The organism is Cupriavidus sp. GW823-FHT07A04 (genome assembly GCF_058794615.1).
The window spans coordinates 1-57,671 of sequence record NZ_JBXAHA010000015.1 but is presented as its reverse complement, the minus strand read 5'-3'; the positions used below and the strand labels follow the sequence as shown (position 1 = coordinate 57,671).

The 57,671-nt window shown below is 61.9% G+C and carries 45 protein-coding genes and 2 pseudogenes (1 of these 47 running past the window's edge); 7 read left to right on the top strand and 40 right to left on the bottom strand.

Features of this window, described 5'->3' with window-relative positions; translation table 11 throughout:
- From AC1Q7Q_RS25095 to AC1Q7Q_RS25080, 4 genes are all read left to right on the top strand, one after another.
- Nucleotides 1–1,171, top strand: the 3' portion of a protein-coding gene (locus AC1Q7Q_RS25095; RefSeq protein WP_492371151.1) for an O-acetylhomoserine aminocarboxypropyltransferase/cysteine synthase family protein. Its footprint begins 125 nt before the window's first position; only the last 1,171 of its 1,296 coding nucleotides appear in the window; its start codon lies beyond the left edge, outside the window; its stop codon occupies nt 1,169–1,171.
- A 194-nt stretch (nt 1,172–1,365) separates the two neighbouring features.
- Nucleotides 1,366–1,986, top strand: a complete 621-nt coding sequence (locus AC1Q7Q_RS25090) for a T6SS immunity protein Tdi1 domain-containing protein (protein ID WP_492371150.1) — start codon at nt 1,366–1,368, stop codon at nt 1,984–1,986.
- A 142-nt stretch (nt 1,987–2,128) separates the two neighbouring features.
- Nucleotides 2,129–2,689 (top strand): hypothetical protein, encoded by a 561-nt coding sequence (locus tag AC1Q7Q_RS25085; protein ID WP_492371149.1) that lies wholly within the window; start codon nt 2,129–2,131, stop codon nt 2,687–2,689.
- A gap of 273 nt (nt 2,690–2,962) precedes the next feature.
- The gene (locus tag AC1Q7Q_RS25080) at nt 2,963–3,271 is read left to right on the top strand and encodes a hypothetical protein (RefSeq protein ID WP_492371148.1); all 309 of its coding nucleotides are present in this window, start codon (nt 2,963–2,965) and stop codon (nt 3,269–3,271) included.
- A 1,268-nt stretch (nt 3,272–4,539) separates the two neighbouring features.
- Here AC1Q7Q_RS25080 and AC1Q7Q_RS25075 read toward each other — a convergent pair.
- The 9 genes from AC1Q7Q_RS25075 to AC1Q7Q_RS25035 form a co-directional block, all read right to left on the bottom strand.
- A complete protein-coding gene (locus tag AC1Q7Q_RS25075; protein ID WP_492371147.1) occupies nt 4,540–4,845 on the bottom strand; it encodes a hypothetical protein in 306 nt (101 codons plus the stop codon).
- An 11-nt stretch (nt 4,846–4,856) separates the two neighbouring features.
- Nucleotides 4,857–5,747: a hypothetical protein gene (locus AC1Q7Q_RS25070; RefSeq protein WP_492371146.1), complete on the bottom strand. Its 891-nt coding sequence runs from the start codon at nt 5,745–5,747 to the stop codon at nt 4,857–4,859.
- Between the two features lie 171 nt (nt 5,748–5,918).
- Nucleotides 5,919–6,242, bottom strand: a complete 324-nt coding sequence (locus AC1Q7Q_RS25065; RefSeq protein ID WP_492371145.1) for a hypothetical protein — start codon at nt 6,240–6,242, stop codon at nt 5,919–5,921.
- Between the two features lie 42 nt (nt 6,243–6,284).
- Nucleotides 6,285–6,833 carry a hypothetical protein gene (locus AC1Q7Q_RS25060; RefSeq protein ID WP_492371144.1) on the bottom strand — a complete coding sequence of 183 codons (549 nt, stop codon included), beginning with the start codon at nt 6,831–6,833 and terminating at the stop codon, nt 6,285–6,287.
- Nucleotides 6,834–6,898: 65 nt separating this feature from the next.
- Nucleotides 6,899–7,432, bottom strand: a complete 534-nt coding sequence (locus AC1Q7Q_RS25055; protein WP_492371143.1) for an SMI1/KNR4 family protein — start codon at nt 7,430–7,432, stop codon at nt 6,899–6,901.
- Between the two features lie 206 nt (nt 7,433–7,638).
- Nucleotides 7,639–7,959, bottom strand: coding sequence for a plasmid mobilization protein (locus AC1Q7Q_RS25050; protein WP_492371142.1), 321 nt, complete (start codon nt 7,957–7,959; stop codon nt 7,639–7,641).
- A 449-nt stretch (nt 7,960–8,408) separates the two neighbouring features.
- Nucleotides 8,409–8,807: a hypothetical protein gene (locus tag AC1Q7Q_RS25045; RefSeq protein WP_492371141.1), complete on the bottom strand. Its 399-nt coding sequence runs from the start codon at nt 8,805–8,807 to the stop codon at nt 8,409–8,411.
- 5 nt (nt 8,808–8,812) lie between these two features.
- On the bottom strand, nt 8,813–9,970 hold the full coding sequence (locus AC1Q7Q_RS25040; protein ID WP_492371140.1) for a hypothetical protein: 1,158 nt from the start codon (nt 9,968–9,970) through the stop codon (nt 8,813–8,815).
- Between the two features lie 1,121 nt (nt 9,971–11,091).
- Nucleotides 11,092–14,628 (bottom strand): LysM peptidoglycan-binding domain-containing protein, encoded by a 3,537-nt coding sequence (locus AC1Q7Q_RS25035; RefSeq protein ID WP_492371139.1) that lies wholly within the window; start codon nt 14,626–14,628, stop codon nt 11,092–11,094.
- Here AC1Q7Q_RS25035 and AC1Q7Q_RS25030 point away from each other — a divergent pair.
- A pseudogene (locus AC1Q7Q_RS25030) lies at nt 14,614–15,170 on the top strand (IS5 family transposase); the annotation flags it as partial. The gene AC1Q7Q_RS25035 and the pseudogene AC1Q7Q_RS25030 overlap by 15 nt on opposite strands.
- 330 nt (nt 15,171–15,500) lie before the next feature.
- Here the strand turns inward: AC1Q7Q_RS25030 and AC1Q7Q_RS25025 are convergent.
- The 3 genes from AC1Q7Q_RS25025 to AC1Q7Q_RS25015 form a co-directional block, all read right to left on the bottom strand.
- Nucleotides 15,501–16,334 carry a hypothetical protein gene (locus tag AC1Q7Q_RS25025; protein WP_492371138.1) on the bottom strand — a complete coding sequence of 278 codons (834 nt, stop codon included), beginning with the start codon at nt 16,332–16,334 and terminating at the stop codon, nt 15,501–15,503.
- Nucleotides 16,335–16,568: 234 nt separating this feature from the next.
- Nucleotides 16,569–17,294, bottom strand: a complete 726-nt coding sequence (locus AC1Q7Q_RS25020; protein WP_492387232.1) for a hypothetical protein — start codon at nt 17,292–17,294, stop codon at nt 16,569–16,571.
- On the bottom strand, nt 17,294–32,143 hold the full coding sequence (locus AC1Q7Q_RS25015; protein WP_492371136.1) for a LysM peptidoglycan-binding domain-containing protein: 14,850 nt from the start codon (nt 32,141–32,143) through the stop codon (nt 17,294–17,296). The genes AC1Q7Q_RS25020 and AC1Q7Q_RS25015 overlap by 1 nt, the downstream gene beginning before the upstream one ends.
- A 357-nt stretch (nt 32,144–32,500) precedes the next feature.
- Here AC1Q7Q_RS25015 and AC1Q7Q_RS25010 point away from each other — a divergent pair, with 357 nt between their 5' ends.
- Together AC1Q7Q_RS25010 and AC1Q7Q_RS25005 are read left to right on the top strand one after the other, a co-directional pair.
- Complete coding sequence (locus tag AC1Q7Q_RS25010; protein WP_492376078.1) at nt 32,501–33,064, top strand: tetratricopeptide repeat protein; 564 nt, start codon at nt 32,501–32,503, stop codon at nt 33,062–33,064.
- 42 nt (nt 33,065–33,106) lie between these two features.
- Nucleotides 33,107–33,511 (top strand): hypothetical protein, encoded by a 405-nt coding sequence (locus tag AC1Q7Q_RS25005; RefSeq protein ID WP_492376077.1) that lies wholly within the window; start codon nt 33,107–33,109, stop codon nt 33,509–33,511.
- On the opposite strand, the gene AC1Q7Q_RS25000 is transcribed toward AC1Q7Q_RS25005, so the two are convergent.
- The 28 genes and pseudogenes from AC1Q7Q_RS25000 to AC1Q7Q_RS24865 form a co-directional block, all read right to left on the bottom strand.
- Complete coding sequence (locus AC1Q7Q_RS25000; RefSeq protein ID WP_492376076.1) at nt 33,508–34,707, bottom strand: tetratricopeptide repeat protein; 1,200 nt, start codon at nt 34,705–34,707, stop codon at nt 33,508–33,510. The two genes, AC1Q7Q_RS25005 and AC1Q7Q_RS25000, sit on opposite strands and share 4 nt — an antisense overlap.
- 26 nt (nt 34,708–34,733) lie before the next feature.
- Entirely contained in the window at nt 34,734–35,546 is an 813-nt protein-coding gene (locus AC1Q7Q_RS24995) for a sigma-70 family RNA polymerase sigma factor (protein WP_492376075.1), read from the bottom strand.
- Nucleotides 35,547–35,556: 10 nt separating this feature from the next.
- Nucleotides 35,557–36,516 (bottom strand): flagellar type III secretion system pore protein FliP, encoded by a 960-nt coding sequence (gene fliP / locus AC1Q7Q_RS24990; RefSeq protein WP_492376074.1) that lies wholly within the window; start codon nt 36,514–36,516, stop codon nt 35,557–35,559.
- Nucleotides 36,513–36,833, bottom strand: a complete 321-nt coding sequence (locus AC1Q7Q_RS24985; protein ID WP_492376073.1) for a hypothetical protein — start codon at nt 36,831–36,833, stop codon at nt 36,513–36,515. Before AC1Q7Q_RS24985 ends, fliP begins: the two co-directional genes overlap by 4 nt.
- A gap of 205 nt (nt 36,834–37,038) precedes the next feature.
- Nucleotides 37,039–37,428: a FliM/FliN family flagellar motor switch protein gene (locus tag AC1Q7Q_RS24980; protein WP_492376072.1), complete on the bottom strand. Its 390-nt coding sequence runs from the start codon at nt 37,426–37,428 to the stop codon at nt 37,039–37,041.
- 1 nt (nt 37,429) lies between these two features.
- Nucleotides 37,430–38,308, bottom strand: a complete 879-nt coding sequence (locus tag AC1Q7Q_RS24975; RefSeq protein WP_492376071.1) for a hypothetical protein — start codon at nt 38,306–38,308, stop codon at nt 37,430–37,432.
- Nucleotides 38,305–39,495 carry a flagellar hook protein FlgE gene (locus tag AC1Q7Q_RS24970; protein WP_492376070.1) on the bottom strand — a complete coding sequence of 397 codons (1,191 nt, stop codon included), beginning with the start codon at nt 39,493–39,495 and terminating at the stop codon, nt 38,305–38,307. Before AC1Q7Q_RS24970 ends, AC1Q7Q_RS24975 begins: the two co-directional genes overlap by 4 nt.
- Before the next feature lie 27 nt (nt 39,496–39,522).
- Nucleotides 39,523–39,918: a flagellar hook assembly protein FlgD gene (locus AC1Q7Q_RS24965; protein ID WP_492376069.1), complete on the bottom strand. Its 396-nt coding sequence runs from the start codon at nt 39,916–39,918 to the stop codon at nt 39,523–39,525.
- Complete coding sequence (locus AC1Q7Q_RS24960) at nt 39,902–40,690, bottom strand: hypothetical protein (RefSeq protein WP_492376068.1); 789 nt, start codon at nt 40,688–40,690, stop codon at nt 39,902–39,904. The genes AC1Q7Q_RS24965 and AC1Q7Q_RS24960 overlap by 17 nt, the downstream gene beginning before the upstream one ends.
- Entirely contained in the window at nt 40,687–41,172 is a 486-nt protein-coding gene (locus AC1Q7Q_RS24955; protein WP_492376067.1) for a hypothetical protein, read from the bottom strand. The genes AC1Q7Q_RS24960 and AC1Q7Q_RS24955 overlap by 4 nt, the downstream gene beginning before the upstream one ends.
- Nucleotides 41,165–42,667 carry a FliI/YscN family ATPase gene (locus AC1Q7Q_RS24950; protein WP_492376066.1) on the bottom strand — a complete coding sequence of 501 codons (1,503 nt, stop codon included), beginning with the start codon at nt 42,665–42,667 and terminating at the stop codon, nt 41,165–41,167. Before AC1Q7Q_RS24950 ends, AC1Q7Q_RS24955 begins: the two co-directional genes overlap by 8 nt.
- Nucleotides 42,664–43,476, bottom strand: a complete 813-nt coding sequence (locus tag AC1Q7Q_RS24945; protein ID WP_492376065.1) for a FliH/SctL family protein — start codon at nt 43,474–43,476, stop codon at nt 42,664–42,666. Before AC1Q7Q_RS24945 ends, AC1Q7Q_RS24950 begins: the two co-directional genes overlap by 4 nt.
- Entirely contained in the window at nt 43,473–44,117 is a 645-nt protein-coding gene (locus tag AC1Q7Q_RS24940) for a hypothetical protein (RefSeq protein ID WP_492376064.1), read from the bottom strand. The genes AC1Q7Q_RS24945 and AC1Q7Q_RS24940 overlap by 4 nt, the downstream gene beginning before the upstream one ends.
- Nucleotides 44,118–44,125: 8 nt before the next feature.
- Nucleotides 44,126–45,562, bottom strand: coding sequence for a flagellar basal-body MS-ring/collar protein FliF (gene fliF / locus AC1Q7Q_RS24935; protein WP_492376063.1), 1,437 nt, complete (start codon nt 45,560–45,562; stop codon nt 44,126–44,128).
- Between the two features lie 45 nt (nt 45,563–45,607).
- A complete protein-coding gene (fliE, locus tag AC1Q7Q_RS24930; RefSeq protein ID WP_492376062.1) occupies nt 45,608–45,949 on the bottom strand; it encodes a flagellar hook-basal body complex protein FliE in 342 nt (113 codons plus the stop codon).
- Nucleotides 45,946–46,401 carry a flagellar basal body rod protein FlgC gene (flgC, locus tag AC1Q7Q_RS24925; RefSeq protein ID WP_492376061.1) on the bottom strand — a complete coding sequence of 152 codons (456 nt, stop codon included), beginning with the start codon at nt 46,399–46,401 and terminating at the stop codon, nt 45,946–45,948. The genes fliE and flgC overlap by 4 nt, the downstream gene beginning before the upstream one ends.
- 7 nt (nt 46,402–46,408) lie before the next feature.
- Nucleotides 46,409–46,795, bottom strand: a complete 387-nt coding sequence (locus AC1Q7Q_RS24920; RefSeq protein ID WP_492376060.1) for a flagellar basal body rod protein FlgB — start codon at nt 46,793–46,795, stop codon at nt 46,409–46,411.
- Nucleotides 46,796–46,858: 63 nt separating this feature from the next.
- The gene (locus tag AC1Q7Q_RS24915; protein ID WP_492376059.1) at nt 46,859–48,016 is read right to left on the bottom strand and encodes a flagellar basal body P-ring protein FlgI; all 1,158 of its coding nucleotides are present in this window, start codon (nt 48,014–48,016) and stop codon (nt 46,859–46,861) included.
- Nucleotides 48,016–48,600, bottom strand: a complete 585-nt coding sequence (locus AC1Q7Q_RS24910) for a flagellar basal body L-ring protein FlgH (protein WP_492376058.1) — start codon at nt 48,598–48,600, stop codon at nt 48,016–48,018. Before AC1Q7Q_RS24910 ends, AC1Q7Q_RS24915 begins: the two co-directional genes overlap by 1 nt.
- Nucleotides 48,601–48,632: 32 nt before the next feature.
- The gene (flgA, locus tag AC1Q7Q_RS24905) at nt 48,633–49,616 is read right to left on the bottom strand and encodes a flagellar basal body P-ring formation chaperone FlgA (RefSeq protein ID WP_492376057.1); all 984 of its coding nucleotides are present in this window, start codon (nt 49,614–49,616) and stop codon (nt 48,633–48,635) included.
- 2 nt (nt 49,617–49,618) lie between these two features.
- Nucleotides 49,619–50,413 (bottom strand): flagellar basal-body rod protein FlgG, encoded by a 795-nt coding sequence (flgG, locus tag AC1Q7Q_RS24900; RefSeq protein WP_492376056.1) that lies wholly within the window; start codon nt 50,411–50,413, stop codon nt 49,619–49,621.
- Nucleotides 50,414–50,462: 49 nt separating this feature from the next.
- On the bottom strand, nt 50,463–51,236 hold the full coding sequence (locus AC1Q7Q_RS24895; RefSeq protein WP_492376055.1) for a flagellar hook-basal body protein: 774 nt from the start codon (nt 51,234–51,236) through the stop codon (nt 50,463–50,465).
- A gap of 18 nt (nt 51,237–51,254) precedes the next feature.
- Nucleotides 51,255–53,306: a flagellar biosynthesis protein FlhA gene (locus AC1Q7Q_RS24890; RefSeq protein WP_492376079.1), complete on the bottom strand. Its 2,052-nt coding sequence runs from the start codon at nt 53,304–53,306 to the stop codon at nt 51,255–51,257.
- Nucleotides 53,306–54,403 carry an EscU/YscU/HrcU family type III secretion system export apparatus switch protein gene (locus tag AC1Q7Q_RS24885; RefSeq protein WP_492376054.1) on the bottom strand — a complete coding sequence of 366 codons (1,098 nt, stop codon included), beginning with the start codon at nt 54,401–54,403 and terminating at the stop codon, nt 53,306–53,308. The genes AC1Q7Q_RS24890 and AC1Q7Q_RS24885 overlap by 1 nt, the downstream gene beginning before the upstream one ends.
- On the bottom strand, nt 54,403–55,182 hold the full coding sequence (gene fliR, locus AC1Q7Q_RS24880) for a flagellar biosynthetic protein FliR (protein ID WP_492376053.1): 780 nt from the start codon (nt 55,180–55,182) through the stop codon (nt 54,403–54,405). Before fliR ends, AC1Q7Q_RS24885 begins: the two co-directional genes overlap by 1 nt.
- Before the next feature lie 12 nt (nt 55,183–55,194).
- Nucleotides 55,195–55,461 (bottom strand): flagellar biosynthetic protein FliQ, encoded by a 267-nt coding sequence (locus AC1Q7Q_RS24875; RefSeq protein WP_492376052.1) that lies wholly within the window; start codon nt 55,459–55,461, stop codon nt 55,195–55,197.
- A gap of 138 nt (nt 55,462–55,599) precedes the next feature.
- Nucleotides 55,600–56,218, bottom strand: a pseudogene (locus tag AC1Q7Q_RS24870) (transposase); the annotation flags it as partial.
- Between the two features lie 783 nt (nt 56,219–57,001).
- Complete coding sequence (locus AC1Q7Q_RS24865) at nt 57,002–57,406, bottom strand: hypothetical protein (protein ID WP_492376051.1); 405 nt, start codon at nt 57,404–57,406, stop codon at nt 57,002–57,004.
- Nucleotides 57,407–57,671 lie beyond the last annotated feature (265 nt).

Here is a 57,671-nt window from a genome sequence, read left to right as displayed (position 1 = left end):
TGCCATCGACATCTTCGATGGGGTGAGGGACGGGCTTGTGTACAGCCGCATCGCCAATCCGTCGGTGCAAATGCTGGAACGGCGCTTGACCACGCTGGAACAGGGCGTCGGGGCCGTGGCCACGGCATCGGGCCAAGCTGCAGTGAGCTGCGCGCTGCTGACGGTTTCCTCGGTGGGATCGAATGTCGTTTCAGCAACCGCGCTCTATGGCACCACCTACAACCTGCTTGGACAGGTACTCCCGCAGTATGGCGTCCAGACCCGGTTTGCCGACATCCGGAACCTCGAGCAGGTTCGCAGCCTGATCGACGACCAGACCTGCGCCCTGTATTGCGAGACCATCGCGAATCCCGCCGGGGACGTGGCGGATCTCGCCGCGCTGGCGGAGCTGGCCCACTCGTTCGGCATCCCACTGATCGTCGACAACACGCTAGCGTCACCCTACCTTTGCCAGCCGCTGACCCATGGCGCGGATATCGTCGTGCACTCGCTGACCAAGTATATCGGCGGGCATGGGGCGGCGTTGGGAGGTGCGGTGATCGACGGCGGGACATTCGACTGGAAAGCAAACGCCAAACGCTTCCCGCGACTGACCTCGCCCGACGACAGCCACCACAACGTCAACTTCGTGGAGAAGTACGGCCCGAATGCATTCATCGCGCGCTGCGGGTCCGTTCCGCTGCGCAACCTGGGTGCCATACTCGCACCGCAGACGGCGGTTTCGATCATGCAGGGCATCGAGACACTGGCGCTGCGCATGGAGCGGATCTGTTTCAATGCGGATTTCATCGCGAGGTTCCTCGCCCAGCACCCACGCGTGTCGTGGGTTCGCTATGCGGGAGCGACGGATCATCGCGATGCCGCACTGGTCGAGAAGTATCTCGCGGGGCGCGGATCGGGTGTACTTAGCTTCGCTCTGCGCGGCGGGCCGGCAGCATGCAACGTGTTCCAGAATGCACTGACACTGATTCGACGGTCCGTGAACCTCGGCGACTGCAAAACGCTGGTCTGCCATCCGGCATCGACGACGCACCGCCAGCTCCGGGACAAGAACCTCGAGTCGCTTGGGGTGACCGACGACCTGATTCGCATCTCGGTCGGTGTCGAGCATATCGACGATCTGCTAGAGGATCTCGACACCGCGTTGTGGGCCAGTGATTCCGCAGCCTGAGAAACAGCCCGGGCCTTCAATTCGCGAGGGTGGACTGACGATTGTCAGTCCGCCTTTTCTCCTCCTCTTTGGCTTGCAATAGACTTGTGGAAGGTCCATGTCTCGCGCGTCATAAGCCCCCCCACGGGGTTCTTCCCGCCCTCGCTCACTTATTGCGACAAAGCCGTCCAGCGGGTCTCAACGGAGAGAAACTAGTGTTCGATGTCTTCGCAAGAGCGTACCAATCTGACGCGACAAGCCCCCCCAACGGCGCCACGGTCGCGCAGGCCTCGGCCCGGAACGCATTGGCGCAACTAGCATCGCGTTTCGGCGGATGCTCATTCGAGCGTGCGCTTTATCGCGTTTTTTCATCGGACGAGATTCCGACCACTAGAGCGCTCGTTAGTGCTGCGTTCCCAGCCTTTGCCGATCGGATAACCCCTTTTGCAACCGATTGGCTTGGCCGCGTGTTTTGTATTGACACGATCAGATGTGTCGACGGGGAACCGGCAGTACTCATGCTCGAACCCGGTACCGGCGAGGCTTTGGAAATCCCATGCACCGTGGAAGGTTTCCACGACAGCGAGTTGATCGAGTACAAGGAGGAAGCTCTTGCCGCGAGCTTCCACGAGAAATGGCTCGGTTGCGGTGGGATACCCCCGGATCATACGCAATGCGTTGGGTACAAGATTCCATTATTCTTGGGTGGCCAGGATACGATCGACAATCTCGCGGTTTCGGATTTTGACGTCTACTGGAGCATCGCCGCTCAGCTTCTGGAGAAAACGTGCGATCTGCCGAATGGAACGCTGATAGACCAGTTCGGTATTCGTTAAGCGTGCTGTCTGGCGCCGGCCGCCAATAGCGCCGATAGGCAAACCTATCTGCGCTGGAGGACGGAAGCCGGCCAGGAACGCCTGCCGTTCAAGCACACACGAGTTTCTTGACCTACTACAACGTCCAGGATCGATTGTCTCTATGCTATTCGTCAACCTACCGATCAAGAGCGAGGTTCCGATCGTGGCTCCGGTGGAATCGTGTTGCAACTGTGGCTCCACGTCGAACGTCAGGCCAGCGGCAACGGATCTGCGCCGCATGCCTTTGATGGGGCTGGCCGGAGCCGAAGTCAAGGTAGTGCTTCCGTTTCCCTACTGCGATGCCTGTGCCGTTACCGCACGGCGGCGGCGGCCTTCTCTACTGGGAATTATTGCCGTTTCCTGCTTGTTAGCGCTTTCCCTCTCGACGTGCTGGTTCATTTTCGGGCCTTCGCTTTCGGAATCTGTAACAACCTATCTCGTTGCGCCAACAATCATGCTCGTCAGTTCGGCTCTGGTATTGACTTTCTATCGATTGCGCAAGGCGTCTGCCAGTCAATCCAGTTACTACCAGCCGGTTAGGCTAAAAAATACGGGGCACAAGTGGCCTGCCGATATTGCTGGCTTAGAATTGGCATTCACAAACCACGCCTACGCAACAGCGTTCGCGGCCGCTAATCAAGCAGCAATTGCAGCCAATAAGCTGAAGGTCTCATTCGCATAGACGGCCTCTCGTGGCAGGTCGAAGCGCAGGCTAGAATGTCCGTAACGGGCTGAGGATTTAACCGGTCGATGCCGTGACGCTGGCCGATGTCCGTCTACTGTTGCCACCGCCGGCAGACCTCTGGCCCTATTCTGCGGAAACGACATGCAAATAACGCGTAATGCGCGTCGTCGTCACGCGTCGTCTCGTGGCGTCCGCTGACTTTACCGAATACAAACCATGCGTAGGACCGTAAATTTCCTACTAGTTCTTTCTCTTATTACAGGAGTCGCAATGGCTGCCACCCTCGACCCGGTATCGGCAATGGATGTAGGGCCATACGCAGATATATCAGCACGCCCCAATCCAAAACACTACGCGCTTCAAGCGGTTCCGTCCCTCGCGGCAATCTTGCTCTCCGTTGAGAAGAGTAAGGGCTCGCCACTGACAAGGCTGGAGGTCGAAGCGCTACGAAACAAGATGAGCGTAGTCGTGGTGCCAGCGGACGCGGCAAAAGAAGTGGAAATGAAGCGCGGCTACAAAGATGTAGACCCAACCCGCGCCTGGGAAGAATGGCAACAACTTCGCACGCAGCTCCAATGAATGTGCTGCGCCGCAGCCAGGAACAGTCATTCATCCCAAAGCGGATGCCTGTGTCGGTGGCTCCTTGGCTTCCGCCCTCCGAGGCAGATGTGTAAAACTATTGACTTGTTCACTATTGCGTTGAGAATCACGATGACGAACTGGACGGACAGAGGTATCAGTGGCGTAAAATTAGCCGTCGCCGGCGCCCTCGCGACGTTTGCAAAAGCGCCGGCACTAGATGCAGTCAAGGGCAACGATCTGCTTTCAGCGGCGGTGGTGTTTGGGCTTGGAGTGGGAGGCCCCATTCTCGTCCTTGTTGGACTCTATCGAATCGGAACGCGGAATAGAGTCAGATAAGAATCTGCCAAGCGCCGAATTTCTTTGGGCATGCCTCCGCTGCCAGCGACCGCGGTCGCCGACTGTCGGTGACTGGCCCTTGTATCCCTCCGGCCAGGACCACCCCGTTTGGTTAGAGCCGTTCAATCGCCGTTGGCGCTGCATGTTGGCATCCGCGTTGGCCATGCTTTGTTCTGACTCGTTCAGGAGAACAATGATTTCGATTGGGCTGTCTATCACGGGCCAGAGTTAAAGGGCTCCGGGATCAAACGTCTGCGCGTACCGCTCCGCCTGGGTCTGTGGCTCGCCGTTGTCGCTCCAATAGTAACCGCCTCCGGGTGCGTTCGAAGCAGCCGGTTGCTCCTGCCATCCGCTAATCGCCGGCCATGCCCGCTGGGCCGACAGGTCTCCTTGGAACATCCCGATCATGGGCGTATTGCTCAAGTTGCTCGGCCCATCGGCACGGCCATGCAGACTGCCACTCATCACGTTGCCCCGCGCCTGCGCGAGTGCCTGCTCCTGACCTGTCCTGCCGCCGCTGCTCGAATTGCTTCCGGCTAGACTGCTGCCCAACGCATTGCCAAACGCAGCAGGTCCGAGGCGAAGTCGTATCCATATCGCCCGCTACACCTTAGCGGGCGCGCTTTTCCAGGCCGTCCTACGACCGCAGAAGGGCAGTTTCTTGGGTCGGAGGCCTCGAAGTGCATTATTGGGGCAGCAGGTGGCAGCCCCCGTGCTTTCCCAACTCGGCACGCTCCACGTACTGCGCCACCACCGTCGAGAGCAGCCACACCGGGTTCAGCATCCTGCCCTCGCTGCCCAGCAGTAGTGCAGGTCCCGGTAACGCTTGGCGGGGAGTCTTAGATGCCACCAGCCAGGCGGCTGAGGAAGGGCCAGAAACGACAATGCCCGCACGAGGCAGGCATTGCTGACTGTGACGGCGAACCACGCTAGGGATTCTTCGCCAGAAGCAATTTCTCAAAGTCCTGCAACAGATGAGCGCCCTCCACGCTCTTGCCGAGTCGATAGGCAGACAGCGATGCATCGAGCAAAGCGCGCAGTTGAGCCAGAGTGGCGCTATCCGTCACTCTCTCTTCAACGAAGGGCATCCCACTTCGCAACTCGTCGAAGGCCTTTTCAAGGTTCATCTGCTCGTCTTGCTGCAGATAATCTTCTTCGGGGAAGTCATCGGGGGCACTCATAAGAACGTATGAGATGAAGTCGACGTAGCCCCCGAAGTTGCGTACCCAAACCATATTCTCTCCTTTCACCATTGAGGCAGAAGGCTATATGAGCCTCCAAGCTCCGCAGGCCGAACAATAGTTACCCGGTTCCCATTGGAGTAGCGATAGAAGTCCGCCACTTGCGGGGTGCTTCCCCACTTATATCCAATAGTACCGTCCATAATCAGATTGGCTTCAGGTATCCGAACGGTGTAACCACCTTCGTGGTCGGTCATCCTGTACTGCAATACGTTGCCCGCGGCATCGTAGGCCGTGTAGTCGATATCGCTCTTCGCCGCGTTGTCGCTCTTGAGCGTCCTTTGATGGACCAGCCGGCCGTTCTGGTCGTAGCGGTTGATGCGCGTCTCCAAGCCGTTGGTCTGGCCTTGCTCTACGCCTTCGTTAAGCTTCTGCGCATACCCCTGCGGCAACGCCCCGTTCGGACCGGTCATCGTCACGCGCCCCGCGCCGTCGTAGTTGCGGTGATCGATCTGCACCCCATCGCGCACCACGCTCACGATCCGGTCTTGCGCGTCGTAGCCATAGGTTTCCGTCACCATGCCTTGCTGGCGGGTATAGGTGACCGGCGTGGTGTCATAGATCGCCGTGCCGTCCTCCTCCAGGCCGAGTAGCACTCGCTGGCCACCCGCGACCACCACCTGGTTACCGTAGTACGTGTCGCTCGTGCGGTTGCCGTTGGCATCGTACGTCAGGCGGTGGCCTTGCTGGCCCAGATTGCCCGCGGCGTCGATGGCATCGACCACGATCTGGCGGTTCATGCTGTCGTACTGGAAGAACCGGTTGCTGTCGTGGCTGGTGTCGCCGACAAACGTGTGCGTACCGATGTGCGTACGGTTGCCGACCTTGTCGTAGTCAATCGTGATGTGGACCGAGCCGTCGGCCACGTCCCGCAGCCGGTTCCCGAGTTGGCACATTGAAGGCTGGCCCCCAATGGCAGTAGCGTCCGAGGCGAGGTCGTATCTATATCGCCCGCTGCGCCATGGCGGGCGCGCCTCTTCAGGCCATGCTACGACCGCAGGAAGGCCTTTTCTTGGGCCAGGTGTCCCGAAGTGCGCTTTTGGGGCAGCAACGGGCGGATCGTCAGTTCAAGAAACTCTTTTACTAAGATAACTTAGTAGATCATCCTGAGTAAGTCCCGGCGTTCCAAGTTGAAACCACTTCTCAAAATAATCAGGATAGGAAAAATAAATCTTACCACCTTCTTTTACAGGGCTATCCATTTCTCCAAATTTATCTATAAAACGCAAATTCTCAACTGTCATCACATAGGCGTCACGGGCATCGGCGCTGGAAAATATCGGCTCGCCAGATACTCTAGCTGGATCATCTCCGAGCAACAGATCTACCAACTCTCCAGCCTTACCGTCTCTAATGATTCCAGCAATCAGATCCCTATTGGCATCACCCATACTATTCCCCCCTGTCTGGCAGTAATGCGATAGCCATTGATGTCAATTTTGCCATAGCCTAGTTTTGCCAATGACTTCCCCAGAGGTGTATTTCTGGCCGCAGCAGGTGCTGAAGATCCCCGTCACGCCGCTGCTGGTGGCCTTTTGGGTGACGGTCGGAGTGGCGTAGACCTGGGCGTCGGATTCATCCGTGCCGGTCTGCACCTGCTCCTGCGTCTGTTCCGTGGTGATCTTCTCGTGCACGTAGTCGCTGCTGAACGAGCCATTCGGCTTGGTGGTGTGCAGGCTCAGCAGGTGACCATCCGCGTCGTAGCGCGAGACGCAGGTGATGGCGCCGCTGGCGTCGCTGCAGTCGTTGGCCAGCGCCTGGATGTGGGCGTTCGACAGGTGCCCGGCCGGGCCGCGATCGACGGAATCAAGGAAATGACAAGCGCGAGGGCGTGTGCTACCAGGTCTGCGAACGGCGCATTTTTCTACGGGCCAGCCCCGAACCGGCGACTGCCTGTGCAGAGCAACTCGGACGGCTGCGACGCACACCAGCCCCATGAAGGACGAATCCGGCATCCGGCGGTGTCTGAGCGTGGCGGCCATCTAGGGAATTGGACCCGCTCGCCTACCCAGCAATTACGCAGTGGGCCCCGGCCGGCCTATACACTCTACCGTGGCCGGGAACCGAGTTCATTGACGAGGCGCTGGTACTCCCGGCGATTGTAGTCAACCATCGTAAGGAACCACTCATCGAATCCGGCGAAGGTATCAATGAGTCCACCCGCGAACCACAACACCTTGCCCGGTGTCGTCGTGTGGGGGCGCGTCATCAACATCACGTCAATGTCATCCGAAGACACCGCGATCGGCAGCACATCCCGCTTGTCGAAACCACAGAGCGTCTCAAGGGGCTCAAGTGATTCGATCAGCACAGTGGCGCGTACCGCACGCGAACCGCCTTCGAAATCATCGACACCGAATACATCGACGTGCTGCATGAAGGCCCGCCATCCGTTCGCATGCAACAGGAACTCCCGATGCTGAGAGTCCAACGCATAGCCCAACCGTGCATCGAGGGAGCGCAACTGGTCCTCCGAGGCAGCAACCTCAGGCAGGGTATTCTCCCAGAGATGGTCGACGTCAACCTCGGCAATTTTCTGCTTGACGAGGTGGGCGATCACCAGTTCCCGTTTCCAGTCCAATTTAGGTCCTTCTCATAGATGAATCTCGTCGGCTTGTAGCCGATAGGGTAATCCTGTGCTTGGCGGCCTAGACTGGAATTAATTGAGAAATCCATGTCCAACCAGAAGGGAGCAACGGGCCTCCCAGTCCACGTCGTGTCCGGCCCGTGGCCGACAATACCATTTCCAACGTACGGTCGGCCTTCAGCTGAAGGGGTCGCGCGTGCTCATGCTTGACCTCCTTGCTGCTGAGTCCGCTGCACCAGTTGGGCGCGCACGCGCCCCAGGATTTGCGCGTCCCGCGCCGCCGCCAGCTCGCGCAGCAACAGCACCGTCTCCAGCGCCAGCGCGTCGTCCGTGGACTGCGCCGGCGCGCTCGCCAGGCCACGCAGCGCCACGAGCTCCGCCTGCACGTCCAGCGTGCGGTGGACCGCCAGCACCCGCTCGCGCACGTACTCGCTCATGGTCTGCCCGGCCGTATCCGCGTGGCGGGCGATGTCAGCGTACTCGGCCGGCGCCACCCGCACCTTGATGAACCTGTTGCGCACGCCAGCCCGCGAAGCCGCGCCAGCACTGGGCGTGGTCGCTTTGTGGACCGCTGTGGCGGGGGGCGGTCTACGCGCCAAGCCAAGCGCGGCGGGGGTTTCCGGCGCGTAGGTACCGCTATCGGAGATTGCAGGGGTGTGTATCTTCTCTGTAGGACCCTTATGGGCCGGTTTCGGGTCGAACATGAGTCGCTCCTGACGAGTGGGATGCAAGGTGTAGCGGGTCCGGTCCAACGCCTTTCAAGCGCGGGCCGTGGCTCGGCAGACCCGCATGTGCAGGTCTACGTCAGGAGAGAAGCGATTTTGGTTTAGCCTTTACCGGAGACCGGCTACTGGCAAGGCTTGGCGGGGAGTCTAGATGCCCCCGGCCAGGCGGCTGGGAGCGAACCCGGGAGCCAGATACGACAACGCCCGCACAAGGCGGGCGTTGATGGCGGAAGGTCTCAGACGTGTTAGAGCTTTGCGGATATGGCACTTACCAACTCTTCGGCCTCACGTAGAGAGAACTGCTCACCCCGCTGCCTAAAGAACTCAAACGCCATAGCGTTCGCGCCATGAAGTGCATTGACTATGAAGCTAACTTGGTTAGGGCCAGTAGTCAACTCAGGCGGTATTGCAATCTGGACCACAACCGCCTTGTCTTTCTTCGAGAAGTCCCCGAATTGCAAGCCACTAAAGCCGGCATCTCCTAGTGACCCAGGAACGACGAAGACGGCATTGACAAGTGGTAATTCCCCAAGCTTCACAGGCCCTCTTAACTCATTCAGGGCACGCGTTACCGCCATAAGTGTGCGGTTGATTTCAGAGCCACGAAGCTCTGGGCCTCTGTATACACCACCGATTGATATCATCACCCTTACCTTCTCTTACCAGCCCATGGCTCACGATTCAGCGGCCCCGGTTGCGTCTCAACCAGTTCGCGTTCCTGACGCAATATGTCAGCGCGGCTTCCACGTGATACCTCAAAGATTTGCTTGTCCAGCATAAAGCCGCCCGAATATCGGCTGTTCATGTCCTGTGAGATACCCCACTTCAACAGGTTGCCAGAACCAGCGTCTTCCAGTCTGTAGAGCGATGCTTCCCGCCCAGACATCACGGAATTGCCGTGTACCGACTCCACACCCCTGGCCCAAGCGCCATAACCGCTATTAAACCCTGTCCCCCACGGAGCGCCTTGTGTCCTCTGTACCCAGCCCTGAAGGTCAAGTTGACCGCCATTTCCCTGATAGGAGCGCCATGCATCAAGCCGCTGTATCAGTCGTGGGTTCACCAGGCTCCCTTCAGCAGCATTGTCGCTGATAGGAGTTCCTCCGATGCGGCCATTCCTCCCAATGGAGGCCGCCGACCGAGCCCTGCCGGCCCCGCCCGGCGCCGCTATCGAATCCAACGGCTCGGTTGCAACGGCTGCCGACGCAGCCATCTCCAAGCTGCCCGACCCTAAGAATACACCGCTGGCCACAAGGCCGCCAATTGGCTGCCCTTGAACGGCTGCGATATACCGGTCGCGGGCGGCAACTTGAGCCTCCGCAGCCCTCGCCCCAGCACCATATGGTACCAACTGAGGGCCCGTTGCCCACTGCGCCTGGTTCGCAGCACGCGCGGCAGCATCGCTCTGCTGCCCGCGCAACCTGGCCGAGTAGGCAAAGTCGAGTAGGCCCGTTTCTGGATTGGTCAGAAGGCTGCCAGCCTGTGCAGAGTTGCTCACGACACGACCCGGCGACCCAGATGCGTGAACCACCACCGTCCCATCGGGCAGGCGTTCGGACCAACTGCCGTCATAAGGCTTACCTTCTCCAAATCGCTCCGCAAAGCCATTGGACTGAGCACCGGCACGCTGCCACGCCTCCTCCTCGGGACTTGGCGTCACATCACTCATGACACCGCCGCTGCTGGCTAACAGAACCGGGGCCGGCGCGTTGTCCGCAACAGCGATGCCCCGGAACATGCCGGTAGTCGGCGTGCTGTCCAGATAGCTCGGCCCATCGGCATTGCCATAGAGGCTGCCGGTGCTCATCACATTGCCCCGCGCCTGCGCGAGCGCCTGCTCCTGGCTGGTCCTGCCGGTACTGCTCGAATTGCTTCCCGCGAGGCTGGCCCCCAGCGCATTGCCAAACGCAATAGGTCCGAGGCGAAGTCGTACCTATCTCGCCCGCTACGCCATAGCGGACGCGCCTTTCCAGGCCGTGCTACGACCGCAGAAGGGCCGCTTCTTGGGTCAGAAGTCCCGAGGTGCGTTTTTGGGGCCGCAGGCGGCCAAGCGAAGAGGGTTCAGAGGTCAGCGGCGCGAGCGATCGTGGCTAGGCTCAATGCGCAATCAGGCTTGCCACGATGTCCCGGCGCTCATGCAGAACACGCAGCACATCGAGCATGTCAACCGTTCACCGGATAGAACACTGGGAAGGGGAAGCGGTCGAGGGACCAGACGCGCAGGGAGTCACCCGACAGGAAGTGAGCGTAACGGCGGGAGCCAACGCTAGGATGCTCGGCCAGGAATGCCAGAATGGGGATGCAAGGTGTAGCCAACCCGGCCCAACGCCTGAGCGAGTGGACCGGAGCTCGGCAGACCGCAAACTTGCAGGTCTTCGTTAGAAGGAAGCGGCTGAGGAAAGCCCGGAACGACAACGCCCGCACAGGGGCGGGCGTCGGAACCGGTTGCGTTGATGCTAAAGAGCTGCGTATTTTTCGGTAAGCACTGTCGCACCGGCTACGCGCAACAACTCTTTGAAGGCGTCGATTCGCTCAGGAAGCATGGCAATATGGACAACAACTTTCGCCCGACCTCCCTCGCGTCGATGCCCCCACCATAGCCAGCCTCTGTCACGGACAGCATCTAGCCACGACCCGAACTCCCACGGCAAAGAGTCCCATTGGTCACGGGGGATCGTAGCCAGAAGCCTATCCGTTTCCTCTTTCGTCAGCTCAGGTAAGCTCGAAAGCAACCACGCCGGAAGCACTTCCTTCCACTCATCATCGGACAGCCACTCATCCGCAGAGTGCGCAGCAATTAGCCGTAATACCATCAAGATTCTCTCTAAGGTTGCATCGGGATGCGACCCCAAGTCAATCTCGAACTCCCATGGGCTCGCAGGCATTGAGGTGAGATCATTGTTCGCCAGAAGGCGCTCCTTTTCCGTCCTAACGTCCATTGCGTCCGCTTCCTGGTTTAATCGATTGCATTAGGTCATTGAAGTATGCCTTAGGTACCCCAAACTGGTCCGGGTAGGGGTCCCGGCTAATAATCGGTTTGTCCGGATACTGGCGAGCGAATTTTTCAGGGACCGCATCCGAGCGTATCCGGTCGACAAACTGTGAATCCACCTCAAATGACTTGAGTTCTGCACCCGGCAGGCCCTTGTCTATCTTCGTCTGCAGATACTGGGTTCCACGGCCCTCCTGCCCAAAGTTTAGCCAAATGACTGAATCATTTCCTGGCACTAGGGAGACGTGGCCAGCTTCGTTGACGAAGATACGCTGATTCGGAATTCCTTCAACCCGGTAGGTGGTCACCAGAGGATTCAATTCACCCAAGGACCCTGCCTTTTGGATAGCGCCAGCCCCAAAGACTGATGCTGCTGCTCCTGGCAGGGATTCAGCGAATCCAGGTAGGTCCCGTCGATAGAGAGAATCTATCGACCCAAACATACTCCTCACGGTGCCAGTTGCAATACTACCAGCCGTGCCAAGTGCCCCCTGCCGTTCCAGGGACTGAGAGATCGCGCTGGACGGCTCGTACCTCTGGTTCCCACCAGTGAGCGCGTTACCCAAACCATAGACCGCTTTTCCGATGGCATCGCCCGCCGTCAGCACCACTTGTTTGCCTGCCTCTAACGGAGCCGTAGCCAGATTCAGCGTCCCTTCGCTCAACCCCAGCCAAGCTTTCCCAACCGTCGTGTCGGTGAAGAAGCCCGTCACCGGATTGGTGGCCTGTATCTCACCAGTGAGGGCAGGGCCATATATCACGCTTTGCCCAAAGCCGCCATTCACCGGAAGCGCCTTAGCGCCCACGGTGATTTGCGGCATCTGCCCGTTCTCCTCCCGCGGCCCGACATGCGGAAACGCGGGGTCGAATCCATTCGTCGCCCGCCGCAAAGCCTCCGCATCGGGGCTCGGCATCACATCGCTCACAATGCCGCTGTTGCTGGCCAACAGAACCGGCACTGGCGTGTTTTGTGCAACGGCTAGTCCGTCGAACATGCCAGTCGTGGGTGTATTGCTCAGATAGCTCGGACCATCAGCATTGCCATACACGCTGCCGAAGCTCATCACATTGCCCCGCGCCTGCGCGAGTGCCTGCTCCTGGCTGGTCCTGCCGGTACTGCTGGAATTGCTTCCCGCGAGGCTGCTGCCCAGTGCATTGCCAAACGCATCCAGTGCCACGCTCGTCATGCTAATGCGTCCGCCTCGCATCGCCCCTGCCGCAAGGCTGCCCAGAGCCCCAGCGACGGCTCTTCCTGTGGACGACAGAGCCGCGGCTTGACTAAACTCCTGGCTGATCCCGACCGATACGCCTGCGCTGACACCCGAGCCCACCGCCGTGGCCGCTACACTCGTCCAGCTGAAGCTCTTCTGCAAACCGGTCGCAACACCAATGCCCTGGGTGATGACGCTACTCAAAGCCCCACGAATTACCGCGTCGGTGATTACGCCACCCGTCACGCTTAGTCCACTGAGCCCTCCGGTGACGGCACCTCCAACCGCAGCTAGTGCGACTGCCTTGAAGTTGAATCCCTTTTGCGCACCGATTGCCATCCCAACCGCCTGGCTGGCGACGGCGCCGGCTGTCGCGGCAGCTGCGCCGATCAGCGCGCTGCCTAGCGGCCCGGCAGCCGGCGGCGCGTAGATCGCTACGACGACCGTCACGACGATCGCAACGATCGTCATGATGACCTGACCCAACACCCCGCAGCCGCTGCTGCCGTTGCTTGCAGGCGTCGGCAGATTGGGCGTCGTATCCCCTACGATCTTGCTCGGGTCATACGGTGCAAATACTTTGCCGTTGTTATGTGCCCCAGCCGCCTTGTTCGGAATGTTCAGTGTCTGACCGACGCGCAGGCCACTGTCGGAAGCCAGACCGTTGGCGTCGGCAATTTGATACCACAACGCCGAGTCGCCGTAAGCGCTGCGCGCAATGCTCTGCAGCGTGTCGCCGGATTGCACCGTATAGCTGCCCGGTGCAGCGTTCGGGTAATTGCTGACGATTGAGCTGTAGCCGAACTCAAAATCCGCGATCTGCGCAAAATTCGGATTGCCCTGGCTGTTGCGCGGGGTCACCTGGTCTACTCCGACGCCGTGCCGGCCCAGTACTTCGCCGTTGACCACCAGTTCGCGCTCGACGTTGCCACCTTGGTTCGCCAGCAGCACGTGGCCCGCCGAGTCGTTCACGAACGTGCGGTTGTTCTCGGCTTTGGTCGAGTCGGTGACGCGGATCAGGTTGCCGTTGACGTCGTAGTCGCTCTTCGTCGAGCCCGGATTGAGCTTCGTGCTCGTACCCGAGATCGTGTCTTCCTTGTACCCGTCGTATCTTGCGAACGTGTAGTTGTACGTATTGGTGTAACCACCGTCGTGGTCGGTCATCCTGTACTGCAATACGTTGCCCGCGGCATCGTAGGCCGTGTAGTCGATATCGCTCTTCGCCGCGTTGTCGCTCTTGAGCGTCCTTTGATGGACCAGCCGGCCGTTCTGGTCGTAGCGGTTGATGCGCGTCTCCAAGCCGTTGGTCTGGCCTTGCTCTACGCCTTCGTTAAGCTTCTGCGCATACCCCTGCGGCAACGCCCCGTTCGGACCGGTCATCGTCACGCGCCCCGCGCCGTCGTAGTTGCGGTGATCGATCTGCACGCCATCGCGCACCACGCTCACGATCCGGTCCTGCGCGTCGTAGCGATAGGTTTCCGTCACCATGCCTTGCTGGCGGGTATAGGTGACCGGCGTGGTGTCATAGATCGCCGTGCCGTCCTCCTCCAGGCCCAGTAGCACTCGCTGGCCACCCGCGACCACCACCTGGTTGCCGTAGTACGTGTCGCTCGTGCGGTTGCCGTTGGCATCGTACGTCAGGCGGTGGCCTTGCTGGCCCAGATTGCCCGCGGCGTCGATGGCATCGACCACGATCTGGCGGTTCATGCTGTCGTACTGGAAGAACCGGTTGCTGTCGTGGCTGGTGTCGCCGACAAACGTGTGCGTACCGATGTGCGTCCGGTTGCCGACCTTGTCATAGTCGATCGTGATGTGGACCGAGCCGTCGGCCACGTCTCGCAGCCGGTTCAGCGCGTCGTACGCCAGGAAGTTGTCCTGATACGTGATGCCCTGCTGCACCGTCTTCTCGCGAACGTGGTTGCCGGCCAGGTCATATGCGTAGGTCGTGACCTGGTCGATCGCGTAGTCGCGGATCGTCGTCATCTGACCGGCCGCGTCGTAGCTGTAGCCGATCGATTGACCACGCGAGCTCGTCTGCGCAATCAGTTGCTTGGCGTTGTCGTACCTGTACGTGAACACCGCCCCGCCGATGTCGGTATGGCCAAGCAGCTTGCCAAAGTAGGTGTAGCGCCAGGTCGCGCTCGCACCGTTCGGGTCGATCTCCGCGATCTTCTTGCCCAGCACGTCGTAGGCCGCCGACGTGGTCTGCCCCATGTTCAGCTTCGTCGAGATGACGTTGCCGTGCAGTTCCAGACGCCTCATGGCCTAGCGCTGATGCTCGATAGGGAGTTGGAAGGTAGGTAGCCTTGCCCAAACGCGGGCGTAGTGGATAGCCAGTCGGTAAACGCGCCAGCCGCGAAGAGCGCGGCTACGACGCGGGAAAGAAGGTTGTCGGCCGCAAGCGGCATATTGCCGTGGATGCGAATGGCCAGCTGCTGATAGTGAACTTGACGGCTACAGACGTCGCCGACAGTACCCGGGCGTTGACAGTTCTGGAAGCACTAAAGAAGCATTGACCGGGCCTGAAGCATCTGCTTGCAGATGGCGCATACGATCGTCGCACGTTAATGGATAGAGCCGCGACGCTCGACTTCGTCGTGCAGGTGGTGCGCGGTCACGAGGATCAGGTTGATCAGGTTGGCTTCGCAGTGCTACCCCGGCGTTGGATGGTGGAACGTACCTTCGGTTGGATGATTCGCTGGCGTCGCCTTGTCAGGAACTACAAGCGACGTCCTGATGTGTCCGAGACCATGGTCTACATCGCAATAGGCAGACTGCTGCCACGCAGAATCGCCCGTCCTTGAATTATCGAACGGGCTTTAATTGCGTTTGCTAGCCAAGGAATCTCCTCATCGCTGACATTATGGGTGGCCGACTAGGTATCGGCTCGCCCTGCAGCGCGCTCCGCCCAACGTTTGCAAAGTCCGCCAATCGACGATAGCCGCTGCGCACATTGACGCCAAAACCGCAGCAGTGCTGGTGCCGCTTGGCCGTAGTGAATCGCTCTGATTGCCTGCTGCCACATCAGCTTCGGCGCCTGGCGCTCAATCGGCCGTGTGCCCGAGTTTCTCTTGCATTTCACGCGAGTATTGCCTCACAGTATGACTGTGCTTCCTAAAAGGCTAACAGCTTCATCAATACCCACCAATACCTTCATCCGCTATTGAAAGCCAAGCTGAAACCAAAATATCAAAATCCGAACTCTTTGCAGCGACAGAGAGCCCAACAAGCGCCAGCCTTGCCTCACGAATTGACCACCCTCTAGAGTTTAACGTGAGCCAAGCGAGGTCAAATTTCCCCTCCGCCAGAAATAATCTAAACAGATCGAGCCTAGAAGATTCCGCGCCACTAAACCACGTTGGGCGACGGATATTACGCGGCCAATCTTTTAGAACAGCTACATCAACCTCGAATTCACAAACAGCCCCCAAACTCATATCCTGATTATTTTCCAAAATAACAGGGAAGCCACCATCGTATGAGCTATTTTCAAGCACGCTAGAGAGCGGGGTTTTTTCGTAAAATTGGTCGACTTTTACAAATCCATGCGGATCATCCCCCGTTGCCAAAGAAACTGCATCCAGCTGTGAAAGATTTCTTATTCCAGCTCTCCGGATAAAATCTTCGAGCTCCGGTGTAACCCCATCGTGCTCGACGAGCGAAGACAGTGCTATATAACGGTAAAACTGATCCGCCGTTCTCGCAATTTCAAACGTCATACGACCTGATGCGACATACATCTGTACGAACGTCGGCTCGCGATCCACAAACCAATGCTTCCAGTATCCAAAATACTTGGGCCGCCCACTTTCGCTCCATACCGGAATCAATGCCGGCGGAAATCCGTACCAATATGGGGGAGCATCAATCTCCGCCAACGGGAGCGGCACCTCCCCAATAGCAATCTCCCCGATCAAATCTGGTAACTTCAAGGATTTGAAAACCTTCTGATATTCAATCATTTTCATCTCGGCGCCAACGGCGCATACCACCCGTCAATTTGAATTGCATGCTGCGGGCCGGCATCTCCTAGTGACCCAGGAACGACGAGGACGGCATTGACACGTGGTAGTCTCCCAAGCTTCATGAGCCCTCTTAACTCATTCAGAGCACGCGTTACCGCCATAAATGTATGGTTGATTTCAGCGCCACGAAGCTTTGGGCCTCTGTATACAGCACCGATTTAAACCATACTAAAAAGATTATTCCACAAGAGGAACCAACCTGACATCCATAGAGGATCTATCTAATTTTTCGTCATTTACCATCTCATAGAGCCGTACCAATGCCGCCCCTCGCAAGAAAATTCCAGCTTCTGGGGTTCCGCGAGCGTCAGCTGCAACATGACGATCGAACTCCTTTACAGCGACCAACAAGGCGGAAACGAACCCAATAGAATCGCGACGGGCGATCGCAAGAATTGCACTTGGCAGCCCCTTTCCATGTGATGGAAGCGCTGTTGAAATCAGTGAATTTGCATCCTTTTCTGCCGCACCCCTATTTCCAGAAAGAAGTGCATCTATCGCCGAAATGAATTTCGCCCTTGCATCGATCTGGTCTCGACAAAATGGCGAAATCATACTAGCAAGAGTATAAACCTGAGGGTCACGTATAATCAATGAAATACAGAGACATTCCTCCCCCCCCTCGTAAATATACCTCCCCTCCATCTTAGGGGATAAATCATCGCTAAAAAAAAGATCAAATCTATTAATCGAATCGCGGGCCGATTCCAGAAATCTAGGAATCTCGCCCTTTACGTAAGCCAAAATAGCCGAATTTAGCCCATTTCGAAAATTCAGAAGGATCTGACGCCCGCCTTGCAAGGCGCCCGACGAAATCGCCTCCCGCACCTTTGGAGAAACTGAATCCAAGACCTTCTCCCATCTCAATACATCACTTTCTTTGACATGTGGTATATCTTGCATCACTTAATCCCCAACGCGTTAAGGTCGTAGAAATATGAATCACCGTTTCGGTTTAGGACATTCATATACCTACCTTGATATCCTTTCAGGAACAAATCTTCACCCAATTGGTTAATTCTCGATCCGTGCGGTCCGAACATCATTTGATCAATCTTTCGATCCATCCATTGCGTAGACATTTGTTTCCCGTAGTTCGTTTCCGCCAGCAAGTCAAGTGGCGAATTCCCATTGAATTGGGCACGGTACTTTGACTCAACTGGTATCAGATTGTCCGGATTCTCCAGACTGCGGTAAACACGGTCGATACCGTTAGAGCCCCGCCCCACACCCGGACTGGTGACATTCCCGATCAGCTTCCCATCCCCCTCCAGAACGTAACCACGCTTCAGCATCTCGATTCTGCCGGAAAACTCCGCAAGTGCTTCCGTTCCAGAGTAACCGCCCGCAACGAGCCGCTGCAGATGCGCCTCATAGCGAGCAATTCGGCCGGGCGATCCCAGATACTCGGCCCCACTTAGATCAGTCCTGCCGATCGCAGCTATCCCGGGCTCCCGGATGTAGCTACCCATCCCCAATTTGTAGTTTAACTGCTCCGCCTTGGCCGCAACAAGCTGACCAGTCCGGCTTTCCCCAAACGCTTCGGCCGCAAGCTGAGTCCCGGTTGCCACCGTACGCCCCGCTGCGCCAGCCAACGCCGTAGCGCTACGCGCAACACCTGCTCCGCCAGCCAGTAACGACACGACACCGATTGCGTTCTGCGTCAGAAGCGCCTGTGCACCGATAGCGTCCCCGTTTGCCCTAAGTTGCGCGATTCGCTCTGTCTGGAAGACCGCTTCTGCGCCCTGCTTGACGTCGGCCAGGCTGAGATTGAGCGTAATCGCCTGCAGACCCGTCCTGGCGATTGCACCAGGTGCATTGACCAGCGCCCGACCCAATTGCGCATTGCGTACGACCGCATCCTGCGCGGCGCTGTTGTGGTCAGCCAACCAGCCTCCCGTCACGCCATTTGCCAGCGCCCAGCCCTGGTCGTTGACGAATCGCATCCCGTCTGCCACTGTCATGGCGAGACCTTGTGCCGTGCCTGCGAATGAGTAAACCAAGTCGGCAATACTCGGATCGCGGCTGCCTGTCACTATGACAGTCGGCAAGGTCGGCTCCGGCCTCGCCTGATTCATGACACTGTCCGAAAGGCCAACGCTGTTGCCGAGATCTGCGACCAACATGCCCGGTCGGGAAGGCGTCGGATTGGTTAGCGCATCGCTGAACACGGCTTCTATCTGCTGGCGCCCCGCCGACCTCCAGTCATTCTGGCCCGGAGAATTTGTACCCCCCGCCGACTGCCGTTCTGACTCGGCAAGTTTTTCCGCTTGACTGCTACGTTGCGTCGCTGCGACTAAACCGCCGGCCAGCGCATTGCCAAACGCATCAGCGGCAACCATCGTCACATCCACACGCCCGCCGCGCAGCGCGGCCGCGGTGACTCCGCCAGCTAAGCCGGTGACCACGCCCTTGGCGATGCCACCCGCAATACCGTCGCCAAGCTTGTTGTCCAGGCCGCCTCCCAGCGAGGCGCCCACCTGCGCGCCCACTGCTGCTGCTGCGACGCCCTTCCAGTTAAAGCTTGGCTGCAGCCCCGTCGCTACTCCGATCCCCTGCGTGACCGCGTTCGCCATACCGACTCGCAACGCCGCACTGGTCAGGATCGCCTTGTTGATGCCGTCTGCCGTTTGCGCCGCCGCATTCAGACCGGCACCGATGCCGGCTGTCGCCCCGGCTCCTATGCCGGACAGCGCCACTTGCGACCAGCTGAACTTGTCCTGCATGCCGGTCGCTATTCCAACGCCTTGGCTCACGATACTGCCCACCGCGCCTCCGACTACTGCCGCGCCGATTGCCATCCCCGTCGTTAGTCCAGCGATTGCCCCTCCGGTGAGAATGGCCCCCCCGGCGGTCATAATCCCCGCTACCCCCGCCGTCGCTAGTGCAGAGCCCGCACCGATGCCCGACGCTACACCAGCCATGGCGACCCCGGCAGCTCCCGCCGTGAACACCGTCGCAACCACCGCGACGATGACCATGATGACCATGCCCACCACACCGCATCCGCCGCCCCCCGAGCCCGCCCCATTGCTAGGCGTCGCCAGGTTTGGCGTTTTATCGCCAACGATCTTGCTCGGGTCGTACGGCTTGAAGACGCCACCATCGTTGTGAACGCCGGCCGCCTTGTTCGGAATATTCAGTGTCTGACCGACGCGCAGGCCACTGTCGGAGGCGAGACCGTTGGCGTCGGCAATTTGATACCACAACGCCGAGTCGCCGTAAGCGCTGCGCGCAATGCTCTGCAGCGTGTCGCCGGATTGCACCGTATAGCTGCCCGGTGCCGCGTTCGGGTAGTTGCTGACGATTGAGCTGTAGCCGAACTCAAAATCCGCGATCTGCGCAAAATTCGGATTGCCCTGGCTGTTGCGCGGGGTCACCTGGTCTACTCCGACGCCGTGCCGGCCCAGTACTTCGCCGTTGACCACCAGTTCGCGCTCGACGTTGCCACCTTGGTTCGCCAGCAGCACGTGGCCCGCCGAGTCGTTCACGAACGTACGGTTGTTCTCGGCTTTGGTCGAGTCGGTGACGCGGATCAGGTTGCCGTTGACGTCGTAGTCGCTCTTCGTCGAGCCCGGATTGAGCTTCGTGCTCGTACCCGAGATCGTGTCTTCCTTGTACCCGTCGTATCTTGCGAACGTGTAGTTGTACGTATTGGTGTAACCACCTTCGTGGTCGGTCATCCTGTACTGCAATACGTTGCCGGCGGCATCGTAGGCCGTGTAGTCGATATCGCTCTTCGCCGCGTTGTCGCTCTTGAGTGTCCTTTGATGGACCAGCCGGCCGTTCTGGTCGTAGCGGTTGATGCGCGTCTCCAAGCCGTTGGTCTGGCCCTGCTCTACGCCTTCATTAAGCTTCTGCGCATACCCCTGCGGCAACGCCCCGTTCGGACCGGTCATCGTCACGCGCCCCGCGCCGTCGTAGTTGCGGTGATCGATCTGCACCCCATCGCGCACCACGCTCACGATCCGGTCTTGCGCGTCGTAGCGATAGGTTTCCGTCACCATGCCTTGCTGGCGGGTATAGGTGACCGGCGTGGTGTCATAGATCGCCGTGCCGTCCTCCTCCAGGCCCAGTAGCACTCGCTGGCCACCCGCGACCACCACTTGGTTGCCGTAGTACGTGTCGCTCGTGCGGTTGCCGTTGGCATCGTACGTCAGGCGGTGGCCTTGTTGACCCAGATTGCCCGCGGCGTCGATGGCATCGACCACGATCTGGCGGTTCATGCTGTCGTACTGGAAGAACCGGTTGCTGTCGTGGCTGGTGTCGCCGACAAACGTGTGCGTACCGATGTGCGTCCGGTTGCCGACCTTGTCATAGTCGATCGTGATGTGGACCGAGCCGTCGGCCACGTCCCGCAGCCGGTTCAGCGCGTCGTACGCCAGGAAGTTGTCCTGATACGTGATGCCCTGCTGCACCGTCTTCTCGCGAACGTGGTTGCCGGCCAGGTCATATGCGTAGGTCGTGACCTGGTCGATCGCGTAGTCGCGGATCGTCGTCATCTGACCGGCCGCGTCGTAGCTGTAGCCGATCGATTGACCACGCGAGCTCGTCTGCGCAATCAGTTGCTTGGCGTTGTCGTACCTGTACGTGAACACCGCCCCGCCGATGTCGGTATGGCCAAGCAGCTTGCCAAAATAGGTGTAGCGCCAGGTCGCGCTCGCACCGTTCGGGTCGATCTCCGCGATCTTCTTGCCCAGCACGTCGTAGGCCGCCGACGTGGTCTGCCCCATGTTCAGCTTCGTCGAGATGACGTTGCCGTGCAGGTCGTAGCTGTACCAGGTGGTTTCGCCCGCACCATTGGTCTGCGACAACAGACGGCCGGCCTGGTCATACCTGTACCGCTGCGCCAGGTTCTGCGAGCCAAGGCTTTGCAGGTTGTTGCTGCCGTCGACGGTGGTGACTTCCACCTGCGAATGCGTGGCGACCAGCAGGTGACCCAGGTTGTCGTACGAATAGCGCGTAAGGTGGCCCATCGCATCGACCGTGGAAATCTTGTCCCCGAACGTGTTGTAGCCGTACGAGACACTGCCGTCCGGGTGATAGTCGGCAATGACGTTGCCTGCGGCGTTGTAGCCAGTGCCGTTGACGTTGCCGTTGGCGTCGGTGACGGAGACCTGGCGGCCGAGGCGGTCGTAGGTGACCCGGGTCACCGGGCTGTCGCCGCTCTGGTAGCCGTTGGCGTCGGGCTTGCGCTCCTCGATGACCTGGTTGTTCGCGTTGTAGCGGTACGTGGTCTTCCAGTTCGGCGAGCGCGGGTCCGTGATCTCGATCACGTTGCCCCAGCGGTCGAGCTTCTGCACGACCGTCGAACGTACCCAGTTCGCATCGCCGTTGATCTGCGCGATGTGGCCGAGGACGCCGCCGGCCTGCGACGGATCCAGGCTGGTCGAGCCGCTATTGGGCGGTGTGGAGACGGCAACGCCGTACTGGGCCGGCGCGCCTCCCACGTAATAGGCCGGCGTGTAGGGCGGTGTCGTCGATTCCATCGACGGCGGTGGCGTAGTGCCTTCAACCCAAACCTGTTGCTGCCGGGTCTGCCATTGGTATTCCGTGTAAGGAACGCCGACCACGACATTGCCCTGCCAGGCGTAGTGGCTGCCAAGAATATAGCCCCCGGATTCATTGCGGCCCAGCATGACCGGCGCGCTGTACACCGTCTTAGGCGCCTGCGTCATGTACTGGTTCGGATCGGGCGGGTAGATGGTGACGTTGCCGTAGACCGGCACCCACTGCGACCGCCACTCTGTGACCCAGATCGTCTCATACATGATGTTGCCGGCTTCATCATGTACGTAGAGCGTATTGCCGTTCTCGTCTTTGCCCCGGGTCATCGGAGCGCCCCGGGTCGGGACCTGGACCGTGTACCACTGCTGCTGGTAGCCGACGACCTGGGTTTCGTAGTAGGGCACGCCGACCACGACATTGCCTTGCCAAGCATAGTGCGCGCCGAGATACTGGTTGCCGGCCTCATCGGATCCGACCACAACCGGATACGTATACCTGGCGTTGGTGCTGCCAATGATGTAGCGCGCGGGGTCGGGGGGGGACACGGTGACCGGTACCTGCACCTGGACATCACGCATCTCGTAATGACCAGCCGACCGGGAATTCACGGTGAGGTTGCCGAGCGCCTGCGCGACGCGCGCGCCATTAGCGTCGGTGGCGACGAGCTGGTACTCGTAACTTCCTGGCGCAAGACCGCCGATGTCGACTTCCTGGTAGGCAGTGACACCAGCCTCGTTCCTGCCGAAGTTCACCACTTGCAACGACGTCCATGCGCCACCCGCCGTCCGATACAGGAACTGGACATTGCCGTTCGGTGCGTTCCAGTGCAGGACCTTGGTCGAATGCGCGCCGATGATTACGCCGTTTTCGTCCTTCGCATAGATGGGCGCACCGGTCTCGTCGGCGCCAAGCTTCGTTCCCGCAATCCCGTCCCTCAGGCTGACGCCGACCGGTGGATAATTGACTTGCGGCACCCAATAGCCGGCGCGCTCGGCAACCTTCTGGAGCTGACCCGTCGCGTGGGCAAAGGGGCCGGCATCGCCGGCATGCGTCCAGAGCAGTTCGAACTGATAGACGGCAGGGCCAAACGATGAAGTGTTCACCCCATACAAGCCATTGCCGAGCGAGGTGGCCGTCATGGTGGCCCATTGACCGCCCGGCTGGCGATAACGCAGCACTTGGGTGACATCGTCTCCCGGGCTTTGCCACGAGAGCACGCCGGCACCAGCAGCGCCGTATGTGATCGGCGTGCCGATGGTGGCCAAGGGTGGGCTGGCGAGATTGAGGGTGCCGGTGCCCGTGACGTGAGTCGCACCGTCGCTTCCCGTCGTCCTGACCTGATATTCATAGTTTCCGGCAGGAAGGCCGGTTGCGTCGTAACGCAACACGTCGCCGAAACGCACGAGCGACGAAGAGTTGATGCTATTCCAGTCGGCGTTGCTGCCCGCGGGCCGGAGGAGCAGCGCGACATTCGTCCCCGGGTTGGCGGGCGAGGCGACTTCGATGGCGTTGCCCCCGTTGCCCATCGCGCTCTGATTATTGACGAGCACCCATTGCCCGTTCACATCCTGCTTGTAGACACGTACGCCAGTAATCTTGCTGACGCCACCGCTAACGCCGCCGCTCACATTGCCAGCGTTGTTCTGCCAGGCAAATACAGCCCCATCGGCACCTTGCTCTGCCGTGAGGATTTGCGAGCGCGTCGCGGCAACACCGGGCGCGAGAATCCGGTCGACCAGCTGTCCGCTCTCGTTGGTATTGCCGCTCTCATCGGCGCGTCCAAGGTGACCCCCCCAGAGGAACGGTGAAGTGACGTAGTCGAATTCGACCTTCACCGCCCCGTTGCCAAGTCCGGCGAGACTCGACCACGACAGGCGCACCTCGTTGGTCCCGTTCCAGACCACATAGCCCCTCTCGTCCGCGTTCGCCGTCGCGCTGCTGCTGATGCCGCTCGTCACCGCCGTGCGTCGGGCCAGCACACCACCCTGCGATTCAAGGCGTTCCGCCCCGGCCTCGGACACCTTGCGGCCCAGGGCGTCGTATTGCACGTCGGTACGGCGAGCATCGGTCAGCCAACGGGCAGCGTCAGCACTGCCGACCGTCGTGATGTCGATGTCGTCACGACCACTACCCGCACTGCGAACGTCCGCCGTCGCATTCCCGTTCAGGTCATACAGCGTGATGCGGTCGACACCGTCACCGCTATTGCTGCGCCACACCTGGCCGCTGTTGTCGTAGTCGAAGTATTCCTGCCACCCGCCATTGACACCCTTGCGCACGACTTCGCCGAATGCGTTGTATTGCTGACCGTGGTCGACGATGCCGGCTTCCGCCTGGGTAACGACGCCGAATCCGGCGCCATTGCCCTGCGCGGGACTACCCTCCCATTTGCTGACCCATTTGCCATTGACGAACTGCAGCACACGAACATAGGTGATGCCGCCGATGCCGCCATTGTCCGTGGCCGCATCCGCCCACAACATCTGCACGCCATTGGCGACCGAGCCGGCCGCATAGTCGACCGTGCGTGATGCAGGCTGGCTGGCCTTGCCGTTCGTGTCGGTGTGTCCATAGGCGTCAGCCGTACCCTGGTAGCGGGTGTCGGACGTGAAGTAGTCGACTTCAACCCGGACCAGGCCGCCGTTCGGATCGATGAGCGACGACCAGCCGAGGTTGACCGTGTTGTTGCCGGTCAGCGTGACGCGGCCGGTGGCGTCGGTACTGCCCGGCGCCGACGAGGACGATACGCTCACCCCGCCACGCAGCACGGCGGTGGAAGCCGGGTCGAGCGTATGGGTGAGGCGGCCGAGCCTGTCGTATTGGTAGACTTCGAACTGCGTGTGGGTGATTTGGTCGTTGCCGGTCACCGACTGCCAGGTCTTGGCGACCTGGCCGCGATCATTGTAGGACGTGTAATGGTTGATGCCCGCGGCGTCCGTGGTCTGAATCGCGTGGCCCTGAAGATCGAACTTGATGTACGTGTATCGATCTGCTCCGCTGCCTGCGCCGACCGTGAGCACGCTCTCGCTTGCCGCACTGGCAACGTTGGCCATGTCGATCTGGAGCGCCACGTTGCCATAGGCGTCGCGCTTGTAGAGCGTGACCGCGCTCAGGCTGGACCCGTTCGCGTCCCAGAACGCGGATGGCCTGGCCGTCGCGTAAATGCGACCGAGCGCATCATAATAGGTATAGGTCGATTGGCCATTCGCGGCAGTGACGCGCGTCTGGTTACCGAGGGCGTCGTAGCCATACGTAGTCGACAGGTTGCCGCGCGTGCTGCTGCCGTTCGCGCTATCGCTGAACTCCACGTTGACACGCGTCTCGCTGGTCTTCCGGTTCAGCAGGTCGAACCCATGCAGCGTGGTGCGGTCATCACCAGATCCCACCGGCATGCCGTAGGACGAAACCGACCAGCTACCTGCGGCGATGGCGTTGGCGTACTCGGTCTGGCTGGTGACGTTCCCAACCGCGTCGTAGCTCTTGGTGGTCAGGTAGCCGAGCGCGTCGACGGTGGCCGTGAGTTCGTTCCGCTTGTCGAAATAGCTGGTGGTGGTGATCCACGAGTTGGTGACGGCGTTGCGCAGTTCGCTCAACTGGACGACATTGCCGAAGCTGTCGTAAGTCTTGCGCGTTGTCTTTCCCGCCGTGAAGTATTGCGCGTTGGCCGCGGCGCTGGAGTCGTAGACGAACGACTGCGGCTCTACCACCTCGATGGAGCGTCCCAGACGGTCATATGTGCTGAGCATGGTCCGGTCGAGGCCATGATCGATGCCGGCGGCGTTGATCGCGGCCTCCACTGCGGCCCGCGTGGTGGCCTGGCTGGCGCTGGTCAGCGAGCCATCGGACAGCACCGTGCGGGTGGCATAGCGGACCAGGCGCGTCACATCGCCAAAGGCGTTGCGCGTGTAGCCGGTGACGTAGCCTTCGGCGTCGACTTCGTAAAGAACCTTGCCGAGCGCGTCGTAGACCTTGGTGCTGATGCCGCCGGCGACATCCTTGCCTGCGACGGCATTGCCCAGCGTGTCATAGAAGGTCTGGGATTCCAGCACCTTGGTGATCTCGACGCGCGTCGCGTCTCCACTCTGCCCGTTGGTTGCTACCGAGCCCAGTGCTTCGGAGTAGACGGCAACAGGTGGGAAGATCGTCTTGATCTGGCGGCCGAGGGCGTCGTATTCGTAACGCGTGGTGCGCTCTTCAGCCAAGCCGGCCGCCTCGGTACGGGCCACCAGGTTGCCCAGCGCGTCGTATTGATAGCGGGTGACGACCGCGGCCCGGATGTCGGAGGAGACTTGCAGGCTTCCGCCCGCACCTTGCGAGGCGCTGACCAGTGCTTCGCTGGGCGCGACTTCCTGGGTCAGGCGTCCGGCGGCGTCGTAGTCGAACGTCCAGACGTTGCCCTTCTTGTTGGTATACGAGACCTTCTCGCCGAGGCCATTGTAGGTATACGACTCCGTGTACCCCATCGCATCGGTACTGCCGATCAGATGGCCAGCAGCGTCGTAGCGGAACGTGTTGGACTGGTCGAGGGAGGATACCGCCACAACGGCGGCCGCAATGCCCGCCACGCTCTGCATCGTCGACGGCGGAATGGCGAGCGCATACTGAGTTGTGCTGGTGACCGCCCCTGTCCCGCTATAGCTTGTTTGCTTCACATAGCCTAGTGCGTCGACCTTGAAAACCATACGGCCGGCGGCGTCGTACGCCTGGCGCACCACTCGATCATTGGCAGCATCCGCGACCAATCTGGTACGCAGGACTGTCACATAGGTGTTGGCAGGCAACCCGGTCGTATCCACCGCCCGCGCATAACTGCGGACCGCAACAACATTGCCTACCCCATCGTAACTAGTCTCTGTGGCGGCTCCCTGAGGGTCCACTGCAATCACGAGACGATTGGCGCTGTCATACGCGTAGCGCTCAACTCTGTCCAAGCCAACATTGACCTGGATTGCGGCCCGAGCGGCCGCGAGAGTTGGGTTAGCGAGCAACTGCGTAAGTGTCGCTCCATTCAGCGAAGTGGAATAGTGAGTGCGCAATGTGATATTGCCCACACCATCAAAGGCTTGCTCTGTCACCCCGCCTAGGGAGTCGATCTGAAAAACTTGTCGATTTACCGAGTCGTACACAAAAGCCGTTACCACATCGCTCGCGCTGGGCTTGACGCTCGAGAACGCTGCCCCGGCAGCAAGTGGCGAAGCATAGCGAATCATCCGGACTACATTACCGGTGGCATCGTAGACCCTCTGTGTCACGGCTCCAACGCCATCGACGCTCCAGATCGGACGATCCTTTGCATCGTAAGCAGTACGAATGTGGGCATCCTTTGCAGCATTGGCGATCAGGGCTACGGCCGCCTTCACGGCCGACGCCGTAGCCGCAGTGCCTACCGGGACGGGAGTTGCATACGTGATCTTCTCAAGTACATTGCCGTTTTCGTCGTAGTCTGTTTCGGTGACAACGCCGGCACCATCGATTGAATAGATCGGCCGGTTGATGTCGTCATAGACTGTGCGCAGGCGTTGATCGCGCGCCGCATCCGCCACAACAACCGGGTTGGCGCTTCCATCCCAATTGCCCAAGGCGATCCTGTTGGCATAAGCCACGCGCTCGATAACCTTGCCATTCGCGTTGTACCGCAACTCCACCACGGATCCAGTGCCGTCGACGGTGAAGCGTAAATGGTCGTTCGCATCGTAAACACGCGCTTCCATGACGTCGCGCGCTGGCGCGGCGACAATTCTCCCCAAAATGTCAGCGACCGTTGGCGCGGCGGACAAACCGGTGAGCGAAATCGGTGTCGCATAGGCAACGGTGCGCACTATGCGGCCTTCAACGTCATAATCCGATTGGATCAAATTTCCGACAGGATCCAGCTTGAAGATGAGACGGTCATTGGCGTCGTACGCGAAGCGTGTGACATTGCCGTTGGCATCGGTACTGGAAGTTACATTGCCCTTTTTGTCGTAGGCGAAGAGCCGGGCAATCCCCTCCATCTGGATCAACTCCTTGATCCGTCGCCCGGCGGCATCGTACGTATACGCCGTCGAGGCTCCACTAGGTGAACTAACATTCACGACATTGTCGTGCGCATCGAATCCATATACAGTCTGCAAATTGAGCCCGGTCGGATCCACCGTCTCCCGGAACATATTCCCCTTCATGTCATACGAGAATGTCGTGAGAGTCCCGCGTGCGTCCTGCACGGAAATACGGTTGCCACGCCCGTCATAGGTATACGTCGTGGTCAGATTGAGCCCAGTTGGATCGACAATCTGCTTGAGGACTCGGCCTGCGGCATCATAGGAATATGTGATCGTGTTCCCGTTCGCGTCCATCGCAGAGATAAGACGATCGGCCCGATCATAGGTATTCTTAGTCTGGGTAAGATTGGTGTCCGTCTGGATCAGGTTACCGTTACGGTCGTATTTGTAGAGCGAATCGTTTCCAATCGCGTCCGTTATTTTGACCGTCTGTCCGTGCCGGTTATGAACGGTTGACGTGACTACGTTTCCTGGCAGGGTAATCGTTACTTTTCGAGTGCTGTCGGAATACGTGTATGTCGTCGTATTACCAAGCCCATCTGTTTGCGTTAGTACACGATTGAACGCATCGAAGGTAGAGTTGCGCACGGCGCCAATCGCGTCTTTCGTCTGAATAATCCGACCCAATCGATCAAACGATGCTTCCCGTACATTGCCATTGGCATCTATCGATCGAATAACTCGACCAAATGCGTCATATACGAAACTGTCGACTAATGCCATCCCTGTCGGATCAAAGGCGTCTTCGACCTTTAGACCCCGCCTATCGTAGGAACTAGTCTCCGTCGTGGTACTGCCGGAACGTAGTGGACCTACACGTGACGTTTCCTCACCGAATGCGTTATAGGCATACCGAGTGAGATAGCCTACCGCGTCTCTTGAACTCGCGACCGCGCCAGTGGCGCTATAGGTGATCGTCGTGCGAATGTCCTTCCCAAAGTCAAGCACGGCGTTGACCGCAGACGTCAAAACCGTATTTACGAGCCCGCCGGCGAGTGGTCCCGTCAACCCGGCAAGACTAATCCGATTGTTATATCGGATGCTGGATGACAGTTTCCCCAAGGCCGTGTACTGATGTTCCTCCACCTCACCCAGCGCATTTACCGTATGCGTCAGTCGACTATCGGCATCGTAAAAATAGAGAGTCTTATAACCGTTCGCATCGGTGCTGCTGGTTCGGCGGCTAGCGGCATCATAGGTATATGTGGTTGCGTACTGGGTCCAAATCGCATCGATCTGGGTCTGGGTCATGCCGGCCGTCAGCTTGGCGGCCCCCTCCCCGGAGAGTTCCGCGATCAGGCGGCCCTGGATATCGAAGCGCGCGTTCAGCGTGCGCAGGTCCGTGGTGCCCACCGCCAGTGCGCTGGAGGTGCGGTTGCCCATCACGTCGTAGGTGTACGACATGACCGTGCCTTCGGCGTTGGTCTCGCCACTGACCCGGTTCAGCAGGTCGTAGGTCGTGACGCTGATCTGGTCAGCCGCCTTGGAGGCCGGACGGATCGTCGCCAGCAGCGAGCTGGCGGTCACGGTGCCCGTGACCTTGGTGGAATACCGGATGGTGCGCACGAGATTGCCCGCGGTGTCGTAGATCCGCTCGGTCAGGTAGTTCTCGGCGTCGACTTCACCGGCCAATTGGCCGCCGGCATTGTAGAGATAGACCGTATGCGCATCAGCGGCATTCGTCGCCGGGATCAGTTGGTCCAGCGCTCCCGTGGCGCGCAATGCGGCCGAGGTGGCCGTGGCATAGGTAAAGCGGTCGGTGAGGTTGCCGGCGGCGTCGTAGCGCAGTTCGGACAGGTAGCCTTCGCCATCGAGCGTTGCCCGCAGCAGGCCGTCGGCGTCGTAGAAGTTGCGCAGGATGCGGTCGGCTGCCGTCGTGGGCGGCGCCACACTGGCGGCCGTGGGGTTCGCGCCAAGCGTGCTGGTGTCGACCGTGGTGGCATAGCGCACCACGGCAATGACACGCGATGCGCCGTCGTAGCGGGTCTCCGTAACCGCGCCGGCGGCATCCACGCTCTTGATCAGGCGGCCGACGCTGTCATAGACGCGCCATGTCTTGCTGTCCAAGGCGGTGGCCGCGGGACGCAGACTGGCCAGCGCGGGATTGGTCGGCACGCCCTGGGCGTTGACCAACTGGGCGGTGGACACGGCCGTGGCGTACTTGATCGCCTCGGTCAGCTGTCCAGCCTTGTTGTAGATGTATTCGGTGAGCGTGCCGTTGCCGTCGATGTCAGCGCTCTTGCGGCCTTCGTCGTCGTACAGCGCCCACGCGCGCACTCCGGTCGGGTCCTGCTTCATCAGCAGGCGCCCGTCGGCGTCGTAGGCATAGGTGGTCTGGCCGAGCGCCTGCGCGCCGATCCCGAACTGGCCGATGCTGACCAGGCGCCCTGCCTTGTCGAAAGTGCTGGTCGTGACCAGACCGTTCGCGGACTGGACGGTCGTCTTGCCGCTGGCGTCGTCGTACTGCGTCAGCGTCATCTGGTTGAGCGCGTCGGCCGACGCGATCACCCGGCCGAGGCCATCGTAGCTGTATTGCGTGATACCGCCCGTACCCGAGATGGTCTTGAGTAGCCTGCCGTCCTGGTCGTAGACAAACTGCGTGACGCTGGCACCCGCGGCCACGCCGTTGCCGGATGCGTCCACGTCGGTGTAGGTCGTGCTCTTCTGGAGCTGGCCACGCGCGTCGTAGGCCTGTTCCACCAGCAAAACGCGACGCTGGTCCTGCGCTGCAGCCCAGGTCGCAAGCTGCGACTCAGTCAGCACGCTCGTCTCGGTCAGCGTCGAGACGTTGTACGTGCCGGCGCTGTACTCGATGCTGCGCGTGCGGTTGCCCAGCGCATCGTAGCGGTACTCGGTCACCCGGCCCTGCGGCGAGACTGTAAAGCGCAGCAGGTTCTTGTTGCCCGCGTCGTAGATGTAGCGGGTGGTAAGAGGCTGCGACGGCTGTGCCGAGCCGCTCCCGTCCGAATCGGGCACCAGGTAGGTCGTCTCGGTCAGCAGGCGGTTCAGGGCGTCGTAGACACGCTTGACCGTGTTGCCGGCAGCGTCGCGCTGCAGCACCTGGTTGCCGTTGGCGTCGTACTCCATGTCGATCGCCCGGCTTTCGGGGTCGACCACGCGGGTCACGTCGCCGTTGGCGTTGTACGTGAAGGTGGTGACCGCCGTGGAGCCGCCCGTGCCGGGCGACTCCACGCGGATCAACTGCCCGTTGGCGTCGTAGTCATACCGAGTGCGCAGGCCGAGCGAATCGATGACCGTAGTGCGGCGGTTGGCCAGATCATAGGTGTACGTGGTGGCCTGGCCCAGCGCATCCGTGACCTTGGAGACACGGAAGTCGCTGCCGACCTGCACATACTCGAACACCAGGCGCGTGCCGTCGCTCTGATTGACCGACTGCACGCGCTTGCTGGTGCCATCGTAGGTGTAGGTGGTCTTGTAGACGTTGCCGTCAGTGATGGATCCGTCGCCGGGCGTCAGGTCGACCGTGACACCCGCCAGACGGTTGCTGGTATCGTATTCGTACGAGACAGTCTTGATGGACGTGAGCGAGCCGTTGACCAGCACCATGGTACGCACGCGGCTCAGGTTGCTGCCGCTGTCGTAGTCCAGCACCAGCGATTCGCCATTGCTATTCGCAATCGACGTCACGCCGTACTGGCCCCACGTGTAGGTCAGCGTGTTGCCCTGCGCATCCTTGCTGACCTGGATGTGGCCGTCCGCGCCGCTGTAGACGTCGGTGCGCAGCGCGCTGCCGTCGGTCCACGTATAGCGGTTCTGGGCGGAGTCGTAGCTGATGGTGTCATTGGCACCACCACCGGCGCTCGAGACGTACACGCCCTTGGCCGAGTCGTACTGGTAGACCGCGGCTGACCCGTCCCGGTCGGTGCGGGTGATCGTGCTGCCCGCGGTCAGCGGCGTGCCTGATACCAGGATCTTGGTATCGAGCCCGTTGAGCCAGTTGTCGCCGTTGTCATCGGTGAACGCGCCCTGGCTGTTGTAGGTGCGCAGGACGTTGACCGCGCCCCCGATGCCAACCAGCGAGTCGTCACGGTCGCTGATGATCAGGTTGCCGGTGGCGATGTTGACGAAGGCCTGCTCGCCGCTTCGGCCGTGGGAAGCATTCCCCAACAGGCCCCGCTGCCCGAGCGTGGCTAGGGACGAGAGATTAAGACCGAGGCTGCTGCCGCTGACGATCGCTACCATAGTGTTGTTTTTTCTATCTGAAAAGCGGAATTGGTTTCACGAACAGTCGGGGCGGCATTCGCGCAGCAACAACGACCGGTCCTCGTACGAGTACATCCACGGATCGAGCGAACGGTTTAGCAGACGGGTGCGGCGAGGAGCCGTATGAAAGGGGAATTGGGGAAGCGGGAAGGGGCGGCAGAGCCCTGCGGGCGGGGCATACCGGGCAATGACTAAACGAATCGGAAAATGCGGGGATATACTCTGTGCGGCTCTGGATGCAGGTGCCGTTGGGTAGCGCTCCCTGCCGCGACCCGGACATCCATCCATGCCTGACCAGGAATTTCAGACTTGCAAACCTCAGATCCCGATGCGCTGATGCGCGAAGCGATGGCCGCGAGCCAGCGCAATGACAGCGAGACCGCCCTGGCCCTGTTCGCCCAAGTGATCGAACAGGCGCCCCACGCCGCCGCTCCGTACTTGCTGACGGCTGGCGAGCTGGCGCAGATGGGCCGCTACGATCAGGCCGAAACGGCGTACGCGCGCGCCATCCTGCTCGATCCAAATCTGCATATCGCGCGTTATCAACTCGGCCTGCTGCAGTTCACTTCGCAAAAAGTGCCGCTGGCAATGCTGACATGGCAACCGCTGACGGCGCTGGGCGAGCAGCATCCGCTCAGCCTGATCGTGCGGGGGTTCGCCGAGCTCGCCCAAGACAACATGTCCGAGGCCGCCGGCCTGTTCCACGCGGGCATGGCAGCCAATAAGGACAATGAGCCGCTTAACCGGGACATCGCCATGGTGCTGCAACGCATGGCCGACGTCGTCGGCAGCGACAAACCTGCCACCGCGCCGGACGCGCAGGAGCCAGCGAAGCCGGAAGCCATGTCAGCCGCGCACGTGCTGCTGTCGAACTACCGCAACGACGGTCCGCTTCAGTGACGCACTTGGTGACGTATTCAGTGACGTATTCCTTGAAGAGTCATGACGCAGATTGATGGCCCGAGCCGCCTGGCGGCCATGATCCGCACGCAGGTCGCCACATTGGGCCTGTCGGCGCGCCGCGCCGAGCCAGGGACTGCGCGCAAGAATGGACCCAGGAATTCCACCGCGCAGGGATCGGGCAATGAGACCGACCTAGCGTCGGTCATCGCGCGCCGCGTGGGAGCAATTGATCCCGACGACCCGGAGCGGCCGCGCAAGGCCTTCCGTGTGTTCCTGGAATCAGTGCTACTCGCGGAGTTTGGCGAGTCGCTGATGAACGACGCCCGCTTCTTCCAGCTGGTGGACGATGTCCAGCAGCAAATGGAGTCTGAACCGGAGATCGCGGCGGCTATCCGCGAAACCAGCCGCCTGCTCACGCAGGCGACCACGCCACCGTCAAATTAGAGCTGCCCGCCGGAAGCGTCGGTATCGACCGGTCCGGTGTTGATGATGCCCGGCGGCAGCCAATCGGTGATCACGCCGCCGGCAGGGGCCGCGCGACGGCCAAGCAGCCTCGTCGCAAGCCGCTGGATACTCTGCGCGTCCCGCACTTCCCCACTCATGATCGCCTTGGCGTATTGGGCCGCGAGACTGGTCTTGTCCAGGCCGGTGGCGCGGGCGATGGCGTCGTCCGCCTCCTCCTTCCTGCCGAGGTAGGCATAGGCCACCGCCAAACCCCCGTGGCTCTCGCCAAAATTCCGATCCAGTTCAATGGCGCGCTCGAAGGCATTGGCCGCCGCGGTGAACTGGCGCTCGAGAATGCTTGTCCAGCCCAATCCGTTCCAGGTACCGACGTGCTCCGGCATGAAGCGGATCGCCTGGTGGAAATCGTAGCTCGCCTTCTGCAGCTTTTGTTCAAGGAGATCGACGAAGCCCAGCGCTGACCAGGTACGACCGTCTTCTGGATGAACCATCAGCGCACGCCCCAGCGTGGCCCGTGCCTTGTCCGCTTCGAACTTTGCCAGTTCGATGGTCCCGCGCGACACTAGCGCCTCGAGCAATTCGCCGTTTGCCTGCAAGGCCGTATCGGCCCAGCCTTGTGCCAGTTCGAGATGACCGAGATCCACCGCAGCAAGGCTGGCCACGCCAGCGCCATCGGGCGTCAGCGCTCCGCTCGCCTGCCGCGTGCGGGCCCATTCGACAGCGCCTTCCAGATCGCCGGCATGGTGCAGCGTGCGCAGCCACAGCATCTGCATGGCCGCCGGGATCGTTTGGGCTTCAGCAGTCTCCAGCATTGGCGCCAGGATCTCCCGCGCCCGGGCAAAGTTCCCTTCCCGGAAGGCGACAAAGGCGAGATCGTGGACAACGGCGTCACGCGCCTCGGGCGTCAGGTCTGGCGCCGCAAGAAGCGCTTCCAGACGGCTGCGGGCCTCGGCCCACTGGCGCGTGGCCATGTCCAGCCTGCTTTCGCGGAACGCCCAGATATGGCCGCTCGCGCCCAAAGCCACCGCGTGACGCAGGTGAAAACGCGCACGGTCCCATTCGCCAGCGCTGAACGCGGCGTTATAGGCATCCTCAAGCAACGTTACATTGTTGGGGTCCTGGAGCAAGTAGTGCTCCAGACGTCCGAGGCGCGCAGCCGCGGCTTCATCGATTGCCATCGTTCATTCCCTGTTCTGGCGCCGCGTTACCACGCGACGTCGGATTGATTATGCGCCCGCAGCGATTGCCGCAGCTTGTCGAGCGCCTGCCGGTGAATCTGGGCCACGCGGCCCTTGGTCACGCCTAGCGTGCGCCCCACTTCCTCGAAACTGATTTCCTGCAGGTAATGAGAACGGATCACCGTCTGTTCCTGCGCGGTCAGCGTGCCAATGAAATGCCGCAGGCGTTGCTGGAGCTGCTTATACTCAAGGCTGCCATAGTAATGAGGCAGCGGGGTGGTTTCCAGCGCATCGGCTTCGACGAGCCCGGTCCCTTCGAGCAGGAAGGTTAGCGCGATCCCGATCCCCACCTCGGCGAGATAGCGGAACGGCGCCTGCTTCGACGCCTTGCTGCCCTCCTCCGCGGCGAGCTCTTCTTCTTTGGCCTTGGCCGCAGCCTTCACTTCCTTGAGGCGTTCCTGGCGCAAGCGCATGCGCAGCGCTATCTGCTGCTGCTTTTCTGTCAGGTGCTCCAGCCCGTTCAGGATCGCCCCATGCATCCGGCGCGATGCGAAGGTCTTGAACTGCGCGCCACGTCCGTCTTCATAGCGGTCGAGCGACTCGACCATGCCAACGGTGGCGAACTGCAGGTACTCGTCGAACTCGATCTCGTCGTGGGTCCGTCTGGCGTAGTACGTCGCCGCCACCATCCGCGCATAGGGCAGGTAATGGCAGATCAGGGCCTCGCGCCCGGACGGAGTCGGGTTTTCGCGCCACGCGCGCCACAGCGCCGCCTCGTCGCTTTGCGCGGGGCTGGCGCTGCCGGAGTCGTCGGGGCGGGATCCCGTTGGCATCGTCATCGCCATCGGCTCAATGGAAAGAGCCCACGAGCGCCTTGAGCAGCACGCTCCAGCCGTCGATGAGGATAAACATGAGGATCTTCAGCGGGAGGGCGATCGTCAGAGGCGGCATCATCATCATGCCGAGCGCCATCAGGATGCTCGAGACGATGAGATCGATCAGCAGGAACGGCAGGAACACGACAAAGCCGATCTGGAACGCCGCACGAAGCTCGGACAGCATGAACGCCGGGATCAGCTGGACATTGCTGATGTCGTCCATGGTTTCCGGCTTCTTCGTCTTCGACAGCTCCACCATCAGGCCCAGGTCCTGCTCGCGCGTCTGCCTGACCATGAATTCGCGCATCGGCGTGCTAGCTCGTGTGTAGGCGGCCTCCATGCCAATCTGACCACTCATGAAGGGCTGGAGCGCGCCGGTGTTGACTTTATCGAGGACCGGCGCCATCGTGAACAGCGTGAGGAACAGCGCCAGGCCGATCAGCGCGGTATTGGGCGGCGTTTCTGGCATGCCGATGGCATGGCGCAGCATCGACAGGACAATGATGATGCGCAGGAATGCCGTCAGACAGACCAGCATCGCCGGGAGCACGGCCAGGACGGTGAGTCCGATGACCGCCCGCAACGCGAACGTCGTCTCATTGGGCGAAACCCGGATCTCCGGCGATAACTTGCGTCCTGCGACCTGGTGCGAGACACCGGCCGACGCTACGCTGCGCACGGTCCGCGCCGCGGGGGCGGCGGTCGGTATGGGCGCGGCCGGCATGTCACCGCCAGCGGTATTTGTGTCGGGCCGGGATGCCGTCTCGAGTGGAAGCCTGAGAGAATCCTGCCCTGCGGCGGCGCCTGCCTCCCGTACTGTGAGCGCAGCTTCTGATGCTTCTGCTGCCGAGGCAAGCCATGGCGCACCTACAGCGACAACCACGGCCGCGGAGAGCATCCAGCCTTTGAGGGTTTCGAACCGGAACTTCATCGCGTCGTCGCCTCCCCAGCCGCAGCTGAGGCGCCTGGCGCAGCGCCGGGACAGACCTGCAGCACAGTGACACCACCGGCGGCATTGGCGGCCACGAGCAGACGACCGCCCTCCCAGTCGACGGTATGCAGCTTGACGGCCGCATTCAAGGGCGTCCCCCCCGAAACGTCGATACTGCTTCCGGGCTTGCGCGCGCCCTGGGACATGCCGAAGAAGCGGCGCACCCGTGGCGCGACACGGCCTCGATTCGCCGCCCAGATCACGGCTACCAAAGCCACGACCAGGAGCAAGATCGACACGCCGGCGGCACCGGACATGACGTCCTCTTCTTGCTTGAACGGAAGTGGCGCCGGGCTGGATGCCGGCGTTGATGTGAACGTGGACGCGGGTGCCGACGCCGAGTCGGCCCCGGTCACGGGCACAACGGCACGCGCGGACGCGGCCCCGCCCGCAATCCCGATGGTCGCGAGAAGAGGTAGGCGCGGTAGGCGCGAGCGCGAGCGGATACTCGACTGCGGCATATCAGAGGCTCAGGGGTGCAGGCAGTTCGGTCAGGCGAACGGCGAAGCTGTCGCCGACGGCGACGAGGATGCCCCTGGCGACGACTTTGCCGTCCAGACGAATGTCGACGGCCTGGTCCACCTCGCGGTCGAGGCTAAGCACGTGGCCTTCCTTCGCACCCATGAGTTCACCTACCGTGATGCTGACCTCGCCGACGTAAACTTCAAGTCGTGTTTTGACCGCAAGCAGTGGGTTGGTCGACTTGAGCACCGAGGTACCCAATTCAGGCGCCGATTCATTCAGCGCTTCGTATGACAGCGGCTCTGCCTGGGCGATCTCGGCAGATGACGTGGGAGGAGCGGCGGTATCGCCGGCGACAGTCGCGCCTACGAGGTTGTGTTGAGTTTGCATTTCAGTGATGAGGCGAGGATTGACGCTCTGGTGCGGCGAGAAGCTCGATGGCCTTCGCACCGCGCAGGGCACCGAGATAGGCCTGACTGACGGCAGCGCCCGCGGTTCCGTCGTTGCGCCGGATGGCGAGGTTGAGTGGCTTGGTCAAGGCATGAGGAATCGTGACAGTGTCGCCGGCGCGCAGCGCGAGCAGCGAGCCGAGATCCAGTTCGATCGCGGACAGGGTGACGGCGAGGTCCAGCGGCTGGCGGCAGAGCGCCTGCGCGAGAGGGACCAGCGGCGTCACGGCGCGGGGCGGCTTCTGCCCCGCCGCTTTCAGCGCGCCGCCAACCAGGTCGTTCACGATGCCGGGCTCGAGATGGAGAACAAGTTCAGCTTCAGAGGCGGCCTGCAGACGAAGGATGGCAATTACGGCACCGGACCACGGCTTGCGCTGAGTCTCCGGATAGGCAAATCCCGGCTCGACGCCAGCGTCGGCATCCGCAGGTTGCGGCCGCATCGCCTGCAGGGAGGCAGCCAACGCGAGCCATGCCGTTGTGGCAACATCGTTGGCAATGGAGTCTTCCGCACCATGCGTGTGAGTATCTTCATGGCCGAACAAGGCCCGCCGGAGCGCCTTGGGGGGCGAACTCGCGCATCCTGTCCAGATGCCTGTACCACCGGACTCCGATCCGGGAACAGCTGTCCACTCCAGCGGGTCGGACAAACCCGCTTCGGAGGCGTTGCTCAGCGTTTGCACGGTGAAAGCCAGGCCCCAGGCGCCGCCGAATTCGGCCAGAACGGCCTCGAGGCGCCGTCCCAACTCCGAGAGCGCGGTGTTTCCCCACCACTTGAGCGCGCGCGGTCCCGGAGCAATCATGTGCGCCAGAACCGCCTTCATTTGCCGCTCTTCATGGAGAACAGCTGTTCAATCATGTCGTTCGCGGTGGTAATGACCTGCGACGACGCCTGGTAACCGCGTTGCATGATGACTAGGTCGCTGAACTCTCCGGACAGATTGACGTTGGATATCTCGACCGAGTTCGCCTTGATCGAACCAAATGCACGGGAGTTCGCCACGCCGATGTGCCACAGCGCATCGTTAGTGGACTTGAACAGGTTGCCACCGGCGGATTCCACGGCGTCGGCGGAGTCGAAAGTGGCCAGCAGGAGTTGGTCACCCTTGCGCGTCTCGCCGTTCGAATAGCTCAGCACGAGAAAGCCGTCTTTATCGAAGGTTTCCTTCGTAAGCGAGCCAGCCGCGAAGCCGTCCTGGCCGGAGGCAGCGATCGTGGACAGGTTCCCCGATGCGAACGAGGTCACGTCCTTGCTGAAGTCCAGCGTCACGTCCATCGGCGTCTGGCCGGGTGGCGAGTAGGTAAACTGGACCGTGCTGGTGCTCGGGTCCGGCTTTCCGTCCTTGAACAGCAGCGAACCCGTGCCAATCGACGTCGTGCCGTCGAGCACCGAGACCTTCCAGCTGCCCGGCGTCGTCGCCGAACCGTTGTTGAGCTTCAGCGACAGCGTGTGCTGGACGCCGGCCGCATCGTAGACGTTAATGTTGTTGACTGTCTGGTCCGTGGCCGTGCTGGAAAGATTGCCGGTCAATTTCACGGTCTTGGTCGCAACGGCCGGGCTGGTCCGGTATCCATCGAGCGAGACGATGCCGACATTGCCGTTGGCATCCATGCCAAACACTGGCATGCCACCCGTGCGCGTCACGAGCAGGCCGGCGTCGTTGAACTCGAATTGCCCGGCGCGCGTGTAACGGACGCTGCCGTCCGGCGTGCGCACCATGAACATGCCGATCCCGTCCACGCCTACGTCGAGATCGTTATTGGTCTGGCGCAATTCCCCCGCATTGAAGTTCAGCGTGGTGCCATAGGTATTCAGGCCGAAGCCGTGCCCCTGCACACCACCGTTTGCACCCGGTTCCGATTGCCCGTCCGTGTAGATCAGGTCGCCAAACTGCAACGTCGAGCTCTTGAAGCCCGGTGTGTTCATGTTGGCGGTGTTGTTGGCGATGGTCTTCAGGCCCTGCGAAAAGCCCAGCAGCCCAGTCATGCCGATATAGATCGAATCAAGCATCTCGTTCGTCCTGGTGGCTCGTCAATGTCAGTGAATGGAGCTGATCTGCGACACGCTGATCCCGGACAGCGTCGCTCCGCCCGAGGTGGTGACGGTCAACGTCGGCGAGCCGCCGGCGAACGACAGCGACGAGACCGTGCCGGTTGCCGTGCCGGACGAGGTCGAGATGTCCACGGTCTTACCGATCAGGCCGACCGACTGGAGCGAGGACTGGCTGGTCAGCATCGTGTCCAGTTTGGTGTTGATCTGCTGGGTCTGCTCCAACGAAGTGAACTGGGCGATCTGGGCCATGAACTCCTGGTTGTCCATGGGTTTCAGCGGATCCTGGTAGGTCAGCTGGGTCAGCAGGATCTTCATGAAATCCTGCAGGCCAATGCTGTTGGTCTGCAGGCCGGTGCTGCTCACGCTATCGGTCGATGCCATCGTGCACTCCTTCCAAATGTTGATTCCATGCGGTACGTGCTGCCACTCCATAGGCCCCGGCGCTTGTGCCGGTCCAGAGCTTTCCGTTCCATGTCACGCTAGCCAGGGCCGTGCGGTTCTCGCCCAGCCTGCGCCTGACCTCGTCCACCGCCTGAGCCACCTGCTCCTGCGTAGCGGCTTGCGCGCCAATCCACAGATGCCCGCCGTCCTCGTGCAGTTCGAGGTGCACACGCATGGGCGTACCTCCCTCGGGCTGCTCGCCGGCGGTGGCGATTGCGCCCCCGGCCGATGCCAAGGCGTGGCTTCCAGCTGCGGTGCCGGGCTCGGTGGCCGAAGCGATCGCGAGCGGGTGCGACATCTCCGATATCACGGTGGGGATGTCACCCGGCAGGTTCATTCCATAGGCAAGTGCCCCGGCAACGTTTGCAGGTGCGGAGCGCTCCAGTGCCAGCGCAAGCGTCGGACTCGGCCAAGTCGTCGGTGCCACACCCGCCTCCGCCGTGGCATCGGCGCGGCGCATGTTCCGTGCCGCAGGCGTCGTGGCGTCGCTGGTTGCTATCGCTTGCGACGCCGTCGGCCTCGATCCGCCAAAGCTCGTTGCCCCATGAAACCAATCGCTGCTCTGTGCGCGCTCCATCTCGCGCTGCCAGGTCGACCCGTGAGCGTTCTCGTTCCCGGCGCCGCGCGGTGTGTCGGTGCCCGCCCGCTGGTTGAGCTCGGCGCTACGTTCGTCGACAGCGCGGGGACGGGTCAGGCCGGTTGGATCGATCATTGCCCGCCCTCCGGCATCGACGATACGGCGCTGGCGTCGCGCCACGCGTGGCGGGATAGCCAGGACTCGTCGTCCGCCGAACGCTGCCGCTTCGCCCGCGCCTCCGCGAACTCGCGTCGGCTCACGTCCTTGTGTTGTCGCAATGACTCGACCGCACGATGCGCTTCGGCCACCGCATCCTGCGCTCGTGCGCGGTCGGCGGCTGCGGCGGTAACTTCCCGCTCTCCGGTCTTGAGCTTCACGCTGGCCTGACCCAGATACCGCAATGCCGCCGCGCGCCTGACCACGTCGACCGCCATGCCATCGCCGGCGGACGCCGCCTCTACGGCGATGGCGTAGTCGGCCGCGAGTTCCTCCTGACGGGCACGCAACCGCGCTAGCGCGGCACTAGCCTGCGCCAGCTCGCGCGAGCACTCGTCCTGGCGCCAACTCGCACGCGTAAGGACGGCTTCCAGTTCGTATCGAAATCCGCGGCTATCCATGTAGAGCTCTTCCCGGATTGGCTCGCTGCGGCACATCCGAACGCATGGCAGGTGGACGTGCGTCCGGCGCCGATGCTGGTGCCGGCGCCGGTCCCGGGGTCAGTGCCGGCGTCGATGTCTTTGCCTGTGCAGGAGCTTGGGCCTGGCTGTGGGGCGGAACCACGGGCTGCGCTAGTTCCGGGGCGGTGTTGAAAACCTGGCGCAGCTCGCCAAGCGCGCCGGACCGCGGCGCCCCGCCCTCGCTCTGGCCCAAATACGCCCGCAACGCTGGCGCCTGCCGCATGGCCGCATCCAGATCGGGATTGCTCCCGGCCTCGTAGGCGCCAATGTCCACCAGCTGGCGGTTGCGCTCGAGAATCGCGAGTGCCTTGATGGCCTGGGATGCCAGCGCGCGCGTCGGCGCATCAACCAGTTCCGTCATCAGGCGGCTGGCGCTCTGGAGAACGTCGATCGCCGGATATTGACCTTGGTGGGCGAGCGTGCGTGACAGCACAATGTGGCCATCGAGCGTTGCGCGCAGGCAATCGGCGATCGGCTCGTTCATGTCGTCGCCTTCGACCAGCACTGTGAGCAATGCCGTGATGCTGCCTCCACTTGGCGCGGTGCCGCAGCGCTCGCAGAGCTGCGGCAGTTCGGCGAAGACCGAGGGCGTGTACCCGCGCGCGGTCGGCGGTTCGCCGGCGGCCAGTCCGATTTCGCGGCGAGCCATGGCCAGGCGCGTGACCGAATCCATGGTCAGCAGCACCTGGCGCCCGCCATCCCTGAAATGCTCAGCGATGGCCACGGCGGCGTAGGCGGCATTCAGTCGCGCCAGCGCTGGCTGGTCAGACGTGGCGACCACGACTACCGAGCGCCGTAGCCCTTCCTCGCCCAGTTGCTCCTCAATGAACTCGCGCACCTCGCGGCCACGTTCCCCGATCAGGGCGATGACGTTGATGTCAGCCCTGACGTGGCGGGCGATCATGCCGAGCAACGTGCTCTTGCCGACACCGCTGCCTGCGAAGATGCCGACGCGCTGGCCCTGGCCGAGCGTGAGCAGCGTGTCGATGCTGCGCACGCCGGTTTCGAGCACCTGGTCGATGCGCGGGCGTTCCATCGGATTGATCGGACGTCCCTGTAGCGGCCGGTAGGATGTGCACGCCGGCCGCGGACGTCCATCGAGCGCCTCGCCAAAGCCGTCGATGACGCGCCCCAGCAGGGCATCGCCCACGCCGATACTAGCGACGCGTCCTGTCGCCACGACCTTGCTGCCGGCGCCCATTCCCATCGCCGAGGCGTAGGGCATCAGGGTCACCGCGCCCGGCCGCACGCCGACGACCTCGGCCAGGACGGGGGCAGAGGCGTCACGCGGTTCGATCGTGCAGATCTCGCCAATGACTGCGTCCGGGCCTTCCGCTTCGATGGCCAGCCCGGACAGCAGGCGCACGGTGCCGGTGCGTTCGAGCAACGCGGCGTCGGCGGTTGCCCGCTGGAGTTCGGCGAACAGACGGCTCACGATGGCGTGCCCTCCGAGCCGTGGGCCCGTTGCATCGCTCCGCTGGCGGCGACGGTCTCGCGCCAGGCGGCGCCGAGCCTTTTCAGTTGGGATTCGAGGCGCGCGTCGAAGGTACCGGAGGCGGTGTCTACCAGGCACCCGCCAATCTGCACACTATCGTCGGCCAGCCAGGAGAATCCCGCAAAACCGGAGAATCCGGACTGCGCCGCGTCGAGTGACTGCATCGTGGCGAGGTCGCCCGGGTGGAGCCGCACGCGCAGCACCGGCCCGCTGCGCACGGCCGCGAGCGCGGTGCGGACCACCGCACGGATGGCATCGGCGGACGGCGCGGCCTCGGCCACGATCCGGCATACCGCGTCGAACGCGATGGAAACCGCCTGCTCCTCGAGGCCACGCACGCCATCCTCCAGCTTGCGCTGCAATTGCTCAAGAATGCGCCGCGTGAAGGCCGCGTGCTCTTCCAGTGCCTGCTTGATCTGGGCGCGCTCGGCCTCCCGAGCCTGCTCGACTTCGGCCTTGGCCCTCTCGGTGGCCTGGCGGACTGCCTCGGCAACCCGTTCCGCGGCAGCGGCGGACCCGTCCTTGAGGCCACGCTCGAATCCGGTCGCGTAACCGCGTGTCTCGCCCTCCGCGGTGTCGACGGCCACGGCAGCCGCCACTGCGCCGACAGGGCTGCCAATTGTTCCCGGCTCTGCCGCCTTGTGTGGCGACATGATTGCGGGTGCCATGGCCGGACGTCGGCCCATCGTCCGGGGACGCTCGCCCAGCACGCTATCCTTCAGCACGATCGATCGCTGCGGCTTGCTCATAGCGCGGCCCCGCGTGCGACCTTGCGAAAAAGCCAGCCGGTGACCCGGCGACACATCCCTTCGCGCTTCGGCGCTTGCCCGGCCAGCGGCCTCGGCACGGCCTGCGAGCGATGTTGCTCGGCCTTGTGCAACAGTGCTGCCAGGATGGCCTCGTCGCGCAGGACGCCGGACGCTCGCGAAGCGGACCGCGTCGACAATTCATCGGCGATGCGACGCGCCTGCCGCGGCTCGAGCTTGCCGAGGAACGCTGCCTTCCACGGCCAAGGCGAGATTGCCAGAACGCTCGCGATCAATGCCACCGACTCGCGGCGCAATACGTGCGACACCACTTCCGGTGCCAGCGCCGACACCTTTGCGACAGTCGCGCGACTGCCCCGCCCGGCTTGCGAGCCGACCGGGCCCGATGCTTCAAATCCTCCCGCGGTCCTGCCGGCAGCTTCCTGGCGCATCAGATCGAGCAACCCGCGATCGGCGGGCACGCCAAGCCGAGTCAGGTCATCGAGCAGCGCGGTCAGCTGGTCGCGGTCGGCGACGGGCAGTTCGGCGAGTATCCAGTCGCGGTCGTCGCGCGCCATGGCGTGCAGCGCCAATGCTGCCCGCCGTTCGTTGGCCTGCGCCAGGCCGGATTCGTCGAGATCCATTGCGCCGTTCATGGCTGATCATCCTTCGGTCGCTCGCGTGCCCCATGCAGCCACTTCTCGACCTGTTCGAGCATCGCCGCGCGCTCTGCATCGCTGAGTGAGGACACTGAGGCGGCGCGCGTACTCCTAACCCTGGCGACCGTCCAACCGATCACGGCGAAGAGCAGCGCCGCGGCGGCCAGTCCCAAGGTCTGCGCGGTCGTCAACGGACCTGGCTTGCCGATGTCGGCGCGGACCGGACGTGCATCGGGCACTGCGGGAGCATCCGGGATGGTGTCCGCCTTTGGCGTCATAGAAGCCACGCCATAGGCATTGGTGGTCTGCACAACGACTACGTCGCCGCGCTCGGGTACTACGCCAGTGGCGGTCGCTAGCAGTGTCTTCACCTGTTCGACCTGGTCTGCCGACAGGGAGCGTTTGACGATGGCCAGGACTTGCAGGCGCTTGATGGCGCCGGGTTGGCCGATTACCTGTTCGACACGTTTGCCTACCTGATACTCGACCTCGCGCTGGGTGCTGCCCCCATTGCCATCGCGCACACCGAGCGGTACCCCGCCGTCCTGCGTGGTCTCGCGCTCGCGCACCACCACGCCGGTCATGGCGTGGCTACCGCGACCTGGGGTACCGACCACATCCTCAGTGGTGATTCGCACGACGTCCATGTTGAGCGTGACGTCGACACTGGCGACGGCCTGTCCTTCGCCGAAGGTGCGCGCCAGGACGTCCATCACCTTGTGGGTCAGCGCGGTCTCGGTATCGTGCTTCATGTCGAGGCGCGAGCCGCCGTCCGCGCCGGTCTCGGATTGCGCAGAATGGGTCAGCGCCACGCCTTGCTCGTTCAGGATCGTCACGTCCTGGCTTACGAGTCCCGGGATCGATGCCGCGACGAGGCGCTGGATGCCGGTGGTCTGGTCGCGCGTGAGGGCTTTGCCGTCTTTCAGGGCAAGCGTGACCGATGCCTTTGCTTTGTTCTCGGCGCGCTTGAACAGCCCGTCCTCCGGCAGCGCGATATGCACGCGGGCGGACTTCACGTCGGAGATCGACATGATGGTACGGGTCAGCTCGCCTTGCAGGGCGCGCTGATAGTTGACTTTCTGCGCGAATTCCGTCATCCCGAAGTCGCCGCCGTTGAACAGTTCGAAGCCGACCCCGCCGTGCAGAGGCAGTTCCTTGCCCATCAGCTTGAGCCGGGTCTTGTGCACCAGATCGGCATCGGTGACGATGGTCGCGCCATCGTCGGCAAGACGGTACGGCACCTTCATGCGGTCGAGTTCCGCCGTCATGACGGCAGCGTCCTGCGGCGACAGACCGTTGAACAGCACCTGCTCGTCGGCCCGCAGCATATAGATGCCGGCGAACACCGTGGCACCCACGATCACCGCCGCGCCCAATACGAGCGTGACCCGGCGCATGGCCGACAGGCCATCCCAGAAATCCTTCAGCACGTTGTCCCTTTGTTCGTTCGTTTCATCTCGCTACCGCCAGCCGGTCTACACCTGCATCCGCATGACGTCCTGGTAGGACTCGAGCATGCGGCTGCGGATCTGCATCATCAGTTGGAAGTTGATCCTGCTTTCTTCGAGCCGGATCATGACCTGGTGCAGGTTCTGCACGTTGCCCACAGCAAGGTTCTGCAGGTCCTGCTGGCTGCCGAGCAGCGACTGGTTGACCTGTTCCAGCCCTGAACTCACCATGCCGCCGAACGAGACGCTGCCTGCGGCCGATGCCTGCGACACTGCCGCATTGGCATTGGCGGCGGCACCGACGGCGTCCGGCGAAATGAAGGATGCCACAGCGCTTGCGGCGATCTCTGCTACTGCGGGGATGATCACGAGTTGCCTCCGATTTCCAATGCCTTCATCGCCATCGCGCGGGACATGTTCATCGCCGCGACGTTGGCCTCGTATGCCCTCGTTGCCGACAGCATGGTCATCATTTCCGTGGCGGTATCGACGCCGGGATACGTGACGAAGCCGCGTGTATCGGCATAGGGATGGCCGGGCTCATAGACTCGGCGAGCCGGGGTACCCGTATTTTCCAGCCATACACCGGGCGCGCTCAGGCCGCGGTTGATCATGCCGGTGAAGCTGTCGTTGTTCGCCGAAGCCATCGACATCGGCACCGAAGCGCGCGCATAGGGCACGACGCGCATCGGCTGGTAGGCCGTTCCACCGGCGCCGACCACGGCGTTGGCATTGGCGAGATTGAGCGTGGAGATGTCGACCCGCATGCGCTCCAGGCTCATGCCGGCCGCGCTCACCGCAAAAGATTGCTGATAGTCCATGGTTCCCTTAACGCTTGCCGTCAGAGACGGCGGTGGACAGGATGGAGAGGTGCTTGCCGACGGCGGTCGCCAGCGCCTGGTAGTGCAACGCATTTCCGGACATCGCCGCCACTTCCTGATCGGGCTTGACCGACGACTCGACGGCGCCGGTGACATCCAACGCGGGCCGCAGCGACATGCGCACCGCGAACAGCGAGGCGGGGTCCCCGGTGCGCGTGTTGTTCGCGCCGCGCATGCCTTCGTTGAGCTGGGCCGCGAAGGCGAGCCGCATCGGCACGTAGCCGGGCGTGTTCACATTGGCGATGTTCGCCGCAATGACGCGCTGCTGGAGCGATGCGGCGTCGAGCGCCAGCGACAGTGCCGCCGTGGTGGTCCCTTCTATCCCTGCAATCATGGCCTGCCCTCTCTTGTTGATATCGCGTATGCGCCCGAGTCTGGTCTCGCGCGAGTAAACCTTTTATTGAACAACCAGTTCCGCCCGCAGGGCGCCGGCTGCCTTTACCGCGCGCAGGATGGAGATGATGTCCCGCGTGTTCGTCTTCATCTGGGCGAGCGCCTGCACCAGATCGGCCACCGTGTTGTTGTTGGCCGCTACGAACGCGGATGAATTCCGCTCTTCCACGTCCACGCGGGAATTCGACACGATGGCGGTACGCACGCCGGGCCCGACCTGTCCGACGAACATCGGCTGGGACGCGGTGTTCTCGGTGACGATTGAGATCTTCAGGTCGCCGTGGGAGATCGCGACCTTGGCGATCCGCACATCGCCACCGGTGACCACCGTGCCTGTCCGTTCGTTGATGACGACCTTGGCGCGCCGGTCGGGTTCCACCGACACATTCTCGATTCGCGAAAAAAACTGAACCTGGCGCGTGCGCGACGATTCGGGAATGTTGATCTCGATGCCGGTGGCATCGCGAGCCTCGGCGATGGGCATGCCGAGTTGCGTGTTGATGGCATTCGCGACGCGGCTTGCCGTGGTGTAGTCCGGTTCGGCCAGCACGAAGACGATGTTCTGTCTGGCGTCCACCATGTTGGCGTTCACGCCAACTTCCACGGTGGCGCCGGACGGCACCGATCCGACCGTCGGGTGGTTCTTTTGCACTACATTGCCGTTGGCGTCGTAACGATAGCCACCGACTGAGAGCGGTCCCTGGGCCAAGGCGTAGACGCGGCCGTTGGGAGCATTCAGCGGGGTCAGCAGCAGCGTGCCGCCCACGAGGCTGCGGGCGTCACCGGCCGAAGTCACGGTGACGTCGATGGTATCCCCTTCGCGCGCGAATGTCGGCAGCGAGGCGGTGACCATGACCACTGCCACGTTACGGCTCTGTACCTGTTCGGGTGCGACGGTCAGCTTGAACTGCGAGAATACGTTGGCCAGCGCCTGCCGCGTGGTGCGGTTGGTCGGGGCGTCGCCGGTGCCGGCGAGGCCGGTCACGATACCGTAGCCGACCAGGGCGTTCTCGCGCCAGCCCTTGAGTTTGCCGAGGTCCTTGACACGCACCGCCGGGTCCTCTACGGCGCGTGCGGAAATCGCAGCCATGGCAAGGCAAAGCATGGCGGTCATGGTCAGGGTACGGATGGTCTGAAGGATAGATCCCTGAAGTCTTCGCATCACAGCCCCAGCCAGTCGAGCGCCTTGCGCCACCAGGCGCGCGCCTGGCGTTCGCTCAGGTCGCCCGCGCCTACATAGGTGATATGCGCATCGGCGATCCGGGTCGAGAGAACGATATTGCCGTCCGAGATGTCAAGCGGCCGGACCCGCCCTTCGAGGTTGATGCGTTGTTGCTCGCCGTTGATGTCGAGCAGTTGCTCGCCGGCGACCCGCAGATCGCCATTAGGCAGCACCTCGCGGATGCGCACGGTCAGCAGTGCTAGAACCTTGCCGGTCCGGCTGGTGCGGCCACCGCCATCGAAATCGCCGGACACGTTCAGGTTGGCACTGAACGGCGGCGTACGCGTAACCGAGAGGTTGCCGCCGACGTCGTTCTTGCGCCGCGTTGCCGTGTCGGCGTTCGCCGCCGCCGAGGAGTTCTCGTAGACCTGCACGGTGATGACGTCATCGACGCGGAAGGCCTTGTTGTCGGCAGTGAGTGGGCGGAACTGCTCGGCGGAGTAGAGGCTTTCGGCGCATGCGCCGCCGACTAACGCCAGGCAGAGCAGCGCTTGCACCACGCGCAACTGCAGATGAAGGGACATGGTTACCAATTGCATCGCGTTCTTAATAGCCTTCACTGGGAGAGCTCCACAAGCCCCGCGCCGACGACGCGAGCGAGAAGCGTTTCCTTGGAGGCAGGGACGCTGACACGGACACGGCCGCCAGGCCAGCCGTCCTGCAGCACTTCGGCGCGCGCCTCCAGCGCGATGGCGCCGGAGCGGCTACGCAGCGTGACCGTCTGGCCCTTGAGCACCGCCGGCGCCGCCTCGACTGCCGCCTGCATCAACGCGGTGTCGGTCAGAACACCGCGCCGCGTGCGTAACCCTTCGGTCAGGTCTTGCACGGGGGAACCGGTCAGGCCGGCAACGTTGATCTCGCGGCGCTCGAACGCGGCGGCGTGGAGCATTTCCCCGGCGCGGACATCGCGTCGGGCCACCCATGCCTGCTGGTAGACCGTCACGTCGAACGGGACCGCGACGGTCCGCACGAAGTCCCCACCCACCCAGACATCGAGCCACATCACCATGCGCCGTCCCGGCAACTGGTTCTCCGGCAAGTCGCGCACGCGCAACTCCACGTCGCCCGCCGGCACGACAAGGCTCCCGATGTCCTGACTCGTCGCTACGGTGAAGCGCTCGTATCGGGCATGCAACCACTCCTCGAGAGAGCGCTTTGCCGCGCCCGCCAGGCGATCGCCCAGCAACGATTGCATGGCACGCTCGATCCGGATGCGAGGCGCGCCCTCCCATTCGACGGCCGTTTCGGGCAACTTGAGCCGGACCTGGACGAAGCGGGAAATGGTGCGAGCGTCGAGCACGGTGGCTTCACCCGGTCGCGGTGCGGGCCCGATCGGGAGTGCCATCAGCTGGCGCAAAGTGGAAAGGTCGCGGGATCTGAGCTTGGCGATATCGCCAAGGCGTACGTCGGCACGCCGGACCTGGACATGCTCGGGGAGCGCCACGTGGGCGCCCGGCTCCGCCGCGCTGGCGGCCGAAGCGGCCACCAATGCAGGGAGGAGGATGGCCTGGCGCCACCGGCTCGTATCTCGCGATCGCATGGTCATCGCCGCAAGTTGTTGATCATGCCGAGCATCTCGTCGGAGGCCTGGGCAATCTTGACGTTGGCTTCGTAGGCGCGCTGCGCGATCATCAGGCCGACCATCTCGTCGACCATCTTGACGTTGGAGGCTTCGACAAACCCTTGTTGCAGCTGCGACGTGCCATCGTCGCCGGCGCGCATGGCAATGGCCTCCCCGGAGTTCTCGTTGCTGCGATAGAGGTTGTCGCCCGCGGGCGTGAGGGAGCCAGGGGTCGGGAACTTGACCAGTTCGAGCTGGCCGACATCGGTCTGAGAGGACTGGCCGTTCTGCCGCACCAGCACGTGCCCGTCGGCCGCGATCACCATGTCCGTCGCGTTGTCGGGAATGGCGATCCCCGGCTTGAGCGCGTGGCCGGCCTGCGTGGACAGCATTCCGTCCGTGTTCACCTTGAGCGTTCCGCCGCGCGTGAATGCACGACTGCCGTCCGGCATCTGGACTTCCAGAAAACCCTGTCCCGCGATGGCGACGTCGTAGGGAGAATCAGTCTTCTTGAGATCCCCGACATCCATCACCCGGCCCATGTTGGCGATGCCCACGCCAAGCCCGACGCGCGACGTGGCCCCACTCAGGCCTGCGTTGGCGTCGGTGCCGACCGCCATCAGACGCCTGGTGTCCTGGGTCACCAGATCAGAGAAGCTGATCTTGCCCTTCTTGAATCCCGATGTGTTGACATTCGCCAGGTTGTTAGCGATGGTGTCCACGTTGGCCTGCTGCGCCTGCATGCCGGTCGCGGCGATATAAAGGGCATCTAGCATGATGTCTCTGCGTTGTTGATTGCTTGTGTCAGATCCGTTGGTGCGAGGCTTACGCCTCGCCAAGCTTGCGGATCGCGTTGCCGATCATCTCGTCGTATCCCTGCGTCATGCGCTGGACGGATTCGAAGTGGCGCATGGTCTCGATCAGTTCCCTCATTTCGGTGAGAGAACTGACGTTGCTGTTTTCGAGATAGCCTTGACGGACTACCGTCGCGCTGTCCGCGGCGATTTGCATGCCTTCGCCGGGCGCCCACAGCCCGTCGCCGAGTCGCGTCAAGGACTTGGCATTCTCGAAGCTCACCACTTTCAGCTGCGCGACGACATTGCCGCTCTCGCGGACAACGCCACTGCCGTCAATGGCGGGATTCGGCGTCGTCAGTATGATCTCGCCACCGCGACCCATGACCGGGTTGCCGCCGGCGGTGACCAGGCGACCACGGACGTCAACGTGAAATTCGCCCGCGCGGGTGTAGGCGGGCCCGGATTCGGTGCCGATTTCGAAGAACTCAGCGCCGGTCAGCGCGAGATCGAGGCTTCGGCCGGTGCTCTTGAACGTGCCTGGCCGCGTATCAGCGACCGTTGGCGTGGTCTGCGCGACGAGGCTGGCGCCGGTCGTCGATCGCGTCGGTGCGGACTGCGCCTGACCAGCGCCGAGGTAGGCGGCAAATGAGCCTGCGCCTGCCGCGCCGCCGATCGGCGGCAAGGCCCCGACTTCGCGGCGATAGCCCGGGGTCGACGCATTGGCCAGGTTCATAGCAATCCGGTCCAGCTTGGCCGAATCCGATTGCATGCCGATCAGTGCGACTGCGAGAGTTTGTTGCACGACTTCTCCAATTGGGTACTACAGCGCGACAACGCCAAACGATTTGAGCTCGATGGCATGCGGGACTTCGGTCATCGAGATCACCCGCAGATGCGGGAGAACACGGTCGGACAGGCTTCTGACGTGGCGCCGCAGTTCCGGCGAGCAGAGCACGACGGGGAGCAAATTGCTTTTCATCATCTTCTCGGCATGGAATACGAGCCGCTGGATGAACTGCTCGGCGAGGCGCGGATCGAGCGCCAGGTGGCCGGCGCTCTCACCCGACTGGAGCCCTTGCAGAAAACTGGCTTCCATCGCCGCGTCAAGCGTTAGCACCTGCAGTGCGCCAGCCTCTCCGACCAATGCCTGGCAGATCGCGGGGCCAAGGCGCTGGCGGACGACTTCCGTAAGCGCGAGCAGGTCCTTGATGCCCCGCCCCGCATCGGACAGCGTTTCGAGAATGGCCTCGATATGCCGGATGCTGACCTTCTCGCGTAACAAATGCTGAAGAACCTTTTGCACGTCACCGAGCGAGAGCACCGTGGGGATCAGTTCCTCGACAAGGCCCGGGTGGGTCTCGCGCACCCGGGCGAGCAAGCGCTCAGTGTCGGCACGCGTCAGCAGGATGGCGGACTCCCGCCGCAGGATCTCGGTGAGATGGGTCAAGAACACAGTTTGCCCGTCAACCAGCGTAAAGCGCGCCGCGGTTGCCGCCTCGCGCTGCTGCGATTCGATCCAGAGCGCCGGCAGTCCGTAGGTCGGGTCCTTGGTGATCTCGCCGGGGATGGCACGCGTGTCGCCGCTCGGGTGGATCGCCAGCAGACGATCCATGCGGACATCGGCTTTCGCGCGTACCACGCCATCGATATGGATTTCGTATTGATTGGGTCCCAGGCGGGTGCCTTCCCGGAAGCGGACCGACGGCAAGACGAGACCCTGCTCCTGCGCGTGCTGTTTGCGGAACAACGCGATGCGGTCGGTGAACAGCCCGCCATCCAGCTTGACTAACGGGAGCCATTCCGCGCCGACATGGACCTCGATCGGTGCCACAGCCAGCGCCGCGTATGAATCGCCCTCCGCGCTTGCACCCTCTTCCGCGACGGCGCTCTTGTCCGGCGCGGTCACGATTGCTTTCTGCCGGGACCGATTGGCGAAGAACGCAACTGTCAAAACGCAGACGAGCAGCGCCGATGCTGGGAGAGCCGGAATTCCGGGCAAGAGCATCAGACCGCCCAGCGCGACGCCGACCAGGACCAACGTCTTGGGGAACGACGTGATCTGGCGGAGCACTTCCTGGCTCAGGTTGGTGTCGGACGCGGACCGCGTCACGATGATGCCAGTGCCAACCGCGATGACCAGCGCCGGGACCTGCGTGACGATGCCGTCGCCGATCGTGAGCAACGTGTAGGTCTGCAGGGCCTGGTCCCAATGCATGCCGAGTTGCATTGTGCCGATGACCAGTCCACCGACAATGTTGATGAGCATGATGATGATGCCGGCGATGGCGTCGCCCTTGACGAACTTGCTTGCTCCGTCCATGGCACCGTAGAAGCCAGCCTCTTTCTCGAGGTTCTTGCGGCGGCGTTGCGCCTCTTCCTGGTCGATGAAGCCCATGTTCAGGTCCGCATCGATGCTCATCTGCTGGCCCGGCATGCTGTCAAGCGTGAAACGCGCGGCCACTTCCGAAACGCGCTGGGCGCCGCTCGTGACGACCACGTACTGCACAACAATCAGGATCAGGAAGACGATCAGGCCAATCACGTAGTTGCCGCCGACGACGTACGAGCCGATGGCCGCGATCACCCGCCCAGCGTCCGCGTCAGACAGGATGAGCCGCGTGGCGGCGACGTTGAGCGAGAGCCGGAAAAGCGTGGCGATCAGCAGCAGCGACGGGAATGTCGAAAATTCCACCGGCCGCGCCATGTAGAACGTGAGCAGCAGGATCAGGAATGCAAATGAGAAATTAGTGAGGATGAGAAAGTCCAGCATCCCGCGCGGGATCGGCGCGAACAGCACAATCAGGATGCCCAACACTAGGCCAACAAGGATAATGTCGCCCTGCAGTCCCAGCGTGCGGCGAAGGTCGTTCATCATTTGGCGACTCCTGTCGCGAGCGTGTCCGCCGCCCGACGCGAGCGTCGCATGGCGAGAACCCAGACCATGATGCGGGCCACCTCGGCATAGAGCGACGGCGGCACGTGCTGGCCGATTTCCAGCTGCTTGAACATGGCGCGGGCCAGCGGCCGGTTCTCCACGACCGGCACGTTGTTTTCCCGGCCGATGCGGCGGATCGCGAGCGCAAGGAAGCCGGCGCCCTTCGCGACGACGCGCGGAGACTCCATCTTTCCGTGCTCGTACTCGAGCGCGATCGCGAGATGGGTCGGGTTCGCGATGATCACGTCCGCGCCCGCGGCCTTCGACATCGTGGCGGACCGCTTCGTCATCTGCTGGCGAATTTCTCGCTGCCGCGCGCGAATGCGCGGATCGCCTTCTCGTTGCTTGTGCTCGTCCTTCACTTCACGCTTGCTCATACGCATGCGGGTGGCGAACTGGCGCCGCGAGAAGATCAGGTCGATCGCCGCGATGGCCGCGAGGATGAGCGCCACGTGAAATCCGATCGTGCCGATATCGGAGATCATCGTCTCGACGTAGCGACGGGGCGGCATGGCCGCCAGGTGATGAAACTGGGGTAGCAGGCCGGTCAGCGCCGACCAAAGCACCAGCGACAGCAGCGTGAGTTTCACCGTGGCACGGAATGCCTCGAACAGGGTGCGGATGGTAAACAGGCGCTTGAACCCTGACATCGGGTTGACGCGGTTCCAGTCAGGCTTCAGTGCCTTGGGCGCAAACACCGGGCCAGTCTGGAGGATGTTGGCGGCGCATGCGGCCAACATCACCGTAACCAGGAATGGCGTCAGCAGGTCGGCCATATGGCGCAAGGCCGTGGCGATCAACGGCCACATCAGCGCGGCGTCCTGCGCGAGCGCTGCTTGCTGGAGCAGCGCGAGATCGAAACGGAATTCGCCGAGGATGCCGCCGAGTCCGCGCGCGTTGAGATAGCTGACGGCCGTGACGAGCACGACCGTACCGGTCACCTCGACACTCTTGGCGACCTGGCCTTGTTCGCGAGCGCGCTGCAGCTTGTAGGCAGACGCGGATTCGCTCTTGTCGAAGTCTTCTTCAGCCATTACCGGAACAATGCCTCCCAACTGCGAAAGATCGACGCAAAAATGCGGCTGACGTGCTCACCGGCGCCCCCCAGCCAGGCCGCAAGTGCGCTCAGGCCTACCAGGACCTTGATCGGCATGCCGAGCACGAACATGTTCATTTGCGGGAGATTCCGGGCAATGAGGCCCAGACCGAGCTCGACCAGCATCAGGCAAGTCACGACAGGCGCGATTAGCGCGAATGCGAGTACGAATACTCCAGACAAGTGCCTGAGCATCACCGGGTAGCTATCTTGGAACTTCCACGGCATGCCCATCGGAAAATGCTCGAAGCTATAGGCCAGCGCCCGCAACACGGTGTGATGTCCCTCTACGGCGAAGAAGCAGAGCATCGCGAGCTGGGTCAGTGCGCCTGTCAGGAGCGGCATGTTCTGGTTCGTTGCCGGATCGAGCAACTGCCCCATGCCGAAGCCGATCTGGACATCCAGGACGCGACCGGCAACCGAGAACGTGGCGAATGCGAGGGTCACGCCCGCCGCCATCACCGCGCCGATAGAGAGTTCAACGAGGGCGGCGCTGATCAGGGGTCCGACCGCCACTGCACCACGATAGGCAGCAGCAGGCAACGCGCCCGTAAGCGCGGCCGACAGGCCGATCACGATCAGCACACGGACTGCGGGCGGCATGGAAATGCCGCTGAGAATCGGCGTCATGGCGAATACCATGCCAACGCGAATGCTCAGCAACAAGACGGAGACCGCCCACGGCCCAACCCATGCAGGGCTAGCCAGGGACGACATATGACGATGTGCTTAAAAGAGGCTTGGAATGCTCGACCACAACTGCGCCGAATAGCTTGTGAGCTTTCGGAGCATCCACGGTCCCAGAGCGATAAGAACGATGCCTGTGGCAATCAGCTTCGGGACAAACGTGAGAGACATTTCCTGTACCTGCGTCACTACCTGCAGCAGGCTGATTGTCAGTCCGACAACCATGATCACTGCGAGTATCGGCAGGCAAATGGAAATGCCCGTCCATAGCAGATTCGCCATCATCCGCAGCGCTAAATCCGCGTGCATATTGCCCCTTCCCTACTTATGTTTTGAATGCTCACGCTGGCATGGAGCGCCGTTCGCTTTAAACGGTTGATTGAGCCGGTACCAGGCTTTGTTGCATAAATCGAGCTTGAAGACAAAGAGGCTCCTGTGATCCGAAATTCAGGCGATGCGGACGGCCTGCGGACATGCGAGAGCCATCATGCGGTTAAGCACACCTACGCGGATCGCCACTTCTGTGACTTGCGAGCTGAAGCCGCGCCCACAGGCGATTGCCAGTGAACGTCTTGAGCCAGTACATCAGGTTCTCCACCAGCGAGCGGCGGTGGTAGCCGCAGCCCTTCTTCCATTCCCCTCGCCCATTTCGCGCAATGGCACCGATGGCCTCGTTGCGTCATCGCGCGCGGGGCGTTCTCTCAGACCAAGCCACAGCACCTTCCGCGCGGCCGAATCAATGGTTGTGGGTTGCGTGCTTCGATTCGATTGTGTACTGCCTGTCATACGCGCCGTCACCGCCTACGGTGTCAATCGGCACGTCTGCGGGGATCTGATCGAGAAGATCGGACGACGCGATTCGAATAGCCGTGTTTGCCCACGTTTCATTCGCCGTCGCCGTACAGCTTCACACCGGTGCTGTCCACCAGCAGGTGCATCAACTCTCTGCTGTACATGGCTGGCAACGTCACCGCGAGCGCCTGGGCGCGGCGGCTCAACGTCGTGCGGGTACTGGCAGTTCGGGGAATGCGAGCTTGCGCTGGCTGCACGCGAAGTCCTCGAGAGCCCCTGACTATTACGCGTAAACTTCAGCTAGCGCCGCCGAATTTTTGCCCCCCCCCAATACCACCATCCCCATCGTTTCCCAACGATGGCGCAGCGATGGCGCAGCGATGGCGCAGCGAAAGGTAGTGCTTGCGGCTCAATTCTAGGGCGACTGCTTACAAGACACAAGCGAAAATAGAATGTAGCATAAGTAGCACAAATAGCACTTATACCGTTCCTATGGTATGTACATTTTTGATGAATAAGCACTCGAAATTACAAAATACCGTCAATTTTTGGCTCACTTTTGCTAAAAACCAATGCATTCCAGACAATATTTGAATTGTATGCAGCATACGTGTGCAGTTGTTTACTTTACCGAATTGCATACTGCACTCGCTTTGAGAGCCCCTCTTCAGAGGGGGGAGGGGAAGTGGGCTGGACCGAACCAGGCCGATCCGACCTCTGCCCGACAAAAAAGCCTCGCTCGCCGCCAAATGATTAGGACCTGCTAAGGGATGGTGTCCCAAACCATTTCGGCGACGCCGAACTGGCGCTTGATGAAATGGGGGCTCCGCGTCGGCACGGATGTGCGCCTGACGCGTTTGAGCTCGTCGCGCTCCTAGCCTATTGAGGTGTCCTTAGCCAAAGCGCGGCGCTTGCCGGGACGCGGCGGGCATGTCGTCGCAAGTAGGCCTGTACTGCGCTCAGGCTGCGTTGACCCAGTTGATCAAGCTCGGATGCTGGGCCATGGCTTCCATCAGAACGGCAATCCAGTGGTTTCCGCCGTAGACAGCCTTGCGGTCTACGGCCCCGCCCTTGAAGGAACGTTCTGCCATCCGCCCCCCGCGTCCAGATGGACGCGGCAATCCGACAGTATCTCGGCGATCTCGTCGTTACCGCGTTCGTCATAGCGCGCGATCAGCTTGAGTCGCGTGAAGTGGGACACGATGAGCGGCCAAAGCGCGCTGGGCATCTCGACCGGCCGCTGCATCGAGAAGGTCGCCCACACGCCCCATAGCACAGTGTTCTCGTACAACTGTACCGACACGAACTGCAGGTCGGGCAACTGGTCGGAATAAGCGTGCAGGTATTGGCGAGTACCAGCCGCGGTCAGCCAGTCCGCGTCCTTGGTCGAGTTGCAGGTTGCGCAGCAGGGGACGAGGTTCAACGGACGGACGGCAAGCTCGGGAAACTTCACTGCGGGCATGTAGTGGTCAAACGTCCGGGGCAAGGTCGTGCCGCACATGGTAAGACATGCGCCGCAATGAGGTCCTCATTGCTTGCGGCCCGCCTTTTCTTGCCGTACTGGGCCAGCAGATAGGCTCGCGCGGACAGGCTTAGGCCGCTCGAGAAGCGCGCCATCACCTCTTCTGCGGATTCGTCGTCTGACTTGCACAAAAGCAAAACCCCCCAGTACTTTCGTACTGGGGGGTTTCAAGGGAGAGCCTGGCGATTACCTACTTTCACACGGG

Bases quoted from the DNA above. Each gene is read 5' to 3' on its own strand.
- AC1Q7Q_RS24865 (WP_492376051.1), bottom strand. From the start codon at position 57,406: ATGCCCGCAGTGAAGTTTCCCGAGCTTGCCGTCCGTCCGTTGAACCTC.
- AC1Q7Q_RS25035 (WP_492371139.1), bottom strand. From the start codon at position 14,628: ATGAGGCGTCTGGAACTGCACGGCAACGTCATCTCGACGAAGCTGAAC.
- AC1Q7Q_RS25020 (WP_492387232.1), bottom strand. From the start codon at position 17,294: ATGCAAGATATACCACATGTCAAAGAAAGTGATGTATTGAGATGGGAG.
- AC1Q7Q_RS24885 (WP_492376054.1), bottom strand. From the start codon at position 54,403: ATGGCTGAAGAAGACTTCGACAAGAGCGAATCCGCGTCTGCCTACAAG.
- AC1Q7Q_RS24910 (WP_492376058.1), bottom strand. From the start codon at position 48,600: ATGTCCCTTCATCTGCAGTTGCGCGTGGTGCAAGCGCTGCTCTGCCTG.
- AC1Q7Q_RS25045 (WP_492371141.1), bottom strand. From the start codon at position 8,807: ATGATATCAATCGGTGGTGTATACAGAGGCCCAGAGCTTCGTGGCTCT.
- AC1Q7Q_RS24890 (WP_492376079.1), bottom strand. From the start codon at position 53,306: ATGAACGACCTTCGCCGCACGCTGGGACTGCAGGGCGACATTATCCTT.
- AC1Q7Q_RS24985 (WP_492376073.1), bottom strand. From the start codon at position 36,833: ATGTCCGGTGCCGCCGGCGTGTCGATCTTGCTCCTGGTCGTGGCTTTG.
- AC1Q7Q_RS25075 (WP_492371147.1), bottom strand. From the start codon at position 4,845: ATGGTTTGGGTACGCAACTTCGGGGGCTACGTCGACTTCATCTCATAC.
- AC1Q7Q_RS24920 (WP_492376060.1), bottom strand. From the start codon at position 46,795: ATGATTGCAGGGATAGAAGGGACCACCACGGCGGCACTGTCGCTGGCG.
- flgA (WP_492376057.1), bottom strand. From the start codon at position 49,616: ATGCGATCGCGAGATACGAGCCGGTGGCGCCAGGCCATCCTCCTCCCT.
- flgG (WP_492376056.1), bottom strand. From the start codon at position 50,413: ATGCTAGATGCCCTTTATATCGCCGCGACCGGCATGCAGGCGCAGCAG.
- AC1Q7Q_RS24875 (WP_492376052.1), bottom strand. From the start codon at position 55,461: ATGCACGCGGATTTAGCGCTGCGGATGATGGCGAATCTGCTATGGACG.
- AC1Q7Q_RS25065 (WP_492371145.1), bottom strand. From the start codon at position 6,242: ATGGGTGATGCCAATAGGGATCTGATTGCTGGAATCATTAGAGACGGT.
- AC1Q7Q_RS24945 (WP_492376065.1), bottom strand. From the start codon at position 43,476: ATGAGCAAGCCGCAGCGATCGATCGTGCTGAAGGATAGCGTGCTGGGC.
- AC1Q7Q_RS24965 (WP_492376069.1), bottom strand. From the start codon at position 39,918: ATGGCATCGACCGATAGCGTGAGCAGCACCGGCCTGCAGACCAACAGC.
- AC1Q7Q_RS25010 (WP_492376078.1), top strand. From the start codon at position 32,501: ATGCGCGAAGCGATGGCCGCGAGCCAGCGCAATGACAGCGAGACCGCC.
- flgC (WP_492376061.1), bottom strand. From the start codon at position 46,401: ATGGACTATCAGCAATCTTTTGCGGTGAGCGCGGCCGGCATGAGCCTG.
- AC1Q7Q_RS25085 (WP_492371149.1), top strand. From the start codon at position 2,129: ATGCTATTCGTCAACCTACCGATCAAGAGCGAGGTTCCGATCGTGGCT.
- AC1Q7Q_RS24995 (WP_492376075.1), bottom strand. From the start codon at position 35,546: ATGACGATGCCAACGGGATCCCGCCCCGACGACTCCGGCAGCGCCAGC.
- AC1Q7Q_RS25005 (WP_492376077.1), top strand. From the start codon at position 33,107: ATGACGCAGATTGATGGCCCGAGCCGCCTGGCGGCCATGATCCGCACG.
- AC1Q7Q_RS24975 (WP_492376071.1), bottom strand. From the start codon at position 38,308: ATGAAGGCGGTTCTGGCGCACATGATTGCTCCGGGACCGCGCGCGCTC.
- AC1Q7Q_RS24970 (WP_492376070.1), bottom strand. From the start codon at position 39,495: ATGCTTGATTCGATCTATATCGGCATGACTGGGCTGCTGGGCTTTTCG.
- AC1Q7Q_RS24960 (WP_492376068.1), bottom strand. From the start codon at position 40,690: ATGATCGATCCAACCGGCCTGACCCGTCCCCGCGCTGTCGACGAACGT.
- AC1Q7Q_RS25080 (WP_492371148.1), top strand. From the start codon at position 2,963: ATGGCTGCCACCCTCGACCCGGTATCGGCAATGGATGTAGGGCCATAC.
- AC1Q7Q_RS24915 (WP_492376059.1), bottom strand. From the start codon at position 48,016: ATGCGAAGACTTCAGGGATCTATCCTTCAGACCATCCGTACCCTGACC.
- AC1Q7Q_RS24940 (WP_492376064.1), bottom strand. From the start codon at position 44,117: ATGGATCTCGACGAATCCGGCCTGGCGCAGGCCAACGAACGGCGGGCA.
- AC1Q7Q_RS25070 (WP_492371146.1), bottom strand. From the start codon at position 5,747: ATGTGCCAACTCGGGAACCGGCTGCGGGACGTGGCCGACGGCTCGGTC.
- AC1Q7Q_RS25060 (WP_492371144.1), bottom strand. From the start codon at position 6,833: ATGGCCGCCACGCTCAGACACCGCCGGATGCCGGATTCGTCCTTCATG.
- AC1Q7Q_RS24980 (WP_492376072.1), bottom strand. From the start codon at position 37,428: ATGCAAACTCAACACAACCTCGTAGGCGCGACTGTCGCCGGCGATACC.
- AC1Q7Q_RS24955 (WP_492376067.1), bottom strand. From the start codon at position 41,172: ATGGATAGCCGCGGATTTCGATACGAACTGGAAGCCGTCCTTACGCGT.
- AC1Q7Q_RS25000 (WP_492376076.1), bottom strand. From the start codon at position 34,707: ATGGCAATCGATGAAGCCGCGGCTGCGCGCCTCGGACGTCTGGAGCAC.
- AC1Q7Q_RS25040 (WP_492371140.1), bottom strand. From the start codon at position 9,970: ATGAGCACCGGCAGCCTCTATGGCAATGCCGATGGGCCGAGCTATCTG.
- fliP (WP_492376074.1), bottom strand. From the start codon at position 36,516: ATGAAGTTCCGGTTCGAAACCCTCAAAGGCTGGATGCTCTCCGCGGCC.
- fliR (WP_492376053.1), bottom strand. From the start codon at position 55,182: ATGTCGTCCCTGGCTAGCCCTGCATGGGTTGGGCCGTGGGCGGTCTCC.
- AC1Q7Q_RS25015 (WP_492371136.1), bottom strand. From the start codon at position 32,143: ATGGTAGCGATCGTCAGCGGCAGCAGCCTCGGTCTTAATCTCTCGTCC.
- AC1Q7Q_RS25025 (WP_492371138.1), bottom strand. From the start codon at position 16,334: ATGAAAATGATTGAATATCAGAAGGTTTTCAAATCCTTGAAGTTACCA.